The organism is Pseudomonas putida, assembly GCF_009883635.2.
Classification (GTDB): Bacteria; Pseudomonadota; Gammaproteobacteria; order Pseudomonadales; family Pseudomonadaceae; genus Aquipseudomonas; species Aquipseudomonas putida_W.
In genome coordinates this window covers 3,793,101-3,850,771 of sequence record NZ_CP026115.2, presented here as the reverse complement: position 1 = coordinate 3,850,771, position 57,671 = coordinate 3,793,101, and the positions used below count along the sequence as shown (strand labels likewise).

General features: G+C 62.7%; 48 protein-coding genes and 1 pseudogene (2 of these 49 cut by a window edge). 36 read left to right on the top strand and 13 right to left on the bottom strand.

The annotated features are described in order from the left end of the window. The 8 genes and pseudogenes from metG to C2H86_RS28195 form a co-directional block, all read left to right on the top strand. Positions 1-401: the end of a methionine--tRNA ligase gene (metG, locus tag C2H86_RS17580; protein ID WP_159409130.1), read on the top strand. 1,639 nt of this gene lie to the left of the window's left edge; only the last 401 of its 2,040 coding nucleotides appear in the window; its start codon lies beyond the left edge, outside the window; its stop codon occupies positions 399-401. Positions 402-490: 89 nt separating this feature from the next. Continuing rightward, positions 491-1,039, top strand: coding sequence for an Rnf-Nqr domain containing protein (locus C2H86_RS17575; RefSeq protein ID WP_159409129.1), 549 nt, complete (start codon positions 491-493; stop codon positions 1,037-1,039). After that, positions 1,036-1,677 (top strand): annotated as a pseudogene (gene rsxB, locus C2H86_RS17570) (electron transport complex subunit RsxB); the annotation flags it as partial. The gene C2H86_RS17575 and the pseudogene rsxB, both read left to right, overlap by 4 nt. A gap of 22 nt (positions 1,678-1,699) precedes the next feature. Next, positions 1,700-2,671: an RnfABCDGE type electron transport complex subunit D gene (locus C2H86_RS17565; protein ID WP_159409127.1), complete on the top strand. Its 972-nt coding sequence runs from the start codon at positions 1,700-1,702 to the stop codon at positions 2,669-2,671. Then, positions 2,668-3,270, top strand: coding sequence for an RnfABCDGE type electron transport complex subunit G (locus C2H86_RS17560; RefSeq protein WP_159409126.1), 603 nt, complete (start codon positions 2,668-2,670; stop codon positions 3,268-3,270). The genes C2H86_RS17565 and C2H86_RS17560 overlap by 4 nt, the downstream gene beginning before the upstream one ends. Continuing rightward, the gene (locus C2H86_RS17555) at positions 3,263-3,781 is read left to right on the top strand and encodes an Rnf-Nqr domain containing protein (RefSeq protein ID WP_159409125.1); all 519 of its coding nucleotides are present in this window, start codon (positions 3,263-3,265) and stop codon (positions 3,779-3,781) included. Before C2H86_RS17560 ends, C2H86_RS17555 begins: the two co-directional genes overlap by 8 nt. 4 nt (positions 3,782-3,785) lie before the next feature. Beyond that, the gene (nth, locus tag C2H86_RS17550; protein ID WP_159409124.1) at positions 3,786-4,424 is read left to right on the top strand and encodes an endonuclease III; all 639 of its coding nucleotides are present in this window, start codon (positions 3,786-3,788) and stop codon (positions 4,422-4,424) included. A 104-nt stretch (positions 4,425-4,528) separates the two neighbouring features. Further along, positions 4,529-4,705, top strand: coding sequence for a PA3496 family putative envelope integrity protein (locus C2H86_RS28195; protein WP_027918964.1), 177 nt, complete (start codon positions 4,529-4,531; stop codon positions 4,703-4,705). 44 nt (positions 4,706-4,749) lie between these two features. Here the strand turns inward: C2H86_RS28195 and C2H86_RS17545 are convergent, their stop codons facing one another. After that, positions 4,750-5,376, bottom strand: coding sequence for a response regulator transcription factor (locus C2H86_RS17545; protein ID WP_159409123.1), 627 nt, complete (start codon positions 5,374-5,376; stop codon positions 4,750-4,752). Between the two features lie 299 nt (positions 5,377-5,675). On the opposite strand from C2H86_RS17545, the gene C2H86_RS17540 reads away from it, so the two are divergent. Beyond that, positions 5,676-6,116 (top strand): hypothetical protein, encoded by a 441-nt coding sequence (locus tag C2H86_RS17540; RefSeq protein ID WP_159409122.1) that lies wholly within the window; start codon positions 5,676-5,678, stop codon positions 6,114-6,116. A gap of 72 nt (positions 6,117-6,188) precedes the next feature. On the opposite strand, the gene C2H86_RS17535 is transcribed toward C2H86_RS17540, so the two are convergent. Together C2H86_RS17535 and C2H86_RS17530 are read right to left on the bottom strand one after the other, a co-directional pair. Then, the gene (locus tag C2H86_RS17535) at positions 6,189-7,406 is read right to left on the bottom strand and encodes an argininosuccinate synthase (protein ID WP_054885859.1); all 1,218 of its coding nucleotides are present in this window, start codon (positions 7,404-7,406) and stop codon (positions 6,189-6,191) included. A 138-nt stretch (positions 7,407-7,544) separates the two neighbouring features. After that, positions 7,545-8,483 (bottom strand): flagellar protein MotY, encoded by a 939-nt coding sequence (locus C2H86_RS17530; RefSeq protein ID WP_159409121.1) that lies wholly within the window; start codon positions 8,481-8,483, stop codon positions 7,545-7,547. Between the two features lie 130 nt (positions 8,484-8,613). Here C2H86_RS17530 and pyrC point away from each other — a divergent pair, with 130 nt between their 5' ends. Together pyrC and rnt are read left to right on the top strand one after the other, a co-directional pair. Next, entirely contained in the window at positions 8,614-9,660 is a 1,047-nt protein-coding gene (gene pyrC, locus C2H86_RS17525; protein WP_159409120.1) for a dihydroorotase, read from the top strand. A gap of 59 nt (positions 9,661-9,719) precedes the next feature. Continuing rightward, entirely contained in the window at positions 9,720-10,331 is a 612-nt protein-coding gene (gene rnt, locus C2H86_RS17520) for a ribonuclease T (RefSeq protein ID WP_430738591.1), read from the top strand. A gap of 87 nt (positions 10,332-10,418) precedes the next feature. Here the strand turns inward: rnt and C2H86_RS17515 are convergent, their stop codons facing one another. Further along, entirely contained in the window at positions 10,419-11,021 is a 603-nt protein-coding gene (locus C2H86_RS17515; RefSeq protein WP_027918971.1) for a peroxiredoxin, read from the bottom strand. Positions 11,022-11,235: 214 nt separating this feature from the next. Here C2H86_RS17515 and C2H86_RS17510 point away from each other — a divergent pair, with 214 nt between their 5' ends. Next, positions 11,236-11,457: a bacterioferritin-associated ferredoxin gene (locus C2H86_RS17510; RefSeq protein WP_027918972.1), complete on the top strand. Its 222-nt coding sequence runs from the start codon at positions 11,236-11,238 to the stop codon at positions 11,455-11,457. A gap of 201 nt (positions 11,458-11,658) precedes the next feature. Beyond that, on the top strand, positions 11,659-12,132 hold the full coding sequence (gene bfr, locus C2H86_RS17505) for a bacterioferritin (RefSeq protein ID WP_003258014.1): 474 nt from the start codon (positions 11,659-11,661) through the stop codon (positions 12,130-12,132). A 58-nt stretch (positions 12,133-12,190) separates the two neighbouring features. On the opposite strand, the gene grxD is transcribed toward bfr, so the two are convergent. Together grxD and C2H86_RS17495 are read right to left on the bottom strand one after the other, a co-directional pair. Next, positions 12,191-12,526 carry a Grx4 family monothiol glutaredoxin gene (grxD, locus tag C2H86_RS17500; RefSeq protein ID WP_103449407.1) on the bottom strand — a complete coding sequence of 112 codons (336 nt, stop codon included), beginning with the start codon at positions 12,524-12,526 and terminating at the stop codon, positions 12,191-12,193. A 91-nt stretch (positions 12,527-12,617) separates the two neighbouring features. After that, positions 12,618-14,726, bottom strand: coding sequence for a molybdopterin oxidoreductase family protein (locus C2H86_RS17495; RefSeq protein WP_159409118.1), 2,109 nt, complete (start codon positions 14,724-14,726; stop codon positions 12,618-12,620). A 383-nt stretch (positions 14,727-15,109) separates the two neighbouring features. Between C2H86_RS17495 and argF the strand changes: the two genes are divergently transcribed. Both argF and C2H86_RS17485 read left to right on the top strand, forming a co-directional pair. Continuing rightward, positions 15,110-16,030: an ornithine carbamoyltransferase gene (gene argF, locus C2H86_RS17490; protein WP_060512706.1), complete on the top strand. Its 921-nt coding sequence runs from the start codon at positions 15,110-15,112 to the stop codon at positions 16,028-16,030. Then, positions 16,027-17,136 carry an ABC transporter ATP-binding protein gene (locus tag C2H86_RS17485; protein ID WP_159409117.1) on the top strand — a complete coding sequence of 370 codons (1,110 nt, stop codon included), beginning with the start codon at positions 16,027-16,029 and terminating at the stop codon, positions 17,134-17,136. Before argF ends, C2H86_RS17485 begins: the two co-directional genes overlap by 4 nt. Positions 17,137-17,173: 37 nt before the next feature. Here C2H86_RS17485 and ybaK read toward each other — a convergent pair whose 3' ends face one another. After that, positions 17,174-17,644 carry a Cys-tRNA(Pro) deacylase gene (gene ybaK, locus C2H86_RS17480; protein ID WP_159409116.1) on the bottom strand — a complete coding sequence of 157 codons (471 nt, stop codon included), beginning with the start codon at positions 17,642-17,644 and terminating at the stop codon, positions 17,174-17,176. Between the two features lie 302 nt (positions 17,645-17,946). On the opposite strand from ybaK, the gene C2H86_RS17475 reads away from it, so the two are divergent. The 4 genes from C2H86_RS17475 (at position 17,947) to glpD (ending at position 22,907) form a co-directional block, all read left to right on the top strand. Then, a complete protein-coding gene (locus C2H86_RS17475) occupies positions 17,947-18,798 on the top strand; it encodes an MIP/aquaporin family protein (protein ID WP_159409115.1) in 852 nt (283 codons plus the stop codon). 41 nt (positions 18,799-18,839) lie between these two features. Beyond that, positions 18,840-20,339: a glycerol kinase GlpK gene (gene glpK / locus C2H86_RS17470; protein ID WP_159409114.1), complete on the top strand. Its 1,500-nt coding sequence runs from the start codon at positions 18,840-18,842 to the stop codon at positions 20,337-20,339. A 99-nt stretch (positions 20,340-20,438) separates the two neighbouring features. Continuing rightward, the gene (gene glpR, locus C2H86_RS17465) at positions 20,439-21,194 is read left to right on the top strand and encodes a DNA-binding transcriptional repressor GlpR (RefSeq protein WP_110636225.1); all 756 of its coding nucleotides are present in this window, start codon (positions 20,439-20,441) and stop codon (positions 21,192-21,194) included. A gap of 174 nt (positions 21,195-21,368) precedes the next feature. Further along, positions 21,369-22,907: a glycerol-3-phosphate dehydrogenase gene (gene glpD, locus C2H86_RS17460; protein WP_159409113.1), complete on the top strand. Its 1,539-nt coding sequence runs from the start codon at positions 21,369-21,371 to the stop codon at positions 22,905-22,907. Between the two features lies 1 nt (position 22,908). Here glpD and C2H86_RS17455 read toward each other — a convergent pair whose 3' ends face one another. Continuing rightward, complete coding sequence (locus C2H86_RS17455; protein WP_159409112.1) at positions 22,909-27,075, bottom strand: NEL-type E3 ubiquitin ligase domain-containing protein; 4,167 nt, start codon at positions 27,073-27,075, stop codon at positions 22,909-22,911. Positions 27,076-27,410: 335 nt separating this feature from the next. Between C2H86_RS17455 and C2H86_RS17450 the strand changes: the two genes are divergently transcribed. The 6 genes from C2H86_RS17450 (at position 27,411) to C2H86_RS17425 (ending at position 33,923) form a co-directional block, all read left to right on the top strand. Further along, positions 27,411-28,328 (top strand): glutamate/aspartate ABC transporter substrate-binding protein, encoded by a 918-nt coding sequence (locus C2H86_RS17450; RefSeq protein WP_159409111.1) that lies wholly within the window; start codon positions 27,411-27,413, stop codon positions 28,326-28,328. A 146-nt stretch (positions 28,329-28,474) separates the two neighbouring features. After that, positions 28,475-29,221: an amino acid ABC transporter permease gene (locus C2H86_RS17445; RefSeq protein WP_085675218.1), complete on the top strand. Its 747-nt coding sequence runs from the start codon at positions 28,475-28,477 to the stop codon at positions 29,219-29,221. Continuing rightward, on the top strand, positions 29,222-29,893 hold the full coding sequence (locus C2H86_RS17440; RefSeq protein ID WP_159409110.1) for an amino acid ABC transporter permease: 672 nt from the start codon (positions 29,222-29,224) through the stop codon (positions 29,891-29,893). After that, entirely contained in the window at positions 29,890-30,624 is a 735-nt protein-coding gene (locus C2H86_RS17435) for an amino acid ABC transporter ATP-binding protein (protein ID WP_060512719.1), read from the top strand. Before C2H86_RS17440 ends, C2H86_RS17435 begins: the two co-directional genes overlap by 4 nt. A gap of 69 nt (positions 30,625-30,693) precedes the next feature. Beyond that, the gene (locus C2H86_RS17430; RefSeq protein WP_159409109.1) at positions 30,694-32,598 is read left to right on the top strand and encodes a sensor histidine kinase; all 1,905 of its coding nucleotides are present in this window, start codon (positions 30,694-30,696) and stop codon (positions 32,596-32,598) included. 47 nt (positions 32,599-32,645) lie between these two features. Beyond that, a complete protein-coding gene (locus tag C2H86_RS17425) occupies positions 32,646-33,923 on the top strand; it encodes a sigma-54-dependent transcriptional regulator (protein ID WP_240349723.1) in 1,278 nt (425 codons plus the stop codon). 14 nt (positions 33,924-33,937) lie between these two features. Here the strand turns inward: C2H86_RS17425 and C2H86_RS17420 are convergent, their stop codons facing one another. Then, positions 33,938-34,933, bottom strand: a complete 996-nt coding sequence (locus C2H86_RS17420) for an alpha/beta fold hydrolase (RefSeq protein ID WP_159409107.1) — start codon at positions 34,931-34,933, stop codon at positions 33,938-33,940. Positions 34,934-35,130: 197 nt separating this feature from the next. On the opposite strand from C2H86_RS17420, the gene metR reads away from it, so the two are divergent. Next, positions 35,131-36,048 carry a transcriptional regulator MetR gene (metR, locus tag C2H86_RS17415; protein WP_159409106.1) on the top strand — a complete coding sequence of 306 codons (918 nt, stop codon included), beginning with the start codon at positions 35,131-35,133 and terminating at the stop codon, positions 36,046-36,048. On the opposite strand, the gene C2H86_RS17410 is transcribed toward metR, so the two are convergent. After that, a complete protein-coding gene (locus tag C2H86_RS17410) occupies positions 36,032-36,445 on the bottom strand; it encodes an NUDIX hydrolase (RefSeq protein ID WP_159409105.1) in 414 nt (137 codons plus the stop codon). The genes metR and C2H86_RS17410 overlap by 17 nt on opposite strands. Positions 36,446-36,535: 90 nt before the next feature. On the opposite strand from C2H86_RS17410, the gene C2H86_RS17405 reads away from it, so the two are divergent. The 3 genes from C2H86_RS17405 to C2H86_RS17395 all read left to right on the top strand — a co-directional run bounded on the left by C2H86_RS17405 (position 36,536) and on the right by C2H86_RS17395 (position 43,392). Then, entirely contained in the window at positions 36,536-40,810 is a 4,275-nt protein-coding gene (locus tag C2H86_RS17405) for a DEAD/DEAH box helicase (RefSeq protein WP_159409104.1), read from the top strand. A gap of 187 nt (positions 40,811-40,997) precedes the next feature. After that, on the top strand, positions 40,998-42,608 hold the full coding sequence (locus C2H86_RS17400; RefSeq protein WP_159409103.1) for an FMN-binding glutamate synthase family protein: 1,611 nt from the start codon (positions 40,998-41,000) through the stop codon (positions 42,606-42,608). Positions 42,609-42,879: 271 nt separating this feature from the next. Continuing rightward, a complete protein-coding gene (locus tag C2H86_RS17395; RefSeq protein WP_159409102.1) occupies positions 42,880-43,392 on the top strand; it encodes a DUF417 family protein in 513 nt (170 codons plus the stop codon). A 37-nt stretch (positions 43,393-43,429) separates the two neighbouring features. On the opposite strand, the gene C2H86_RS17390 is transcribed toward C2H86_RS17395, so the two are convergent. Continuing rightward, positions 43,430-44,848 (bottom strand): amino acid permease, encoded by a 1,419-nt coding sequence (locus tag C2H86_RS17390; protein ID WP_159409101.1) that lies wholly within the window; start codon positions 44,846-44,848, stop codon positions 43,430-43,432. Between the two features lie 391 nt (positions 44,849-45,239). Here C2H86_RS17390 and C2H86_RS17385 point away from each other — a divergent pair, with 391 nt between their 5' ends. The 3 genes from C2H86_RS17385 to C2H86_RS17375 all read left to right on the top strand — a co-directional run bounded on the left by C2H86_RS17385 (position 45,240) and on the right by C2H86_RS17375 (position 49,760). Then, the gene (locus C2H86_RS17385; RefSeq protein WP_159409100.1) at positions 45,240-48,377 is read left to right on the top strand and encodes a transglycosylase domain-containing protein; all 3,138 of its coding nucleotides are present in this window, start codon (positions 45,240-45,242) and stop codon (positions 48,375-48,377) included. A gap of 86 nt (positions 48,378-48,463) precedes the next feature. Then, positions 48,464-49,009 carry a PadR family transcriptional regulator gene (locus C2H86_RS17380; RefSeq protein ID WP_159409099.1) on the top strand — a complete coding sequence of 182 codons (546 nt, stop codon included), beginning with the start codon at positions 48,464-48,466 and terminating at the stop codon, positions 49,007-49,009. Further along, a complete protein-coding gene (locus C2H86_RS17375; protein WP_159409098.1) occupies positions 49,002-49,760 on the top strand; it encodes a siderophore-interacting protein in 759 nt (252 codons plus the stop codon). The genes C2H86_RS17380 and C2H86_RS17375 overlap by 8 nt, the downstream gene beginning before the upstream one ends. Before the next feature lie 104 nt (positions 49,761-49,864). On the opposite strand, the gene C2H86_RS17370 is transcribed toward C2H86_RS17375, so the two are convergent. Then, positions 49,865-50,500 (bottom strand): Pr6Pr family membrane protein, encoded by a 636-nt coding sequence (locus C2H86_RS17370; protein ID WP_159409097.1) that lies wholly within the window; start codon positions 50,498-50,500, stop codon positions 49,865-49,867. 1 nt (position 50,501) lies between these two features. Beyond that, positions 50,502-50,723 carry a VF530 family DNA-binding protein gene (locus tag C2H86_RS17365; protein ID WP_023378991.1) on the bottom strand — a complete coding sequence of 74 codons (222 nt, stop codon included), beginning with the start codon at positions 50,721-50,723 and terminating at the stop codon, positions 50,502-50,504. 165 nt (positions 50,724-50,888) lie between these two features. On the opposite strand from C2H86_RS17365, the gene C2H86_RS17360 reads away from it, so the two are divergent. The 4 genes from C2H86_RS17360 to lon form a co-directional block, all read left to right on the top strand. Further along, the gene (locus tag C2H86_RS17360; RefSeq protein WP_159409096.1) at positions 50,889-52,934 is read left to right on the top strand and encodes a TonB-dependent receptor; all 2,046 of its coding nucleotides are present in this window, start codon (positions 50,889-50,891) and stop codon (positions 52,932-52,934) included. Between the two features lie 222 nt (positions 52,935-53,156). Further along, positions 53,157-54,503 (top strand): carbohydrate porin, encoded by a 1,347-nt coding sequence (locus C2H86_RS17355; protein WP_159409095.1) that lies wholly within the window; start codon positions 53,157-53,159, stop codon positions 54,501-54,503. Between the two features lie 42 nt (positions 54,504-54,545). After that, the gene (locus tag C2H86_RS17350) at positions 54,546-56,957 is read left to right on the top strand and encodes a glucose/quinate/shikimate family membrane-bound PQQ-dependent dehydrogenase (protein WP_159409094.1); all 2,412 of its coding nucleotides are present in this window, start codon (positions 54,546-54,548) and stop codon (positions 56,955-56,957) included. Positions 56,958-57,151: 194 nt separating this feature from the next. Beyond that, positions 57,152-57,671 carry the start of an endopeptidase La gene (gene lon / locus C2H86_RS17345; protein WP_159409093.1) on the top strand. It continues 1,901 nt past the right edge of the window, so only the first 520 of its 2,421 coding nucleotides appear in the window; its start codon is at positions 57,152-57,154; its stop codon lies beyond the right edge, outside the window.

The window sequence follows — 57,671 nt, the reverse complement described above, 5'->3', positions numbered from 1 at the left end:
AGGAAGACCTGCTGGCCGCCGAGGCCCAGGCTCCGGCCGGCAACGGCGAGCTGACCAAGGACCCGCTGTCTGCCGAAATCGAGTTCGACACCTTTGCCGCGGTTGACCTGCGCGTCGCGCTGATCGTCAAGGCTGAAGCCGTGCCTGGCGCCGACAAGCTGCTGCAGCTGACCCTGGACATCGGCGACGAGCGCCGCAACGTGTTCTCCGGCATCAAGTCGGCCTATCCGGACCCCTCCCAGCTGGAAGGCCGCCTGACCATGATGGTGGCCAACCTCAAGCCCCGGAAAATGCGCTTTGGCGTGTCCGAGGGCATGGTCATGGCGGCCGGCCCTGGCGGCGAAGAGATCTACCTGCTCAGCCCTGACAGCGGCGCCAAGCCAGGTCAGCGCATCAAGTAAGCCTCCTGCCCCGGCCTCACCGCCGGGGCAGTTCCATCTGCAGCGCCAATGCCGGACGCTCCAGGCGATTCACGGCTATCGTCATTCACATGAACGACTACATGCTGATCCTCGCCAGCGCTGCGCTGTTCAGCCACCTGCTCCTGCAACAACGGCCGTTGAGCCGGCTGCGCCTGCAGGTCTGCGGCCTGGCAGGCGCCCTTTCGATAGCGCTCGGGGCAAGCGGCGGGCAAGCGCTCGACCGCTTGATCATCGCGCCCTGGCATTTGCAGGACTTGCGCCTGTTCCTGCTGCTGCCCTGGCTGGCGTTGCTGGCATGGGGCGTGCCACAGGTGTTGGCCAGGCTACGCCCGCAGTGGCCCACCGGGGACCTTGAGCTGCCCTTGCTGGGCAATGCCTTGCTGCTGGGCCTGCTGCTGCAGGTGACGGGGGATGGCACCTCAGTGCGGGCAACGTTGTGTTGGGGGATAGTGGCCGGCCTGGGCTTCTGGCTTGCGTTGGTGCTGTTCGACGACCTGCACCAGCGCAGCCAGCACCCTGACGTACCGGCCGCGCTACGCGGCTTGCCCATTACATTGATCGGTACAGGGGTCATGGCCCTGGCGTTCTCGGGATTCAACGGACTTTTCACTCAATGAACTTGATTCAACGCATTGACGCCTTGTTACCGCAGACCCAGTGCGGCAAATGCGGCCACAATGGCTGTCGGCCCTACGCCGAAGGCCTGGCTGCGGGCGAGGCCATCAACAAGTGCCCGCCAGGCGGTAGCGAAACCATCGCCGCGCTGGCTGCGCTGCTGGAGGTGCCACTGCTGGCGCCAGACCCGCAACGAGGAAGCGCACCGCCCCAGGTCGCCTACATTCGCGAAGCCGAATGCATCGGTTGCACCAAATGCATCCAGGCCTGCCCGGTCGATGCCATCGTTGGCGCCGCCAAGCTGATGCACACGGTCATCGCCAGCGAATGCACCGGCTGTGACTTGTGCCTGGCGCCCTGCCCGGTCGATTGCATCGACATGCACCCACTACCAGCTACAGTGGTGCCAATTGTCAGCGGCCTGGCCCATACCCCCGAACAAATGCAGGCCCGCCGCCAGCGCCGCGATCATGCGCGCCAGCGCCACGAACAACGTAACGCCCGCCTGCAACGCGATATCGCGCGCCGGGAGGCACAACGCCTGGCACGTGCGGCCGGGGCCACACAAGGCGCGCCAGACGCGATCAAGGCCGCCCTCGAGCGGATCAAGGCGCAACAAGCCGCCGCTGTCGATGCTGCGCCTACAGCGGCCGGGCACGAACATGGCAAACCCTGATCCACGGCTACGCAAGGCCATGGGCCTGGTGCTGCTGGCCTGCGTACCTGGCTTGCTCGCGGCATTCTGGACAGAGGGCTGGGGCGTGTTGTTCAGCTTGTTGCTGTGCACCAGCAGTGCATTGAGTTGCGAAGCAGCACTGCTGGCTTTGCGTCGACAACCGGTTCTACCGGCATTGAACGATGGCAGTGCCCTGGTGACTGCCGTGCTGTTGGCTATCGCCCTGCCTGTGCAAGCACCCTGGTGGTTGCCAGTGACAGCAGCAGGCATTGCCATCGGCGTCGGCAAGCAGGCATTTGGCGGCGTGGGCCGCAACCTGTTCAACCCGGCAATGGTCGGTTACGCCTTTGTCCTGCTGAACTTTCCGCTGCAAATGACCCACTGGCCCAGCCACGCCGTTGGCTTTATCGATAGCCTGCAGCTGGTGTCTGGCAGTGGCAACCAGATCGATGCCTGGGCGGGGCCGACCATTCTCGATGGCCTGCGCCACAACCGCAGCCTGACCATCGACGAACTCTTCGCCAGGCACTCCGGTTTTGGCAATTTTGGCGGCCGCAACAGCGAGTGGGTCAACCTGGCACTGCTGTCAGGCGGGCTGTTTCTCTTGCAGCGCAAGGTCATCACCTGGCATGCCCCGGCAGGCCTGCTGGCCGGCCTGTTCTTGTTCAGCCTACTGGCCTGGAATGGCTCCGGTTCGGATTCGAACGGCTCGCCACTGCTGCACTTGTTCAGCGGGTCAACCATGCTGGCGGCGTTTTTTATCGCCACAGAGCCGGTGTCTGGCCCCAAGGCCAACCTGGCCAGGCTGTTGTTTGGCTTTGGCGCAGGCGCGCTGATCTACCTGATTCGCACCTGGGGCAGTTACCCGGATGGCACGGCATTCGCCATCCTGCTGATGAACCTGGCGGCACCCGCCCTGGATCGGCTTGCCTTGCGGCGCCAGCAGGTCTCGCCATGACCGCACCTGTTCGCAGCAGCTTGGTGGTACTTGCTGTCGGTGGTTCGGCGCTGGCGTTAACGCTGGCCTGGCAACACTGGACGCGCCCAGCCATCGTCGATGCCCAGCGCCAACTGCAGGCAGGCCAATTCCTGGCGGTGCTGCCCGCGCGAAGTTACGACAATCGCCCCCTGGACAACGCCTTACCGCTACCAGCCGATCAGCCATTGCATAGCAAGATACTCGCGGCCTACCGCGCGACACACGGCACTACGCCAACAGCCATCGTGCTGGTGAGCCAGGTCCAGGGCTATGCCGGCCCCATCAAGCTGACCATTGCCATCGACGCCGACGGCCGCCTGATTGGCACCCGGGTGGTCGAGCAGCAGGAAAGCCCTGGGCTGGGCGGCCAGATTGCCGACCCACAGTCTGGCTGGCTGTCACAATTTGCCAATCACGACCTTCGTGATCGCTGGGCGCTCAGGCGCGACCAGGGCGACTTCGACCAACTCGCCGGGGCGACCGTCACTTCCCGGGCCGTGATCGATGCCCAGCAGGAGGCCTTGCGGTTTTTTGACCTGCATCGCAACGAACTGCTCGGAGCCCCAGGCTATGAATAAATACTGCCTGCTGGTGACCGGTCTGGCTCCGCTGCTGGGGGCAACGCGCACCTTCCCGCAGGCAGTGGCCATCGGCGCCTGCATGCTCGTGCTGCCCCTTCTTCACCAAACCTTGCTAAGCCTGCTGCGGGCAACTCTCAGCGGCGCGAAGTACTGGCTGGCAAGCCTGCTGCTGCTTGCTGCGCTTGCCAGTTGCCTGCAACTGGCTCTGCGAGCCTGGGCCTTGCCATTGGCACTGACGCTTGGTTTTTTTCCTGCACTGATCTGCGTGCAATGCCTCGCCATCGACACCTTGCTGCCAACCGAAGGGCGCTGGCGGCAACTGTTGCTGCATTTGAGTAGTCTGCTGCTGGCCTGCCTGCTGCTCGGCGCCGGCCGCCAGTGGCTGGACAATGTCGCCGGCATGCACCTGGCCCACCTGCCGTCCGGTGGGCTGCTACTGCTCGGCGCGCTACTGGCCTTGTACAATTGGCTGCGCCCCACCCTCACACGTCGTCAAGGAAAGCGTTGAACCCATGAATGCCGCCAAACGCCTGGAGATCTTTCGCAGGCTGCACGAAGACAATCCCGACCCGAAAACGGAACTGGCTTACACCACCCCATTCGAGCTCCTGGTTGCCGTGACGCTTTCCGCGCAATCCACCGATGTCGGCGTCAACAAGGCCACGGCGCGCCTGTTCCCGGTCGCCAATACACCGCAGGCCATCTATGCTCTCGGTGTCGAGGGCCTGAGCGAATACATCAAGACCATCGGCCTCTACAACAGCAAGGCCAAGAACGTCATCGAGGCGTGCCGTCTGTTGATCGAGCGCCATGACGGCGAAGTGCCGCAGACCCGAGAAGCACTGGAAGCGCTGCCGGGCGTTGGCCGCAAGACGGCCAACGTGGTGCTCAACACTGCCTTCCGCCAACCGACCATGGCCGTGGACACGCACATCTTCCGGGTCAGCAACCGCACCGGCATCGCGCCTGGCAAGACCGTGCTCGAAGTCGAGAAGAAACTGGTCAAGTTCGTCCCCAAGGATTACTTGCTCGACGCTCACCATTGGCTCATCCTTCATGGCCGCTACGTATGCCAGGCACGCAAGCCCCGTTGCGGTAGCTGCCGCATTGAAGATCTGTGCGAATACAAGCACAAGACCTCCGACGATTGAGCCAATAGCAAAAACAGCTGCATCGTGATTGAAAAAATCTTTTTTACCGGACTTCGCTTTCTCGCTATAAGGACGGCCAATGGCCCTTTGGCTTGGAGCGACTCATGAGTACCGATAAAGACGACCTGTCGATCGAAGATGACTTTGCCACCGCTGACGACGAAGCGGAGCCTCAGGTAGAAACCGCGAAGACCAACCTGAGCAAGCGTCGTACCATTGACAACCTCCTCGAAGAACGACGCCTGCAACGGCAACTCGCTGATTTCGACTACGACCTGTAGCCTGGCACAAAGCCTCCTTCACGGAGGCTTTGTGCGTGCTGGGCTCAGTTCAGACCATGACGCCGGGCCAACTCGATCAGGTCCACCAGTGAGTGGGCATTCAGTTTCAGCAACAGGCGGGTCTTGTATGTGCTGACCGTCTTGTTGCTGAGGAACATGCTGTCGGCAATCTCCTTGTTGGAACGCCCGCGTGCAAGCTGCTGCAGCACCATCATCTCCCTTGCCGACAGGCGATCCACCATTTCAGCCTCGCTGGCGCCTCCCACCCGGCCATGGGACTTGTGCAAGGCCTGATTCGGGAAGTAACTGTAGCCAGAGAGCACAGCCTTGATGGCACTGAGCAGTTCGGTGAGTTCCTGCTGCTTGCACACATAGCCAGAAGCCCCCGCCTGCATGCAGCGCATGGAAAAATGCCCGGGCGACTGGGAAGTCAGCACCAGGACACGGCTGCCAGGGCTGGCTGCGGCCATTCGGGCGATGACCTCCAACCCGTCGAGCTTGGGGATGCCGATATCGAGTACGACAATATCGGGAAGGTGTTCGCGAGTGAGCTGCAAGGCCGCTATGCCGTTATCGGCTTCTGCAACAACATCGTACCCATGCCGTTCCATCAGCATGCGCACTGCCAAGCGTATGACCGGATGATCATCCACGATAAGGACTTTATTCATGCGATATCCATCATTCGTTATTTTGCTTTGACGACTGCCTCACCATAACCGAGCAGAACGCTCAATGGCGCGTCAACTCCCCGTACAAATAGCCGAATAGATGAACCTTACGTCTGTTTGGGAATTTTCCTACAAGAAAAATTTATCGTTTTCTCAAGAATGTGCTCACGAACACGCAAGTCAAACCGTGATCAATTCACTCACCCCGCTGAGAATTCCCCTACCCCGGAAAAAGTCCACAATTTAGTTGAGACAGTCAGTAGGTTATTGATATGAAAAACATGCCGGAGGCAATAATCATGAACGGTAACCAACCTGTGGCTCCACTGACCATAATCGCCATCTTCGCTGGCATCATCGAAGCTTCTGCCTTGGCAACCTTGCCTTTCCTCAGCGAAAAAAGTCAGACGTACTACACTTGGTTCCTTGTAGGGTTTCCATTCTTCCTCACAGCCCTGTTCTTTCTCACCCTGAATTTCAACTACAAATCCTTTTACAAACCTGACCCTGCCGAGCAGAAGAGCATCCCTGAGCAAGCGACGCCTCCCGACACGCAAGAAACTATAACCATGATGTTTTCCGGCCCTGACGCGCAGAAACTGATACAACAACAAATCGTGCAAGCCATTAGCCAACCCCATGTCGAAAACAGGCAGTGGCGAATGTGCAATATCGAACTCCATCAGTGCGTTGTTCTTTCGACCACCCGCTTGCCCGAGGATTTAGCCCATGGACATTGATCAGACCACCGTCCAGCAGGCAAAAAAAACCCGGCCAGAGCCGGGTTTATTTATGCCACTTCAGCCAGATGCTCAGAGCATCCCGCGGCCTTTGTTGGCAGCGATACGCATGCGCAGCGCGTTGAGCTTGATGAAGCCAGCAGCATCGGCCTGGTTGTAGGCGCCGCCGTCTTCTTCGAAGGTCGCGATGTTGGCATCGAACAGCGAGTCGTCCGACTTGCGGCCAACCACGATGACGTTGCCCTTGTACAGCTTCAGTCGCACAACGCCGTTAACGTTGACCTGCGAAGCGTCGATCATCTTCTGCAGCATCAGACGCTCCGGGCTCCACCAGTAGCCGGTGTAGATCAGGCTGGCGTACTTCGGCATCAGCTCGTCTTTCAGGTGAGCGACTTCGCGGTCCAGGGTGATCGACTCGATGGCACGGTGGGCCTTGAGCATGATGGTGCCGCCAGGGGTTTCGTAGCAGCCGCGGGACTTCATGCCCACGTAACGGTTCTCGACGATGTCCAGACGGCCGATACCGTTGGCGCCGCCGATGCGGTTCAGCTCGGCAAGCACGGTGGCCGGGGTCATGTCGACGCCGTCGATGGCGACGATGTCACCATTGCGGTAGGTCAGCTCGATGTAGGTAGCCTGGTCCGGGGCGTTTTCTGGCGAGACGCTCCAGCGCCACATGTCTTCTTCGTGCTCGGTCCAGGTATCTTCCAGGACACCGCCTTCGTAGGAGATGTGCAACAGGTTAGCGTCCATCGAGTACGGCGACTTCTTCTTGCCGTGGCGCTCGATCGGGATACCGTGCTTCTCGGCGTAGTCCATCAGCTTCTCGCGGGACAGCAGGTCCCACTCGCGCCATGGGGCGATGACCTTGACGCCTGGCTTGAGGGCGTAGGCACCCAGCTCGAAACGAACCTGGTCGTTACCCTTGCCGGTAGCACCGTGGGAAATGGCGTCGGCGCCGGTTTCGTTGGCGATTTCGATCAGGCGCTTGGCAATCAGCGGGCGGGCGATGGAGGTACCTAGCAGGTACTCGCCTTCGTAGACGGTGTTGGCGCGGAACATCGGGAAGACGAAATCACGCACGAACTCTTCGCGCAGGTCGTCGATGTAGATCTCTTTTACGCCCATCGCCTGAGCTTTGGCGCGAGCCGGCTCGACTTCTTCGCCCTGACCCAGGTCAGCGGTGAAAGTCACCACTTCGCAGTTGTAGGTATCCTGCAGCCACTTGAGAATCACCGAAGTATCAAGGCCGCCGGAATACGCCAGTACGACCTTTTTTACGTCCGCCATGCCATCACTCCACGGGGTTGTACGGAAAGGGATCGATTCTACCGGCGTTGCGGATAAATTTACAGTGGGGCGACAGCTTCTGACGACAAAGCGACAGGAACTGTCAGCGGCGCGACGCGGGGTGGCAAGGAAATACGGTCAAGGTGCCTTCGTTCCCGGTGCAACCGGAGCAGGCGCTACCGCTGCCGGTTGCTGAACCGGCTGTACCGCCGGCTTCTCCACCTGGGCCACCCGATCCAGTTCGATGTTTACCCGGCGGTTGCGCGCCCGATTGGCCGGGCTGTTGTTCTTCACCAACGGATAGCGCTCACCATGGAAGCGCACGACGATTTGCTCTTCCGGCACACCATGGGCCTTGAAGTAGTCGGCAACGGCCAAGGCCCGACGCCGCGAAGTGTCGCGATTGGTCAGGCGGTTACCACTGTTATCGGAATGGCCATTGAGTTCGATGTGGTTCACCGTCGGGTCGGCCTTGAGGTAATCGAGGATCACATCCAGCCGCGCACGGGCGTCGGCATCGAGATCGAAGCCACCACCTGGGAAGCCAACCTGGGTCTGGCGCACCTGGTCATAGTTCATCGGCAGCATCTTGCTGGCACAGGCCTGATAGTCGCCATACGCCTTGGCGAAGCTGACCGGCAACACGCGTACCTCCATCACCCGCCCGCCTTCGCCGGTATAGCTGCGCACCACCGTGCTGCGGCCATCGAGCAGGCCGTTGATCAGGCGACTGGCCTGGCTCTGCGACGAGCTGAACAATACGCCGCTACGGGCCATGCGCACGGCGCCGAGATTCACGTCACCACGGCCTGGCTGCCAAGGGGCAGCGGCTGCCAGCAAGGTCGCGGAACCTGCGCCCAGCACATTGCTGTGCGAACGCAGCTGGAACACCGGCTGCTCACCGGCCTTGCGCACGAACTCGCCACTGCCGAAACCGTCGATCGGCTGGATCAGGCGGCATTCGAACTGGTCACCCTCGACTTTCCAGGCGACATTCTCCATGCGGGTCTGGAAGGTCAGTGCGCCGGCCGGCAGGCTGGCGACAAGGGTCAACAGGGCTAGATAACGCTGGCGCACGGGCGGCTCCACAAATTCTGACGGCTTACAGGCAGGCTATCGGACGCTTGCCGGAAAACTTGATAGCCGTGCTCGGAACGGGGTTTTCCGGTAGCATTGGGGCCTGAGTTCGACCCGCCTGGAATCCCCAATGTCCGATCGCCTGACCCTCCTGCGTCCCGACGACTGGCACATCCATCTGCGCGATGGTGCCGTCCTGCCCCATACCGTTGGCGATGTGGCGCGTACTTTCGCCCGTGCCATCATCATGCCTAACCTGGTTCCGCCGGTGCGCAATGCCGTCGAAGCTGGCGCCTACCGCGAGCGCATCCTTGCCGCCCGCCCGGCTGGCAGCCGCTTTGAACCGCTGATGGTGCTGTACCTCACCGACCGCACCAGCCCCGAGGACATCCGCGCGGCCAAGGCCAGCGGTATCGTCTACGCCGCGAAACTTTACCCGGCTGGCGCGACGACCAACTCCGATTCGGGCGTGACCAGCATCGACAACATCTTCCCGGCCATCGAGGCGCTGGCGGAAGTGGGCATGCCATTGCTGGTGCACGGTGAAGTGACTCGCAGCGAGATCGACGTGTTCGACCGCGAGAAGCGTTTCATCGACGAGCACATGCGTCGCCTGGTCGAACGCTTCCCGACCCTGAAAGTGGTGTTCGAGCACATCACCACGGGCGACGCCGCGCAGTTCGTCACCGAAGCCCCGGCCAACGTCGGTGCGACCATCACTGCCCAGCACCTGCTGTACAACCGCAACCACATGCTGGTCGGCGGTATCCGCCCGCACTTCTATTGCCTGCCGATCCTCAAGCGCAACACCCACCAGGTGGCGCTGCTGGACGCGGCCACCAGCGGCAACCCGAAGTTCTTCCTCGGCACCGACTCGGCACCGCACGCCCGTCACGCAAAGGAAGCCGCCTGCGGTTGCGCCGGCTGCTATACCGCCTATGCGGCGATCGAGATGTACGCCGAGGCGTTCGAACAGCGCAATGCACTGGACAAACTGGAAGGCTTCGCCAGCCTGCACGGCCCGGCCTTCTATGGCCTGCCGGCGAACACCGACACCATCACCCTGGTCCGCGATGAGTGGACCGCCCCGGACAGCCTGCCGTTTGGCGAGCAGACCGTGATCCCGCTGCGTGCCGGTGAGAAACTGCGCTGGCGCCTGCTGGAGGACAACGCGTGAGCGAAGACCTCTACGAAGACGACCAGGACGGTCAGGGTAGCAGCGGTTCGCGCCACCCGATGGCCGAGCGCTTCCGTGGCTATCTGCCAGTCGTGGTGGATGTCGAGACCGGCGGCTTCAACAGCGCCACCGATGCCCTGCTGGAAATTGCCGCAGTGACCATCGGCATGGACGAGAAAGGCTTCCTGTTCCCCGAGCACACCTACTTCTTCCGGGTAGAACCGTTCGAAGGGGCCAACATCGAGCAGGCCGCGCTGGAGTTCACCGGCATCAAGCTGGACCACCCGCTGCGCATGGCGGTGAGCGAGGAAAGCGCGCTCACCGACATCTTCCGCGGCGTGCGCAAGGCGCTGAAGGCCAACGGCTGCAAACGGGCGATCCTGGTCGGCCACAACAGCAGCTTCGACTTGGGCTTCCTCAATGCGGCGGTAGCGCGTAACGACATCAAGCGAAACCCGTTCCACCCGTTCTCCAGCTTCGACACCGCGACCCTGGCTGGCCTGGCCTACGGCCAGACCGTGCTGGCGCGGGCCTGCCAGAGCGCCGACATCGACTTCGACGGCCGTGAGGCGCACTCGGCGCGTTACGACACCGAGAAGACGGCCGAGCTGTTCTGCGGCATTGTCAACCGCTGGAAGGAAATGGGCGGCTGGCGCGACTTCAACGATTGAGTCGAAATTCCGGGAGCGTCATCCGCTCCCGGAATCCAGGCACAAAAAAACCGGCCACATGGGCCGGTTTTTTCATGCGCGTGGCAATTACAGCTTGCCAGCGTTCTCGCTCAGGTAAGCAGCAACGCCTTCTGGCGAAGCGGTCATGCCCTGATCGCCTTTCTTCCAGTTGGCAGGGCAGACTTCACCGTGCTCTTCGTGGAATTGCAGGGCGTCGACCAGACGCAGCAGCTCGTCCATGTTACGGCCCAGTGGCAGGTCGTTGACGATCTGCGAACGAACAACACCGTTGGTGTCGATCAGGAAGGCGCCACGGAAGGCTACGCCGCCTTCGGACTCGACGTCGTAGGCCTTGCAGATTTCGTGGGTGATGTCGGCCGCCAGGGTGTACTTGACCTGGCCGATACCGCCGGCGTTGACCGGAGTGTTACGCCATGCGTTGTGGGTGAAGTGCGAGTCGATCGAAACGCCGATCACTTCAACGTTGCGCGCCTGGAAGTCAGGGATGCGGTTGTCCAGGGCAATCAGCTCGGACGGGCAGACGAAGGTGAAGTCCAGTGGGTAGAAGAACACCAGGCCGTACTTGCCCTTGATGGCCGAGGCCAGGTTGAAGCTGTCGACGATTTCGCCATTGCCCAGGACGGCTGGGACGGTGAAGTCGGGGGCTTGTTTGCCAACGAGTACGCTCATTGTAATCTCCTGATGAGGGTGAAGAACCGTTTGCCGGGCCAAGGCGGGCTTGCCCGACATCCAACAAAGGCCGACCATCATACACGGCTTGAGGTGACAGGCCGAATGCAACCGTCGGTCGCTCAAGTACGGCCCTTCCAGAAAGTCCTTTGACAAGCATTCTCATTAACATTAAGCTCCAACCCATCGACTCAACCCGCGATGGTCAGCCCTTATGTATGTGTGTCTTTGTGTCGGCGTCACCGACGGACAGATCCGCGATGCGATCTATGAAGGATGCTGCAGTTACAAGGAAGTCCGAGCGGCGACCAACGTCGCCAGCCAGTGCGGCAAATGTGCCTGCCTGGCCAAGCAGGTGGTCCGCGAGACCCTCACCGAATTGCAGGTGAGCCAGCACGCCGCCCTGCCCTATCCGGTGGAATTTACTGCTGCCTGATATTACAGAATTCGAAGAACCGGACCTCGTGTCCGGTTTTTTTATGCCTGAATATCAATAAGTTAGCGTTCCAACGCGGTTCACAAACATTCTTATTCCTATTAATTTTCACTTATTATTCAAACACTTAGGTTTGACAGCCCACAGTTACAGGCTCAAACTTCCCTGTATTGGCACACTTCTACAGGGCAGGAACCCGTCATGAAAGGCGACGTAAGCGTCATCCAGCATCTCAACAAGATCCTCGGAAACGAGCTGGTCGCGATCAACCAGTACTTCCTGCACGCACGCATGTACGAAGATTGGGGCCTGAACAAGCTTGGCAAGCACGAGTACAAAGAATCCATCGACGAGATGAAGCACGCTGACAAGCTGATCAAGCGTATTCTCTTCCTCGAAGGCATTCCCAACGTTCAGGACCTGGGCAAGCTGCTGATTGGTGAGCACACCAAAGAGATGCTCGAGTGCGACCTGAAGATCGAACAGAAAGGCCTGGTCGACCTGAAAGCCGCCATCGCTCATTGCGAAACTGCTGGCGACTTCGGCTCGCGTGACATGCTCGAAGACATCCTCGAGTCCGAGGAAGAGCACATCGACTGGCTGGAAACCCAACTGGGCCTGATCGACAAGATCGGCATCGAGAACTACCTGCAATCGCAGATGGGCGAAGAATAAGATTCTCGCCCCATAAAAAAACCCGCCTTGAGCGGGTTTTTTTATGGCTGCCTGATGATCAGGCTTCGGAAGCCTTGGCCTTGGCGGCGGCGTCCTTGATCAGGGTCTGCAGCTCACCCTTCTCGAACATTTCCAGCATGATGTCGCTACCGCCAACCAGCTCGCCGGCTACCCACAGTTGCGGGAAGGTCGGCCAGTTGGCGTATTTTGGCAGGTTGGCGCGGATTTCCGGGTTCTGCAGGATGTCGACGTAGGCGAACTTCTCGCCGCAACCCATCACAGCCTGCGATGCCTTGGCCGAGAACCCACACTGTGGGGCATTCGGCGAGCCTTTCATGTAAAGCAGAATGGTGTTGTTGGCAATCTGCTCTTTGATCGTATCGATGATATCCATCTAGCACCTCAGCTGAACTTTCCGACGCGATTGTCGGCACGGTGACGCATTGTATCGGAAAGCCGAGCAGCGTGCTCGGCCTTACCATTGCTCATGCGGCCTCGACCTGCACAGGCACGCCATTGAGCGCAGCATTACCCGAAACAGCGTCTCGCAGGCGTTCATCCGTGAGGTCATTGGCGCTCACACCCGCCTGTGCCTGTGCAACCTGCAGTTGCACACCCTGGCGACCATGGCCGAAGCCATGGGGCAGGCTGACCACCCCGGGCATCATGTCTTCACAGGCCTGCACCTCGACCTCCAGCGTGCCGGTACGCGAACGGATACGCACTTGCTGGCCATCCTGTAATTGCCGGTTGTGCATGTCCTGCGGGTGCATCAGCAGTTGGTGGCGCGGCTTGCCTTTGACCAGGCGATGGAAGTTGTGCATCCACGAATTGTTGCTGCGCACGTGACGGCGTCCGACTAGCAGCAACTCGCCCGGCGCAGGAGGTGCCTGCAAGGCCAACCGCTTCAGGTCATCCAGCAACACCTGCGGCGCCGTCTCGACTGTTTTGCTGGCGGTTGCCAGGCGCGTCGCCAGGTTGGCGCGCAGCGGCCCCAGGTCGAGCCCGTGGGGGTGCTCGTCCAGCGCCTGCAGCGAGAGCTTCCAGGGACTGGCTTCACCGTAACGCCCTTTGCGCAGGGCCAAGTCGATCATCTGCGCTGGCGACCAGGTCGGTTTCAGCTCAAGTTCGGCACGCTTGGCGAACGCCTGCGCCAGGCCGACGAAGATCTCCCAATCATGCAATGCACCTTCGGGCTTGGCCAGGATAGCGTGATTGAAACGGGTCACATTGCGCACGGCCAACAGGTTGAAGGTGCTGTCGTAATGGTCGTTCTCCAGCGCCGAGGTCGACGGCAGGATCAGGTCGGCGTGGCGGGTGGTTTCATTGATATAGAGGTCGATACTGAGCATGAACTCCAGCCCATCCAGCGCCGTATCCAGCTGTCGGCCGTTGGGCGTGGACAGCACCGGGTTGCCGGCAACCGTCACCAGGGCGCGCACCTGGCCCTCCCCCGGGGTCAGCATCTCCTCGGCCAGGGCCGCCACCGGCAGCTCGCCAGCGTACTCCGGCAAGCCCGAAACCCGGCTCTGCCAGGCATTGAAATGGCCACCTGACGTGGTCGCCACCAGATCGACCGCAGGCTCGGTACACAGCACCCCACCCTCTCGATCGAGGTTGCCGGTCACCAGGTTGATCAGTTGCACCAGCCAGTGACACAGCGTGCCGAACGTCTGGGTCGAAACCCCCATGCGCCCATAGCAGACTGCCTTGTCTGCAGCAGCAAAGTCCCGCGCCAGTTGGCGTATCTGGGTGGCGGCAATCCCGCAGTGTGCACTCATCGCCTCTGCGCTGAACGGCAAGATCGCTTCGCGCACCTGCTGCAGGCCGCTGACCGGCAAATGCGAACCTCGCGCGAGATCTTCATCGAACAGCGTGTTGAGCAGGCCACAGAGCAAGGCTGCATCGCCACCGGGCCGGATGAACAGATGCTGGTCGGCGATGGCGGCGGTTTCACTGCGGCGAGGGTCGACCACCACCAGGCGCCCCCCTCGCCCGCGCAGGGCTTTCAGGCGCTTTTCCACGTCGGGTACGGTCATGATGCTGCCATTGGAGGCCAGCGGATTGCCGCCGAGGATCAACATGAAGTCGGTGTGGTCGATATCCGGAATCGGCAACAGCAGGCCGTGGCCGTACATCAAGTGGCTGGTCAGGTGCTGCGGCAACTGGTCGACCGAGGTGGCGGAGAAGCGGTTTCGGGTCTTGAGCAGGCCGAGGAAATAATTGCTGTGGGTCATCAACCCATAGTTGTGCACGCTGGGGTTGCCTTGATAGACCGCCACGGCATTGCGCCCGTAGGCCTGCTGAATCGCCCACAGCTTTTCGGCAGCCAAGGCAAAAGCCTCGTCCCAGCCGATCGGTTGCCACTCGCGCCCTACCCGACGGTGGGGCTGGCGCAGGCGGTCCGGGTCGTTCTGGATGTCCTGCAGGGCCACCGCCTTGGGGCAGATATGACCCCGACTGAAAGGGTCATCAGGGTCGCCCTTGATCGAGCTGATCAGCACCCGCCCGTCGTCTTCGTGGTTGACTTCTATGTTCAGGCCGCAGATCGCTTCGCACAGGTGACAGGCACGGTGATGCAGGGTCTTGGTCATGGCCGCCTCTGCCTTGTTGTCGTAAGGAGTCGTCGCGCAATGACTATGCGCCACAGCACTTGCCGCGGCCAGCGCGCTTCGCGGCGTGAATCCCGCGACATCAGGCGCACGATTCGCGACAGCCATTTGCCAAATTGGCAGCAAGCCGTGTACAACCTTCTGTAGCAAATAAAAAACAGCACGGGCGCAAGGGATACGACACCCTTTGCAACATCTTAAGAACGAGCTGCTGTTTCCCCTCTTGGTTTCAGGCGACATTTAATTATAGTATTGCGCCTTTCCCCATTTCGTCCGCCCCGTGCGGCTTACGCCGCAGGTCACTCCCGTTGTCAAAAAAAACCATACGGTCGACCTGCATACCGTTGCAGATAAGGTAGTCAATCATGAGCGCTAGGCACTTTCTCTCCCTGCTGGATTTCACCACCGACGAATTGCTCGGTGTGATCCGCCGAGGCATCGAGCTGAAGGACCTGCGCAAGCGAGGCGTGCTGTTCGAGCCCCTGAAGAACCGCGTGCTGGGCATGATCTTCGAGAAATCCTCGACCCGTACCCGCGTGTCGTTCGAAGCCGGCATGATCCAGCTCGGTGGCCAGGCGATCTTCCTTTCGCCACGGGACACCCAGCTGGGCCGTGGCGAGCCGATCGGTGACAGCGCCATCGTGCTGTCGAGCATGCTCGACGTGGTGATGATCCGTACCCACGCCCACAGCACCCTGACCGAATTTGCCGCCAAATCCCGCGTGCCGGTGATCAACGCCCTGTCCGACGAATCGCACCCATGTCAGCTGCTGGCCGACATGCAGACCTTCCTCGAGCACCGCGGCTCGATCCAGGGCAAGACCGTGGCCTGGATCGGCGACGGCTTCAACATGTGCAACTCGTATATCGAAGCAGCCAAGCAGTTCGACTTCCAGCTGCGCATCGCCTGCCCTGAGGGCTATGAGCCCGATCCACGCTTCATGGCCCTGGGCGGCGACCACGTGCAGATCATCCGCGATCCGCAGGAAGCCGTGCGCGGTGCGCACCTGGTGACCACGGATGTCTGGACTTCCATGGGTCAGGAAGAGGAAACTGCACGGCGCCTGGCGCATTTCGCGCCTTACCAGGTCACCCGCGCACTGCTCGACCTGGCGGCACCCGACGCCCTGTTCATGCACTGCCTGCCCGCCCACCGGGGCGAGGAAATCAGCCATGACCTGCTCGACGACCCTCGTTCGGTCGCCTGGGACCAGGCTGAAAACCGCTTGCATGCACAGAAGGCCCTTCTCGAATTCCTTGTCGAACCGGCTTACCACCACGCATGAGTCAACCCTTACTGCTCAACCTGCGCAACCTCGCCTGCGGCTACGGCGATCAGCGCATCGTCCAGAACCTCAACCTGCACCTGAACGCAGGCGACATCGGTTGCCTGCTGGGCTCGTCGGGTTGCGGCAAGACCACCACCCTGCGCGCCATCGCCGGCTTCGAGCCGGTGCACGAAGGTGAAATCCAGCTGGCCGGCGAGGTCATCTCCCGCGCAGGCTTCACCTTGGCCCCGGAGAAACGCCGGATCGGCATGGTGTTCCAGGACTACGCCCTATTCCCGCACCTGACCGTTGCGCAGAACATCGCCTTCGGCATTGCCAAGCACCCGAACCAGGCCCAGGTGATCGAGGAGATGCTCGAACTGGTCAAGCTTGGCGGCCTCGGCGGGCGCTACCCGCACGAGCTGTCGGGTGGCCAGCAACAGCGTGTCGCCCTGGCGCGCGCGCTGGCACCTGAACCACAACTGCTGCTGCTCGACGAGCCGTTCTCCAACCTCGACGTGGAACTGCGTCGGCGCCTTAGCCATGAAGTGCGCGACATTCTCAAGAGCCGTGGCACCAGTGCGATCCTGGTGACCCATGACCAGGAAGAGGCGTTTGCCGTCAGCGACCATGTGGGTGTGTTCAAGGAGGGCCGGCTGGAGCAGTGGGATACGCCCTACAACCTGTACCACGAACCGCAGACGCCGTTCGTAGCCAGTTTCGTCGGCCAGGGTTACTTCATCCGCGGCCAGATGAGTAGCCATGAGGCGGTCAACACCGAGTTGGGCGAGCTGCGTGGCAACCGTGCCTACACCATGGCGCCAGGCAGCTCGGTAGATGTGCTGTTGCGCCCTGATGACATCGTGCCGGCGCAGGGCAGCGCGCTGCAGGCGAACATCGTCGGCAAGAGCTTCCTCGGTGCATCGACGCTGTACCGTTTGCAGTTGCCCACTGGCAGCCAGCTCGAAGCGATCTTCCCGAGCCATATCGATCACCAGCTGGGTGAGGATGTGGGGATTGCGGTGAAGGCCGACCATCTGGTGCTGTTCCCGGTGCCGGGCAGTGTCGCGACGCAGTCGGCGCGCCAGGAGAACGGGGTTCGCCGCTACAGCTCGGCGACCTGATTCAAGATTTTGGGGCTGCTTAGCAGCCCCGGCAATCTCAGCCTCTACCAATCCCGGCAAATTTGCCCTGGGTATGCTCGGCCAGTACCGCCGCCGCCAACTCGACCTCCAGCCCCCGCCGTCCGGCGCTGACATGGATGGTTGCAAAATTCTGCGCCGAGTCATCGATGAAGGTGCGCAGGCGCTTCTTCTGCCCCAAGGGGCTGATCCCGCCCACCAGATAACCCGTCGCCCGCTGAGCCGCCGCCGGGTCGGCCATTTCGCACTTCTTCACGCCAGCCGCATGGGCCAGTGCCTTGAGGTCCAGCGTCCCTACCACTGGCACCACCGCCACCAGCAACTCGCCCTTCTCGCTGCTCGCCAGCAAGGTCTTGAACACCTGCTGCGGTTCGAGCCCGAGCTTTTCCGCCGCCTCCAGCCCATATGACGCCGACTTGGGGTCATGTTCATAGCTGTGCACGCGGTGTTCGGCGCGGGCTTTTTTCAACAGGTCGAGTGCGGGGGTCATGCAGTGCTCCGGTCTGGGACAGGTCGCGGCTACTTTAGGGCAAATCCTACATCCCAGCCAGCCAATGGCTGACGCAGCCCTCTACTACGGGCATCAGCCTTTGAAACAGGCGGCCAAAACGTGACTACCCGTTCACTTTCGACCTTTGACATCAGCGTTTCTTGTCTATATTTTTTCGTTTCTGAATAAATGGTGCCCTTTTAAGGTGCACTTCTTAACACCCGCCTGGGGTCAATGGGGATAGACACCAGGCTTTGCTGTCGAGCGCTTCGCGCCTCACAACAAAAACAACGAGGTCATACATGACGACTGCTCTACGCGAACCCACACTTTCCAGCCAATGCCTGGCCGAGTTCCTCGGCACCGCCTTGCTGATCTTCTTCGGTACCGGCTGCGTCGCCGCGCTCAAGGTCGCTGGCGCAAGCTTCGGCCTATGGGAAATCAGCATCATCTGGGGTGTCGGCGTCAGCATGGCGATCTACCTCACTGCCGGCATTTCCGGCGCGCATCTGAACCCGGCCGTGAGTATCGCGCTCACCCTGTTCGCCGGCTTCGACAAGCGCAAGCTGCCGTTCTATGCACTCGCCCAGGTCTGCGGTGCATTCTGCGGCGCCGCACTCGTTTACACGCTCTACAGCAACCTGTTCTTCGATTTCGAACAGGTGCATGCCATGCTGCGTGGCAGCACCGAAAGCCTGGAACTGGCCTCGGTATTCTCGACGTATCCGCACCCGTCACTGTCCACTGGCCAGGCGTTCCTGGTTGAAGTGGTGATCACCGCGATCCTGATGGCCGTGATCATGGCCCTGACCGATGACAACAACGGCCTGCCGCGCGGCGCCATGGCCCCGCTGCTGATTGGCCTGCTGATCGCCGTGATTGGCAGTGCCATGGGCCCGCTGACCGGTTTTGCGATGAACCCGGCCCGCGATTTCGGCCCCAAATTGATGACCTTCCTGGCTGGCTGGGGCGAAATCGCCTTCACTGGCGGTCGGGACGTTCCGTATTTCCTGGTTCCGGTGTTCGCACCGATCCTCGGCGCTTGCCTGGGGGCTGCGACCTATCGCGGCCTGATCGCCCGCAACCTGCCGACGGCGCACAGCGCAAGCGCCGAGACAACCGACAATCGCCAGGGCGATACTCAAGCAAACTGATGCTGACGCCCTGAATTCCTATTTATGCAAGGCCTACGACCATGACAGACACCCAGGATAAGAACTACATCATCGCCCTGGACCAGGGCACCACCAGCTCGCGGGCGATCATCTTCGACCGCGATGCCAATGTGGTCGGCACTTCACAGCGCGAGTTCGCCCAGCATTACCCGCAAGCTGGCTGGGTCGAGCACGACCCGATGGAGATCTTCGCCACCCAGAGCGCGACCATGGTCGAGGCCCTGGCCCAGGCCGGTATCAGCCACGCGCAGGTTGCCGCGCTGGGGATCACCAACCAGCGTGAAACCACTGTGGTATGGGACAAGGAAACCGGCCGCCCGGTGTACAACGCCATCGTCTGGCAGTGCCGCCGCAGCACCGAGATCTGCGCCCAGCTCAAGCGTGATGGCCATGAAGACTACATCCGCGAAGCCACAGGCCTGGTAACCGACCCGTACTTCTCCGGCACCAAGCTGAAGTGGATCCTCGACAATGTCGAAGGTGCCCGTGAACGCGCCGAGCGCGGCGAACTGCTGTTCGGCACCATCGATACCTGGCTGATCTGGAAGTTCTCCGGCGGCAAGGTGCATGTCACCGACTACACCAACGCCTCGCGCACGCTGATGTTCAACATCCACAGCCTGCAGTGGGATGACAAGCTGCTGGAAATCCTCGGCATCCCGCGGCAGATGCTGCCCGAAGTGCGCTCGTCGTCGGAAGTGTACGGCCATACCAAGAGCGGTATCGCCATCGCCGGCATCGCCGGCGACCAGCAATCGGCGCTGTTCGGCCAGATGTGCGTGGAACCGGGCCAGGCCAAGAACACCTACGGCACCGGCTGCTTCCTGCTGATGAACACCGGCGACAAGGCGGTGAAGTCCTCCCACGGCCTGCTCACCACCATCGCCTGCGGCCCGCGCGGCGAGGTGGCCTATGCCCTGGAAGGCGCGGTCTTCAACGGTGGCTCCACCGTACAGTGGCTGCGTGACGAGCTGAAAATCGTCAACGATGCGCTGGATACGGAGTACTTCGCCAGCAAGGTCAAGGACAGCAACGGGGTGTATCTGGTGCCCGCCTTCACCGGCCTGGGGGCGCCGTACTGGGACCCGTATGCCCGTGGCGCGCTGTTCGGCCTGACCCGTGGCGTGAAGGTCGATCACATCATTCGCGCCGCGCTGGAATCGATCGCCTACCAGACCCGCGACGTCCTCGACGCCATGCAACAGGACTGCGGCGAACGTCTGTCGGAGCTGCGCGTTGACGGCGGTGCAGTGGCCAACAACTTCCTCATGCAGTTCCAGGCCGACATCCTCGGCACCTGCGTTGAGCGCCCGAAAATGCGCGAGACCACCGCCCTCGGCGCCGCCTACCTGGCAGGCCTGGCCTGTGGCTTCTGGAGTGGCCTCGAAGAGCTGCGCGACAAGGCGATCATCGAGCGCGAGTTCAGCCCACAGCTGGATGAGGCGCAGAAAGAGAAACTGTATGCCGGCTGGAAGAAGGCCGTCGATCGCACCCGTGACTGGGAAGATCACGAGGCGTAACACACAAGGGGCCGCGATGCGGCCCCATCGTCTACTGGCCGTAGCCCCCTTCCTACGGCATCATTGCAGAATTTGTCCGGCAGCCCCAAAGGACCGCCCATGAATCTGCCCCCACGCCAACAACAAATCCTCGAACTGGTGCGCGACCGCGGCTACGTCAGTATCGAAGAAATGGCGCAGCTGTTCGTCGTCACACCGCAAACCATCCGCCGCGACATCAACCAGCTGGCCGAGCTCAACCTGCTACGCCGCTACCACGGCGGTGCTGCCTATGATTCGAGCATCGAGAACACCGCCTATGCCATGCGCGCCGATCAGATGCGCGACGAAAAGCAGCGCATTGCCGAAGCCGTGGCGCGGCAAATCCCCGACCATGCCTCGTTGTTCATCAACATCGGCACCACCACCGAATCGATTGCCCGGGCCTTGCTCAACCATAACCACCTGAAAGTCATCACCAACAACCTTCACGTGGCTGCGATTCTGGCCGCCAAGGATGACTTCGAGGTCCTGGTAGCCGGCGGCACGGTACGCCGCGATGGCGGTGTGGTCGGCCAGGCCAGCGTCGACTTCATCAACCAGTTCAAGGTTGATTTCGCCCTGGTCGGCATCAGCGGCATCGATGAAGACGGCAGCCTGCTCGATTTCGATTATCAGGAGGTGCGGGTTTCCCAGGCGATCATTGCCAACGCCCGCCAGGTGGTGCTTGCCGCCGATTCCAGCAAGTTCGGGCGCAACGCCATGGTACGCCTCGGCTCGATCAGCCTGGTCGACTGCCTGGTGACCGACCAGGCACCTACCCCTGCCCTCACCCAACTGCTGAACCAGTACAAGATCCGCCTCGAGGTGGTCTGACCCCGCGACGGGCCTTCAACAGGCCCGTCATTTTCGTAAATGTTCACTTTATTGTCATCTGATCAGTTTTTTCTATAAAGACTGACTGGCGACCGGCTTTCTGTTGCGCTAGTATTTTCGGAAACGAACATAAATGTTCATATTCGATGTGAACAGCCTCAGGAGGCCTTGCCCGTGTCCCAGCCCGTTTCGTCCCAGCCCCCAGTCGCCGACTGCTACGACCTCGCCGTGATCGGCGGTGGCATCAATGGCGTGGGCATCGCTGCAGACGCCGCCGGGCGCGGCCTCAAGGTATTCCTCTGCGAAAAGGACGACCTGGCCCAGCACACCTCGTCGGCCAGCAGCAAGCTGATCCACGGTGGCCTGCGCTACCTGGAGCACTACGAATTCCGCCTGGTTCGCGAAGCGCTGGCAGAACGCGAAGTGCTGCTGGCAAAGGCGCCGCACATCGTCAAACCAATGCGCTTCGTGCTGCCGCACCGCCCGCACCTGCGCCCAGCCTGGATGATTCGCGCCGGCCTGTTCCTCTACGACCACCTGGGTAAGCGCAAGCGCCTAGGCGCCTCGCGCAGCCTGCGCTTCGGCCAGGGCTACCCGCTCAAGCCAGCAATTACCCGCGGCTTCGAATACGCTGACTGCGCCGTCGACGATGCGCGTCTGGTGGTGCTCAACGCCATGGCCGCCCGAGAACACGGCGCGCACATCCATACTCACACCCGCTGCCTGCGTGCCGAGCGCGTCGATGACGTGTGGCAGGTCGAGTTGCAGCATGCCGACGGCACGCTGCAGACAATTCACGCCCGCGCGCTGGTCAACGCTGCCGGCCCATGGGTCGCCAGCTTCATCAAGGATGACCTCAAGCTCGATGCGCCCTACGGCATCCGCCTGATCCAGGGCAGCCACATCATTGTGCCGCGCCTGTACGAAGGCGAACACGCGTACATCCTGCAGAACGAAGACCAGCGCATCGTCTTCTGCATTCCGTACCTGGATCGCTTCACCCTGATCGGCACCACCGACCGTGAATACAGCGGCGACCCAGCCAAGGTGGCAATCACCGAACAGGAAACCGACTACCTGCTGAATGTGGTCAACGGGCACTTCAACCACCAGCTCAGCCGCAGCGACATACTGCATACATACTCTGGTGTGCGCCCGCTGTGCAACGACGAGTCGGACAACCCTTCGGCGGTAACCCGCGACTACACCCTGGCGTTGTCGGCTGGCGAAAACCAGGCGCCATTGCTGTCGGTGTTCGGCGGCAAGTTGACCACCTACCGCAAGCTGGCCGAATCGGCCATGGCTGAAATCAAGCCGTTCTTCCCCCAGATGCGCGGCAGCTGGACCGCCGCCGCGCCGCTGCCGGGCGGCGAAAATATGACTACCGCCCAGGCCTTGAGCGACGCCATCCTGGCGCGCTGTGGCTGGTTGCCGGTCGATATCGCCAAACGTTGGGCAACCACTTACGGTAGCCGCGTGTGGCAACTGCTTGATGGCGTGCACGGCCCCGAAGACCTGGGCCAATCGATCGGCGCTGGTTTGTTCAGCCGCGAAGTGGATTACCTGTGCAACGAAGAATGGGCATGCGACGCCGACGATATCCTGTGGCGCCGCACCAAGCTGGGATTGTTCACCAGCGCAGCCGAACAGCAGGTGCTGAGGGATTATCTGCAACAGCGCGAGCAGCACCAGGCAGGCATCCAGGCAGCCTGACTCAGGCGGGCATCAAGCGCTCCTGGGAGGCATAACGCGATCGCGCCCAGGCTTCGGTAGTCAGGTTGCGTATCAATGCCGCTTCTTCGGCAGCGTGCTGGGCCATCAATGACCTCGCACGCGCGTCGTAATCACGCTCCTGACCGATTCTGGACTGCTCCTCCAGAGCCTCCAGGCGTTCGTGAAAGCTTGCGGACATTGTCTCGAAACGTTCCGGGTAGGTTTCACGCAAATAACGTTGCCAATACGGGCGCTCCACCAGTGCGTCCAGCATCGCGACGGGCGTGCTGGCGCGCAGCACCGCAAGCTCCGCATGGCTAAGGTCGACCATGGATACATGGGCGAAGGTGGGGTAATGCATCGCATCAGGCACCACCGGCAGATCGAGCGCACCTGCCAGCCGAGATCGGTAGTAGAGCCGTACCTCGATTTCATCGACCCTTCGCCGGCCCTGGTTGCGCATGCGTTGCACATGCGCGTTGGCGATATCATCCAGCAGATCCAGGCGATGCAACTGACGCCCGAGGCGCAGCAAACGGTTTTCCCGCATCGTCACGGGTATGCCTTCAATTCCCTCGAACACCAGAATGCCCACCTCCATCTGATTGAGGATCATCAGCAAGCGATCATCACAAGTACTCGGCCCTCCGGCCACACCGAACAGTTGCTCACGCAGTGCCTCGTTGTGCTCGCACGCGTCGAGAATGCGCCAGACACGCTGCCTGAAATAAGACGGGTGAGTGGCAAATTCCTCGGTACCGACAAAATCGGCAAGGAAGCTGAACAACCCGCCAGAACCAGGCTCCTCGACCAGGCGCTGCCAAGTCGCCTCACGCTCGGCACGCCGCGGCCCGTCACTGGTATCTATCCAGGCATCGCGGATGCCGTCATCGACGGTACTGTGCACATGGGTCGCGCTGCCCCTCGCCCCCGCCTGTGAAATGCCACGCGCCTCGTCGAGATACTGGGCGCTGCTTTCGCTCAAGGGGTTTTCGTGCAGGCTCAGCCGCTGAAGCCGCAGGCGCAGCCCGCGCACCTCGCGGCGCAGCTCGCTTATCCTGTTGTCACGCAGGTCAATGTGGGCACGCAATGTCACGTTCTGGTGGACCTGGCCGATGTCCAGCTGCCCCGTTGATCTCAGGCGGATGTCACGTACGTGCGGCAAGACGGAAAGGTCTGGCATGCCATTGAGCGGGTTATAGCTCAATATCAGCGTATCGAGGCGGGTAAGCGCTGCCAGACGGCGACTGCCTGCATTGTTCAACACGATCTGATTGTTGCCCAGATTCACCCGACGCAACTGTGTCAGGCCTTCAATGCCTTCGGGTACGCTGGCGAGGCGGTTACCACTGAGGTCCAGTTCGACGATGTTAGGGAACAGCCGGAGAAACTGGGCATCAAGGCTTTGCAACTGCATGTTGCGCAGGGTCAGCCGACGCACATGCGAGTAGTCGATGCCTGCGGGTAAGCAGGGCAACTGGCCGACGGCTTCACCGTCGATGGTCAGTTCGTACTGATCGTTACCATCCACCAGCTTGCGCCGCCAGCTGCGTCGCAGCATGTCAGCGACTCGACGGCGGCGGATGGCGTCGATCGGCGTCTGCCAGTCAGCCTGCCAATGGCGCAAGGTCTCACGCAATTCGGTCAACTGACGCTGCAACATGAGGTAGTGGTTCCACTGGTTCTCACCACGCTGGCGCACCGCCTCCAGGTAGGCATCCAGTTGCAATTCGCTGAGCGTCGGGAAGATTTGATGGATGCCCTGCCTGATGGCCTGACGACTGCTTTCACCACCACCACTCATCGGGTAAGCCAGACGACCATCGGCGAAACGCCTGAGTGGTCGAACGTTGACTCTGACAGGAGGCAGGCCGATCAGCCGTGCAGCGTGCTCACGGCCCTGCCCGCCCCCTCGAACCAAGCGGTCACGCAGCTGGCTGGCCTGCAGTCGAGTGCTTCCCAATTTCTTCAACTGATCGTCATCAAGGCATTTCAATACGGCTTGCAGCAACGAATCACCGGTACTCGCCGAGGCCTCGATTTCGTCGCCCGCCAGCCTGTACCCCTGCTCCTGCCTGACAATGACATGCACCTGGCTTGCCGCCTCGCCCTGGGTTGCATGCAGCAATCGACCTTCGCGATTGCCAATGCGTAACTCGACACGCGTCGACGCTGGCCAAGGCGCATCCCTTTCGATCAACCCCAGTGTCAACCTTTCGCTATCCTCGCTGGCAATCGTTGGCAAGCGGATGCCAAGGTAAGCGCGGTCGACGCGGCTGTCGCGTACATACCAGCGAGCCCGCTCCGCCATTGCCAAAGGTATGCGATCCGAGGTGTGCAACTGCTCCAGCAAGGAGGTGCTGCTCTGCTCGATGATTTCCTGCGCGCCACGAACGCTCAGCCCCCTGAAAGCCTGCATGAGTTTCATCTGATCAGCGGAAACCGGTGGATACAGGTCTTGCAGTGCCTGTTCGAACGCCGCTCCCCGTAACGTCGCAGAAGCCCTGTGCAGTTGCATGCGATCATGAAGATCGAGCAATCGCGCGGGCGGCGCCGCGCGCTCCAGATGCAGGCGCCGCAATTGCGCCAAATCGAATCCGCTGACGTCAAGCAGCAGGCTGGCATCGGTCGACAACAGGCCGGCGAAATGCTTGCCTGGCAGGCTCTCCAGCAATACCAGGGCACTCTCCTCGGCGGGAATGTAATGCGGATTGCGAACCAGCCTCAAACCTTCGTTGCCAAACACCTTCGGCGCCAGGCCATCGACGAAGGAAGCGCGTTTCAGCCCGTGCAGCGCGCCCGCCGTCGCACCGGCCAGCACCAGGCTCTGGGCGACGGAAAAAAGGTGATCCAGCGCTCCCTGACGATCGCCCAGTTGCCAGTCCTTGTATCCCTCATAGACGTCATCGAGCAATTGCGCCGCGCTGACAACCAGCATCAACTCACCCAACACAGGCACGACGAACCCCGCCAACCCCAACAGGTCCAGGCCGGCCGCCAGCATTGCCTGCAGCCGCTCGTGCCTGCTCTGTCGGTCCTCGACATCGGTCGGGACGGCGAGGTAAGCGGCATCGTCGAACGTTTTGGCAAGCAGCAGGCTTCCCATATGGGCAAACACCGTGCCTTCCTGCGCCAGGTTGCGCCCATCGAGCTCAAGCGGCCCACCCTGCGCGCAGGCGTCAAGCGCAGAGGAAAGCGCTTGATCGAATGGAGCCCTGTCCCGAGCCTTGATGAAGCGCTGGAAAAAAGTGCGGAACAGCGGCGTTTTCAAGCGTTGAGCCAGGTTACCGTAGAGTTCGGCCCACGAATCGTAGTAGCGCAGTTCTTTTTCTGGATCGCCAGGAATCCAGAAAATGATTTCATCGATGTCGTCATGGCCTGCAGTCCGCCATTCCAATGCGATCACCCCTACGACGCATTTGCCTAGCAGGTAAAGCTGACGAGGGGTCAGAGTACCGGCTCCCGCAGCCAGCATAGGGATATCCTCGAACAATGTTCGCAACCGCTGCAGATCGCGCCCATCCAACTGCTTCTTCAGCCTGGCTTCGTACAACGATGCCTGCATGCGCGTACGCACACTCTCCTCGAACATCTGCGCGACGAGCGCACGCGCGTGCTGTTCAGGCTGGCCACGACCCGACCTGGGTTGAAGCACCCCTCTGAGCAGCGCCTGATACTTGCCGCCAATATCCAGCTCGCGACACAACCTGACAAAACGTTCGAACGTCATCGACAATCGAGCGCCGTGCTGGCCGGTCAGATGCGCTTGACGCAAATGCCAAGGCTCGGCTTCATGCGCTTCGAAGTTGTGCAGCGCGGCCGATAAAAGCGTCTGCCTGGCAGTATGAGTGACAGTAGGCTGATAAAACTTTTGTGCCGCTGAGGGGAGTTTGAACTGCTCACTGACGACAACATGTGAGCGCCGGGCGTCGATATGACCGAACCCAGCAGTGCTCAAGGCATGCTCCAGGAGCGGAACAGCGAACGCTTCGATGTCGGGGAGGCGCCCAAGCAAGTGGCTCAGTCGATCCGTGGCCTGTTGCTGCTCACGCAACGCCCGGTGATACACCGTGAGGAGGTCCGACTGCGCATCGGTCAACCAGGAGGGGAGTTGCCTTGCGATAAGATGGTCCACAGAGTTCGTGGGAAAGATTTCGGCGAATGTCATGCGATGATTTCCAAGTCTGAAAGCACTTAGCTCATCACCTGCCTGACGTACATTGGCGGTACATATAGCCACCGTCGGCGCGAACAACCCACCCATTCGGATTGGCGAACACAAAAGATTCATCCGTTCGGGATTCCGACTAACCTGCAATGTAATAAATTGCTCAGAAAAGATTAATCCTTCGTATTTTCGGGACGTTATCATCGAAGACAGAGCTTGGCACGACTCATGCTCTACACTTGGTAGCCGAATGCACTCGCTTCTTGTTGTATTCGTTGAACGAAAGAGTCCGCCAACGGCTCCATAAAAAAAACAAACACGTCGAGGAAAATTTGATGCGTATCGTTCGTCATCTGTTGGGCGCCACCATCGCCGCCGCGATCATCGCTTCGCCAGCCATGGCCGAAGAACTGACCGGCACCCTGAAGAAGATCAAGGACTCGGGCACCATCACCCTGGGCCACCGCGACTCTTCCATTCCGTTTTCCTACCTGGCTGGCGGTCAAACGCCCGTGGGCTACTCCCACGACATCCAGCTGGCCGTGGTCGATGCCCTGAAGAAGCAACTGGGTACCGACATCAAGGTCAAGTACAACCTGGTCACCTCCCAGACCCGCATCCCGCTGGTGCAGAACGGCACCGTGGACCTTGAGTGCGGCTCCACCACCAACAACGTCGAGCGCCAGCAGCAAGTCGGCTTCTCGGTCGGTATCTTCGAAGTCGGTACCCGCCTGCTGACCAAGGTCAAGGACGGTCAGCCTTCCTACAAGGACTTCCCGGACCTGGCCGGCAAGAACGTGGTGACCACCGCCGGTACCACCTCCGAGCGCATCCTCAAGGCGATGAACGCCGACAAGCAGATGAAGATGAACGTGATTTCCGCCAAGGACCACGGTGAAGCCTTCAACATGCTCGAAAGCGGCCGCGCCGTGGCCTTCATGATGGACGACGCCCTGCTCGCCGGTGAAATGGCCAAGGCGCGCAAGCCGGCTGACTGGGTCATCACCGGTACCCCACAGTCGTACGAAATCTACGGCTGCATGGTGCGCAAGGATGACCCGGCCTTCAAGAAAGCAGTCGATGACGCCATCGTTGCCTACTTCAAGTCGGGCGAAGTCAACAAGAGCTACGACAAGTGGTTCACCCAGCCGATCCCGCCAAAGGGCCTCAACCTGAACTTCCAGATGAGCGACGAGCTGAAGAAACTGATCGCCGAGCCGACCGACAAGGCCGCGGACGAGAAGAAGTCCTGATCCTCAGCCAATAGTGGCCTAGTGCGCATCCGCGCACGATTGAACCCACAGGCCACACTTTAGTGTCTACCCTTTCATCCGAGGGCGTTCATCGCCCTTGGATGCTCGAAGGTGCCCGTGAAACAACCGTCTGAGGGGAAATCCCGATGAATTACAACTGGGACTGGGGCGTGTTCTTCAAGTCCACCGGCGTGGGCAGCGAAACCTATCTGGACTGGTACATCACCGGCCTGGGCTGGACCATCGCCATCGCCATCACCGCCTGGATCATCGCATTGCTGCTGGGGTCGGTCCTCGGCGTCATGCGTACCGTGCCGAACCGTCTGGTATCGGGCATCGCCACCGCCTACGTGGAGCTGTTCCGCAACGTGCCGCTGCTGGTGCAGCTGTTCATCTGGTACTTCCTGGTGCCGGACCTGCTGCCCGAAGGCCTGCAGGAATGGTTCAAGCAAGACCTCAACCCGACCACCTCGGCACTGATCAGCGTGGTGATCTGCCTGGGCCTGTTCACCGCCGCCCGCGTCTGCGAACAAGTGCGCACCGGCATCCAGGCGCTGCCTCGTGGCCAGGAAGCCGCTGCCCGCGCCATGGGCTTCAGCCTGCCGCAGATCTACAACAACGTGCTGCTGCCGCAGGCCTACCGGATCATCATTCCGCCGCTCACCTCGGAATTCCTGAACGTGTTCAAGAACTCCTCGGTGGCCTCGCTGATCGGCCTGATGGAACTGCTGGCGCAGACCAAACAGACCGCCGAGTTCTCGGCCAACCTGTTCGAGGCCTTCACTCTGGCCACGCTGATCTACTTCACCCTGAACATGGGCCTGATGCTGCTGATGCGCATGGTCGAGAAGAAAGTCGCCGTGCCTGGACTGATCTCCGTGGGGGGCAAGTAAATGGACATGGATTTCAGCGAAATCATCCCCGCCCTGCCTGCCCTGTGGGAAGGCATGGTCATGACCCTGCAACTGATGGTCATGGGCGTGGTCGGCGGTATCGTGCTGGGCACCATCCTGGCGCTGATGCGCCTGTCGTCGAGCAAGCTGCTGTCGCGCGTGGCCGGTGCCTACGTCAACTACTTCCGCTCGATCCCGCTGCTGCTGGTAATCACCTGGTTCTACCTGGCGGTGCCGTTCGTGCTGCGCTGGATCACCGGCGAGGACACCCCGGTGGGTGCCTTCACCTCGTGCGTGGTGGCGTTCATGATGTTCGAGGCCGCCTACTTCTGCGAAATCGTCCGCGCCGGTGTGCAGTCGATCTCCAAGGGCCAGATGGGCGCCGCCCAGGCCCTGGGCATGACATACGGCCAGACCATGCGCCTGATCATCCTGCCCCAGGCCTTCCGCAAGATGACCCCGCTGCTGCTGCAGCAGAGCATCATCCTGTTCCAGGACACCTCGCTGGTGTACACCGTGGGCCTGGTGGACTTCCTCAACTCGGCACGTTCCAACGGCGACATCATCGGGCGCTCCCATGAGTTCCTGATCTTCGCCGGGGTCGTGTACTTCGTCATCAGCTTCTCCGCTTCGTGGCTGGTCAAGCGCCTGCAAAAAAGGATCACCGTATGATTTCCATCAAGAACGTCAACAAGTGGTACGGCGACTTCCAGGTGCTGACCGACTGCACCACCGAAGTGAAGAAGGGTGAAGTGGTGGTGGTCTGCGGCCCGTCAGGCTCGGGCAAATCCACATTGATCAAGTGCGTCAACGCGCTGGAGCCGTTCCAGAAGGGTGACATCGTGGTCGACGGCACCTCGATTGCCGACCCCAAGACCAACCTGCCCAAGCTGCGTTCGCGGGTGGGCATGGTGTTCCAGCACTTCGAGCTGTTCCCGCACCTGAGCATCACCGAGAACCTGACCATCGCCCAGCGCAAGGTGCTCGGCCGCAGCGAAGCGGAAGCGACCAAGAAGGGCCTGGCCCTGCTCGACCGCGTCGGCCTTAGTGCCCATGCCAAGAAGCACCCCGGCCAGCTTTCGGGCGGCCAGCAGCAGCGCGTTGCCATTGCCCGCGCGCTGTCGATGGACCCGATCGTCATGCTGTTCGACGAACCGACCTCGGCGCTGGACCCGGAGATGGTCAACGAAGTACTGGACGTGATGGTCGAGCTGGCCCACGAAGGCATGACCATGATGTGCGTGACCCACGAAATGGGCTTCGCCCGCAAAGTGGCCAACCGGGTGATCTTCATGGACAAGGGCAACATCATCGAGGACTGCCAGAAGGAAGCCTTCTTCGGTGACCCGAGCGCCCGCCACGAACGCACCCAGCACTTCCTCAGCAAGATCCTGCAACACTGATTCGGCAACAACGGCACCGCTGCCCGGGTTCGCCCGGCAGCGGATGCTGGCCGTGACAAGGCCACTGTGATGAAATGCGACCCTTCGCTTCTTCTCCCTGCCAAGCCCGCCGTGAAATCCCGCCTGATTCGCCAATTGCTGCTGCCGCCCCTGATCATCCTGCTGATGGTCGGGCTGGGCATGGCCGGCTTCCTGATCAGCGAGAGCAACGGCATCCGCACCTTGAGCGAAAGCGGCGAGCGCGCGCTGGAGCTGCATGCGCGCACGGTCGAGAGCGAAATCAGCAAGTACACCTACCTGCCGAGCCTGCTGGAGCTGGAAGACAGCGTCTCGCAGCTGCTCACCGACCCTGATGGCGCCAACCGGCAGGCCGTCAACGAATACCTCGAAGGCCTGAACCGCCGTAGCCGCAGCCGGGCGATCTTCGTCCTCGACACCAACGGCCGGGTGCAGGCCAGCAGCAACTGGCGCGATGCCGACTCGTTCCTGGGTGAAGACCTGTCGTTCCGGGCCTATTTCCAGAGCGCCGTGCGCGGCGAACCGGGCCGTTTCTACGGGATCGGCAGCACCACGGGCGAGGCTGGCTACTACCTCGCCCATGGCCTGGAAGAGCACGGCAAGATCATCGGCGTGGCAGTGATCAAGGTGCGCCTGGATACCCTCGAGGAGCGCTGGCAGCGCGCCCGCCTGGAAGCCTTCGTCAGCGACGAGAACGGCATCATCATTCTCTCCAGCGACCCGGCCCGGCGCCTGAAATCGGTGCGCCCGCTGACCCCGCAGATCAAGGAGCGCCTGGCGCGCAGCCTGCAGTATTACTGGTGGCCGCTGAACGAGCTGCAACCGCTGGCCCGCGAAACCCTGGCCGATGGCGTAGAAAAACTGACCTTCCCGGCCAACGCCGAAACCGCCCAGGGCAAGCCCCACGAAGTGAGCTACCTGGCGCAAACCCGACGCCTGGCCGACACGCCCTGGCACTTCACCCTGCTCACCCCGCTGCAGGACCTGCGCCGCGAATCCATGGTGCAGGGCATCCTGGTCGGCGTGGCCTTCGCCCTGCTGACCATCCTCGGTATCGCCTGGAACGAGCGACGCAAGGTCGTTGCCACGCGCCTGGCCGCCCGCGAGGCCCTGGAAGAAGCCAACAGTCAGCTGGAGCGGCGCATTGCCGACCGCACCGCCGACCTGCGTGCCAGCAACGAACGGCTCAAGGGCCAGATCCGTGAACGTCGGCATGCCGAACAGACCCTGCGCCATGCCCAGGACGAACTGGTCCAGGCCGGCAAGCTGGCGGCGATCGGGCAGATGTCCACCAGCATCGCCCACGAGCTCAACCAGCCGCTGGCGGCGCTGCGGACCCTGTCCGGCAACACCGTGCGCTTCCTCGAACGGGGTGCACTGGAAACCGCCAGCACCAACCTGCGCACCATGAACGACCTGATCGACCGCATGGGCCGCATCACTGCCAGCCTGCGCTCATTCGCCCGGCGTGGCGACGACAGCGGCCAGGCGTCGCTGGCCAAGGCCGTGGACGCATCCTTGCAGGTGCTGAGCAACCGCATCACGGGCTGTGACCTGCAGTTGCACAACCAGTTCGACGACCAGCAGCTGGCCATCGACCAGACCCGTCTGGAGCAGATCCTGGTCAACCTGATCGGTAACGCCCTGGATGCCATGGCCACCCAGCCACTGCCCGAGCTCTGGCTCGAAGGCGAGCTGCAGGGCGACAAGTACCGCTTGCGGGTGCGCGACAACGGCCACGGCATCGATGCCGAAACCCGCAAACACCTGTTTGAACCTTTCTTCACCACCAAACCGGGCGAACATGGCCTGGGCCTGGGGCTGACCCTGTCGGCGAGCCTTGCCGCCGCCGCCAAGGGCAGCCTGAACGTCGAGCACCCCGCCAGTGGCGGCACCGCCTTCGTCCTCGCCCTGCCCCTGGTCACGCCCCCCAGCGAATCGGCAGAGCAACCATGAACCAAGCGCCACTTACCGTCCTGATTGTCGAAGACGACCCGCATGTGCTGCTCGGCTGCCAGCAGGCGCTGGCCCTGGAAGACATCGCCTGCGAGGGCGTCGGCAGTGCCGAACAGGCCCTGGAGCGCATCGGCGATGATTTTGCCGGCATCGTCGTCAGCGATATCCGCCTGCCTGGCATAGATGGCCTGGAGCTGCTCAACCGCCTCAAGGCCCGCGACCGCAGCCTGCCGGTGGTGCTGATCACCGGCCACGGCGATATCGACATGGCGGTCGGCGCCATGCGCAATGGTGCCTACGATTTCATGGAGAAACCGTTCTCGCCCGAACGCCTGGTCGATGTGGTGCGCCGTGCGCTGGAGCAACGCGGGTTGTCCCGCGAGGTGATGGCCCTGCGCCGGCAGCTGGCCGAACAGAGCAGCCTGGAGGGGCGTATCATCGGCCGCTCGCCGGCCATGGAGCATCTGCGCGAGCTGATCGCCAACGTCGCCGATACCTCGGCCAACGTGCTGATCGAAGGTGAAACCGGCACCGGCAAGGAGCTGGTCGCCCGCTGCCTGCACGATTTCAGCCGGCGCCAGGGCCAGCCGTTCGTGGCGCTGAACTGTGGTGGCCTGCCGGAAAACCTGTTCGAGAGCGAGATATTTGGCCACGAAGCCAACGCCTTCACCGGTGCTGGCAAGCGCCGCATCGGCAAGATCGAACACGCCAATGGCGGCACGCTGTTCCTCGACGAGGTCGAGAGCATGCCAATCAACCTGCAGATCAAGCTGCTGCGCGTACTGCAGGAGCGCACCCTGGAGCGCCTGGGTTCGAACCAGAGCATTGCGGTGGATTGCCGGGTGATCGCCGCCACCAAGTCCGACCTCGCCGCGCTGGGCCAGGCCGGGCAGTTCCGCAGCGACCTGTATTACCGCCTGAACGTGGTGACCCTTGAGTTGCCGCCGCTGCGTGAGCGCCGCGAGGACATCCTGCAACTGTTCGAACACTTCCTGCAGCAATCGGCGCTGCGCTTCGACCGCGAGGCGCCGACGCTGGACAGCCAGACCCTGTCACGGCTTATGGCCCATGACTGGCCGGGTAACGTGCGCGAGTTGCGTAACGTGGCCGAGCGTTATGCCCTTGGGCTGCCGGCGTTCAAGAAGGGCCCGAGCGGTGGTGCCAGCCAGGGGCTGGGGTTTGCCGAGGCGGTGGAGGCCTTTGAGCGCAACTTGCTCAGCGATGCCTTGCAGCGCACCGGCGGCAACCTCAGCCAGGCCAGCCAGGAACTGGGCATGGCCAAGACCACCCTGTTCGACAAGGTCAAGAAGTACGGGCTCGGCTGACAGGAGACCCCGATTCAGAGGCCGGCGATATGGGTGACATCCTGCCGGTGCGACTGCAGGTAAGGCAGCACCGCCGCCAGCAGGGGGGCCTTGAACCGCTCCTGGAAGCGGTGCGCCAGTCCCGGAATCAACCGAAGCTGACTCCCCTGGATATGCGCTGCCAGGTGCACGCCGTGCATCACCGGCAATAACGGATCGGCGGTGCCATGCACCACCAGCGTCGGCACCCGCAACTCATTCAGCAATTGCACGCGGCTCGGCTCGGCCAGAATCGCCATGATCTGGCGCTTCGCACCCTCCGGATTGTATGCCCGGTCGTACGCCACCGCCGCCTGCTGCAGCAGCACCGCCCGATCGTCATGCACCTGCGGGCTGCCCAACGCAGCCAGCAAGTCAGCCTGCTGCTCGATGGCCACCTCACGACTCGGCGCACTGCGCCGCGCCAGCAACTGCACCAGGGCCGGATCCGGTGCCGGCAGCCCTGCCGCCCCCGAACTGGACATCACCAGGGTCAGGCTACGCACCCGTTCGGGCGCCATGGCGGCCAGGTGCTGGGCGATCATCCCGCCCATGCTCACACCCAGCACATGGAACTGGCGAATGCCCAGTCCATCCATCAGCTGCAGGCCATCGTTGGCCATGTCGGTCAGGGTATAAGGCGCGGAAACCGGCAGGCCCAGCTTGTAGCGCAACAGCTCGACCGTGAGATTGGCCGAAGGTGGCAGCTGGTTCCAGCGCGACAGGCCGACATCGCGATTGTCATAGCGAATGACCCGGAAGCCCTGACGGCACAATGCTTCAACCACGTCGTCCGGCCAATGGATGAGTTGCCCGCCCAGGCCCATGACCAGCAGCAAGGCCGGATCGCGAGGCGCGCCGACGCTCTGATAGACCAGGCTCAGCTCACCGATTTCGGCACGTTGTACCGGCACATGGGCGTCGCAGCGCGTGTCGGCGAAGCTGGCCGAAGCGTTGAACACCAGAAAGAAAAAAAGCAGAAAAGCCCGCATGAAAGAAACACCAGAATGCAGATCCCCAGTAGAGCGCGAGTCTGATGAATTTAATTCGGGCGCGCTGCCACAGTTCAGTGACAGTTTGATGAACCCTGCCGAGCGGTGCGGCGCATGGTCCAATCGACAGCGCGGGCGAACATGAGCGAAACTCAACTCATTCGCCGTTTCCTTAAATATTTTTCTCGGAGTCAGCCGTGCTGGAGATCCGCCACCTGAAAACCCTTCATGCCCTGCGCGAGGCCGACAGCCTGGTGGAGGCCGCCGAACGCCTGCACCTGACCCAGTCGGCACTGTCACACCAGTTCAAGGAGCTTGAAGAGCGCCTGGGCCTGCCGCTGTTCGTGCGCAAGACCAAGCCGATCCGCTTCACCAGCGCCGGCCTGCGCCTGCTGCAACTGGCCGATGCCACCCTGCCGCTGCTGCGCGGCGCCGAACGCGACATCGCCCGGCTGGCCGGCGGCACTGCCGGGCGCCTGCACATGGCCATCGAATGCCACAGCTGCTTCCAGTGGCTGATGCCAACCATCGACCAGTTCCGCGATGCCTGGCCGGAAGTGGAGCTGGACCTGGCCTCGGGCTTTGCCTTCGCCCCACTGCCAGCACTGGCCCGGGGCGACCTCGACCTGGTGGTGACCTCCGACCCGCTGGACCTCGCGGGCATCACCTACGTGCCGCTGTTTACCTACGAAGCCATGCTCGCCGTGGCCAACCAGCACCCGCTGGCCAGCAAACCGTACATCGTGCCCCAGGACCTGCTCGACCAGACCCTGATCATCTACCCGGTGGAGCGCGACCGCCTGGACATCTTCACCCGCTTCCTGGAGCCCGCCGATATCGAGCCGGCTGCCGTGCGCACGTCCGAGCTGACGGTGATGATGATGCAACTGGTGGCCAGCGGCCGTGGCGTGTGCGGCATGCCGCACTGGGCGCTGCACGAATACAGCTCGCGGGGCTATGTGAAGGGCAAGCGCCTGGGCGAGAAAGGCCTGTTCGCCACGCTATATGCGGCCGTGCGCACCGACATGCTCGATGCGCCTTACATGCGCGACTTCCTGCTGACCGCCAAGGACACCTCGTTCGCCACCCTCGACGGGGTCAGCGCGGTACGCTGACGGCCTGGCGATACAGCGGCAGGATCAGGTCGCGGGTCAGCGGCGCCAATTCAGGCGTTGCTGCCTGATCGGCGGCCAGCCACAGCACTTCTTCGATTTCCGCCGCCGGGGCTACCACCTCGGCACTGTCGACGCGGAACAGTTCAGCCTGCACCTCGAAGCCCGGTTCGTTGGCGGCCGGTGCGCTGAACTGGCCCAGATGCACGGCCTGGTCCGGGTCAATGTGCAGCCCCAACTCTTCTTGCAGTTCGCGCACCAACGCCTGAACGGGTGACTCACCCGCATCGATCTTGCCACCCGGTTGCATGAACGCCTGAGTGCCACGCTTGCGCACCAGCAGGGTACGGCCTTGCGGGTCGATCAACAGGGCGGCGGCGATGCGGATGATGTTGGGCATGGGTGGGCTCGCTGAAAAGGCGACAGTCTACAGAAGATCCACGACGAACGGCCCCTTGCCAAGCCGCCGTTCACCCGCCATAACCAACAGATGAACCTGCCAGCCCACCAGCACCCGGTGCTCGAGCTGTTCCACCCGGCCGTCGGCACCTGGTTCCGCCGCCACTTCGCCACGGTCACCGATGCCCAGGCCCGTGCCTGGCCCCTGATCCATGCCGGCCAGTCGATGCTGCTCGCCGCGCCGACCGGCTCGGGCAAGACCTTGAGCGCCTTCCTGGCCGTGCTCGATGAACTGTTCCGCGAAGGCCTGGAGCATGACGGCGAGTTGCCGCCGCACACCCAGGTCGTCTACGTGTCGCCGCTCAAGGCGCTGTCCAATGACATCCGCCTGAACCTGCAGGCCCCGCTCGAAGGCATCAGCCAGGCCCTTGAACAACAAGGCTTGAAAGCACCACGCATCACCGCCGCCGTGCGCACCGGCGATACCCCGCAAAAAGAGCGAGTGGCCATGCGCAAGCTGGCACCGCACATCCTGGTGACCACACCGGAGTCGCTGTACGTGCTGATGGGCTCGGCCTCCGGCCGCGAAGGCCTGGCCAACGTGCACACGGTGATCGTCGATGAAATCCACGCCCTGGCCGGCAACAAGCGCGGTGCCCACCTGGCGCTGACGTTGGAGCGTTTGCAGGCTTTGTCTGGGCGCCCACTACGGCGCATCGGCCTGTCTGCCACTCAGCGGCCGGTGGAGCGCGTGGCGCAGTTCCTGGTCGGCGACCAACGCCCTTGCGCGATCGTCGATGTCGGCCATGCACGCCAGCGCGACCTCGCCATCGAAGTGCCGCCGGTGCCGCTCGGCGCCGTCATGGCCACCGACGTCTGGGGCCTGGTCCATGACCGCTTGGCTGCCCTCGCCCGCGAACACCGCACCACGCTGGTGTTCGTCAATACCCGGCGCCTGGCTGAACGCATCACTCGCCACCTCAGCGACCGCCTGGGCAAGGACGCGGTGGCCGCGCACCATGGCAGCCTGGCCAAGGAGCTGCGCCTGGACGCCGAACAGCGCCTGAAGAACGGGCAGCTGACGGTGCTGGTGGCCACTGCCTCGCTTGAGCTGGGTATCGACATCGGCGATGTCGACCTGGTCTGCCAGATCGAATCACCGGGCTCGATTGCGGCATTCCTGCAGCGCGTCGGTCGCTCCGGGCACCAGGTCGAGGGCATACCCAAGGGCCGCCTGTTTCCGACTTCCCGCGATGACCTGATCGAATGCGTGGCTCTGCTCGACTGCGTGCGCCATGGCGAACTCGATGAATTGCATGTCCCCAAGGCACCGCTGGACGTGCTGGCCCAGCAGATCGTCGCCGAGGCCAGCAACCAGCCCTGGCAGGAACAGGCGCTGTTCGACTGCCTGCGCCAAGCCGCGCCTTATACCGCCCTCGATCCCGCCCATTACCAGGCCCTGCTGCGCATGCTCGCCGAAGGCTACAATGGCCGCCTGGGCATCCGCAGCGCCTATCTGCACCGTGATGCGGTAAGCGGCACCTTGCGCGGGCGCCGGGGTAGCCAGCTGACGGCGCTGACCAGCGGCGGCACCATTCCCGACAATGCCGACTATGCCGTGCTACTCGAGCCACAGGCGCTGAACATCGGCAGCGTCAATGAAGACTTTGCGGTGGAGAGCATCGCCGGGGACATCTTTCAGCTGGGCAATGCGTCCTATCGCATCCTGCGGGTCGAACCCGGTCGAGTGCGCGTCGAAGATGCCCAGGGCCTGCCACCGACCATTCCGTTCTGGCTCGGCGAAGCGCCGGGACGCAGCGATGAACTGTCCGCCGCCGTCGCCCGCCTGCAGGCCCGCCTGGATGAGCGTTTGGCGCAGAACGAAGAGGGGCTGCAGTGGCTGCAGGATACCTTCGAACTGGACGAAGCCAGCGCCAGCCAGTTGCTCGATTACCTGGGCCGCACCCGCGAGGTGCTCGGTGCCCTGCCCTCGCAACAAACTCTGGTGATGGAGCGCTTCTTCGATGAATCCGGCGCTACCCAGCTGATCATCCATTCGCCCTACGGCAGCCGTATCAACCGTGCGTGGGGGCTGGCCCTGCGCAAACGCTTCTGCCGCACATTCAATTTCGAGTTGCAGGCTGCGGCCAGCGAAGACGCCATCGTGCTGTCGCTGTCCACCAGCCACAGCTTCGAGCTGGATGAAGTATGGCGCTACCTCAACAGCCGCAACGCCGAGCAGATCCTCATCCAGGCCCTGCTCGACGCGCCGCTGTTCGGCGTGCGCTGGCGCTGGAACGCTGGCGTGGCCATGGCCCTGCCGCGCTTCGTCGGCGGCCGCAAGGTAGCGCCGCAAATCCAGCGCATGAAGAGTGAGGACCTGATTGCCGCGGTGTTCCCCGACCAGATCGCCTGCCTGGAGAACATCGTCGGCGAACGGCAGATCCCCGATCACCCGCTGGTCGAACAGACCCTCGACGACTGCCTGCACGAGGCCATGGACAGCGAAGGCTGGCTGGCCCTGCTGCGGCGCATGGAAAGCGGCCAGGTGCGCCTGCTGTGCCTCGACCTGCCCGCGCCTTCGCCGCTGGCCTCGGCCATTCTCAACGCACGGCCCTATGCCTTCCTTGATGACGCCCCGCTGGAGGAGCGACGCACCCAGGCGGTGCTCAACCGGCGCTGGAATGAAGTGCATGACGGCGATGACCTCGGTGCACTGGACGCCGATGCGATCACCGCCGTGCAGGCCGAGGCCTGGCCGCAGCCGGGCAATGCCGACGAGATGCATGAGGCGCTGATGACCCTGGGCGCCATCAGCCATGACGAAGTCCAGGCCAACCCCAGCTGGGACCTGCTGCTGCGCCAGCTGGCCAAGGCCGGTCGGGCCATGCGCCTGATCGATGAAAGACTTTGGCTGGCACGCGAACGCCTGAACCTGCTGCAGACGCTGTATCCGGCATCGCGCCTGGAGGCTGCGCTGGACATACTGCCCGGCTTCGACCAGGCCATCGACCCGGACAGCGCTCTGAGCGAGCTGCTACGCGCCCGCCTGAGCGGCTACGGCCCGCTGAGCGTGGCACAAATTGCGGCGCCGCTGAGTAAACCTGCCGTGCAGGTCGAGCAGGCGCTGGCCCATCTGGAAGCAGAAGGCTACGTGTTGCGTGGCCACTTCAGCCCAGGGGCACTGGACCTGCAATGGTGTGAGCGCCACCTGCTGGCACGCATCCATCGCTACACGGTGAAACGCCTGCGCCGGGAGATCGAGCCGGTCAGCCTGCAGGACTTCATGCGTTTTCTGTTCGACTGGCAGCACCTGGCCCCTGATGAGCGCCTGCGTGGGCCTCAGGCGGTGGCCGAAGTGCTGGGGCAGTTACAGGGGTTTCCCAGTGCCGCTGGCGCCTGGGAAGCGGAACTGCTGCCCGCGCGGATCAAGGACTACAGCCCGCACTGGCTGGACGATGCCTGCCGCAGCGGGCAGTTTGCCTGGAGCCGGCTGGCCGCGACCGTGGCGAGCAATACCCTGTCGAGCACGCCGCTGGTGCTGTTGCCACGCGAGCACATGGGCCTGTGGCGTAGCCTCGCCCCCGAGCCTGCCCGGGAGGCACTTGGCGGGCGGGCACAACGGGTGCTTGAAGCGCTGCAGGCCCACGGGGCGTTGTTCTTCGACGAACTGACCAGCGATGCCCACCTGCTGCCCAGCGAGCTGGAAGCGGCGTTGCAGGAACTGGTGGGGGCCGGCCTGGTGGGCGCCGACAGTTTCACCGGCCTGCGCAGCCTGATTACCCCTGCCGCCAAGCGCAGCTCCCGCAACAGCCGGCGCGGCCACCCGCCGCTGTCGAGCAGCATGGCCCATGCCGGACGCTGGGCGTTGCTGCGCAGGGGCAATGGCGCTGTTGACGAGAGCCAGCGCGTGGAACACATCGCCCGCGCCCTGCTGCGACGCTATGGGGTGATCTGCTGGCGGCTGCTGGAGCGGGAAAGCGATGTGCTGCCGTCCTGGCGCGAGCTGCTGCGTTGCTATCACCGGCTGGAAGCGCGTGGCGAGATTCGTGGCGGGCGTTTCATTGCCGGGCTGGCCGGTGAGCAGTTCGCCTTGCCGGAGGCGGTCGGGTTGTTGAGGCAAGTACGCCGACGCGCCTTGGATGCAGGGTTGGTGGTGGTGAGTGCGAGCGACCCGCTGAACCTGATCGGGTCGCTGCTGCCTGGGGCGAAAGTGCCTGCGGTTGGTGGCAACCGGGTGCTGTATCGCGATGGCGTGCCGGTGGCTGTGCGGGTGGCTGGGAGGTACAGCTATCTGGTGGAGGGGTCGGCGCAGGAGCAAGCGAGCTGGAAGGAGAAATTGATGCATACGCCGGCGCGGTTTTAGCGCCTGTGAGATCGAGCGCCGCGCGGGCGGCGCTCGATTTCACAGGCACTGGAGCCTTATCGTCGAACACCCTTGGGCGAGAATGATTTTCGCTACCCCGATTTTGATTTGCACTGCCACACAAGTTGGCTATGGTCGGGGTTTGCCCCAGGCCCTGAGCCTGACCGCGCCATCGCAAGGATCCCGTATGAGCCTGTCACTTCTCAGCCGCTATGCCTTCTTCACCGCCTGCGTATTGTTCACCCTGGCGAGCCTGCCATTCCTCCACCACGAATGGTTGTGGCCGTTCACCCTGGTCACCGGGGTGCTCAGCCTGATCGGGGTGTTCGACCTGCTGCAGCAACGCCACGCGGTGCGCCGCAACTACCCGATCCTTGGCAACATCCGCTACCTGGTCGAGGGCATCCGCCCGGAAATCCGCCAATACCTGCTGGAGGCCGACAGCGACGCCCTGCCCTTTTCCCGCGCCCAGCGCTCGCTGGTGTATGCCCGAGCCAAGAACGAAGCCTCGGACAAACCCTTCGGCACCCTGATCGACGTCTACGAATCAGGCTTCGAGTTCATCGGCCACTCAATGCGCCCGGCACCACTGACCGACCCGGCAAGCTTCCGGGTCATCGTCGGCGGGCCGCAGTGCAGCCAGCCGTATTCGGCGTCGATCTTCAACATCTCGGCCATGAGCTTCGGTTCACTCAGCGCCAACGCCATCCGCGCCCTGAACAAGGGCGCCAAACTGGGCAACTTCCACCATGACACCGGTGAAGGCAGCATCAGCCCCTATCACCGCGAAAATGGCGGCGACCTGGTCTGGGAGCTGGGCAGCGGCTACTTCGGCTGCCGCACCGCCGACGGCCGCTTCGACCCCGAACGCTTCGCCGCCCAGGCCCGCACCCCACAGGTGAGGATGATCGAGATCAAGATGAGCCAGGGCGCCAAGCCCGGCCACGGCGGCATCCTGCCCAAACACAAGGTGACCCAGGAAATTGCCGAAACCCGTGGCGTGCTGATGGGCGAGGACTGCATCTCGCCATCGCGCCACAGCGCCTTCTCCACCCCGATCGAGATGATGCACTTCATCGCCCAGCTGCGTGAGTTGTCTGGCGGTAAACCGGTGGGCTTCAAGTTCTGCCTGGGCCACCCTTGGGAATTCATGGGCATCGCCAAGGCCATGCTGGAAACCGGCATCCTGCCCGACTTCATCGTGGTCGATGGCAAGGAAGGCGGCACCGGCGCCGCGCCGGTGGAGTTCACCGACCACATCGGCGTGCCGCTGCGTGAAGGCCTGCTGTTCGTGCATAACACCTTGGTTGGGCTTAACCTGCGCGACAAGATCAAGCTTGGCGCCAGTGGCAAGATCGTCAGCGCCTTCGACATCGCCAGCGTGCTGGCCATTGGCGCCGACTGGGCCAACTCGGCACGCGGGTTCATGTTCGCCATTGGCTGCATCCAGTCGCAGAGTTGCCACACCAACAAATGCCCGACCGGCGTAGCCACGCAAGACCCGCTGCGCCAGCGCGCCCTGGTGGTGCCGGACAAGGCCCAGCGGGTGCTGAACTTCCATCACAACACCCTGCGTGCGCTGGCCGAGATGCTGGCTGCTGCGGGCCTTGAGCACCCGGCGCAGCTGGAGGCCAAGCACCTGGTGCGGCGCGTGTCGGCCACCGAGATCAAGCTGTTCTCGCAGATGCATGTGTTCCTCAAGCCGGGCGAGTTGCTCACCGGTGAGGTCAATGGGCAGTTCTATTCGCGTATGTGGCAAATGGCCCGGGCCGACAGCTTCGAGCCGATGGCGGCCTGAGCGCATCCTGCGCCAGGTCTGGGTGTTGTACGTGGCGCATACCTTCCTGCTGGCGCTGCCGGAAGGGGCGCTATTCGCTGGAAATATTCTGCCTGGGCTGGTTGGAATGGAACAAGCAGTTGGGGCAGCCTGTGCCTGATCGAACCATGACCAGGTATTCGTGGTTCATGCAACGCATGCAGCCCATTCCCACGGTGCTGATTGGCAGCGTCCCATAGCGAGGCGAGACCGGCTTGCCAATACTGGTGCACGATCTTCAGGAGCCTGCACCATGACTATAATGCGACGACTCGCCAATCATCCTTATCTGCCCACGCCTCGTCAGTTACAGGCAACCGGTAGCCTCATCGCCATGCTCGGCGTCGCCCTGCCGATGTTCATGATCGGCCTGCTCAAGTTCACCTCGCTGGAAGTTGAGGCGCTGGTGCCCCTGATTAGCAATACGCCTTGGCTGGCCTGGCTCTACGTCCTGTTCGGTGAGGCGGGAGCCTCCTACTTTCTGGGCGTGGTCGAAATACTGAGTGCAATCCTCATACTCGGCTCCAGGTGGTCCACCCTGGCGGCGATAGCAGGGGGGATGTTGTGCACGCTGACATTCACGATAACACTGTCGATCCTGTTAACCGTGCCGATCTGGGAAGCAGAGTCCGGCGGCTTTCCATGGCTGAACCACAACGGCAGCTTCCTGATCAAGGACCTGGCATTACTGGGCATCAGTCTGACCATTCTGGGCAAAGGCCTCACCCAACTGACATCGGTAAGTAACAGCCACACCAGGCGCTGAAAGCAAAGCCCCGGCTTCGCGCCGGGGCTTTGTCTGGTCAAGCGACTGAGCTTGCTGGCGCTTGCTCATGGCGCGGTGCCAGGCGGAGCGTGTAATACAGCACCGTCAGCAGCACCAGGAACGCCGGGCCGATGTACAGCGCCACGCGGGTATCCTCGAAGTACGCCATCAGGCCCACCACCAGCACCAGGAAGGCCAGGGCCAGGTAGGAGCTCAGCGGCCACAGCCACATGCGGTACTTCAGCGCTTTCTGCTCGGCGGTCGAGAGGCCGGCGCGGAACTTGATCTGCGCCAGCAGAATCATCACCCAGGTCCAGATCGCACCGAAAGTGGCGATCGAGGTTACCCAGACGAACACCTTTTCTGGTACCAGGTAGTTGGCCAGCACACCCAGCAGCAGCGCACCAATCGACAGCAGCAGCGCATTGCGCGGCACGCCGCTTTTCGAGGTGCGAGCAAAGACGGCCGGGGCCTGGCCGTTCTGCGCCAGGCTGTAGAGCATGCGCCCGGTGCTGAAGATGCCGCCGTTGCACGACGACAGCGCAGCGGTAATCACCACGAAGTTGATGATCCCGGCCGCGGTCTTGATCCCTAAGCGCTCGAAGGTCATGACGAACGGGCTGCCCTGGCTGCCGATACCGTCCCACGGGTAGATCGACAGGATCACGAACAGGGCGCCGACGTAGAACAGCAGGATGCGCCAGAACACCGAGCCGATCGCTTGGGGGATGGTTTTCTGCGGGTTGCGTGCTTCGCCGGCAGTGAGGCCGATCATTTCCACGCCCAGGTAGGCGAACATCACCATCTGCAGCGACATCAGCACGCCCGTCACGCCGTTGGGCATGAAGCCGCCGTTGCTCCACAGGTTGGATATGCCCACGGCGACGCCATCATTGCCGAAGCCAAACGCGATCACGCCAATGCCACCGAGGACCATGGCAATGATGGTGACGATCTTGATCAGGGCGAACCAGAACTCGAACTCGCCGAACGCCTTGACCGCAATCAGGTTGACTGCGCCCATGCTGCCGAGCGCCATCAAGGCCCAGATCCAGCGCGGCACGTCAGGGAACCAGATGCCCATATAGATGGCCACTGCGGTGATTTCCGCCACGCAGGTCACCAGCCACAGGAACCAGTAGTTCCAGCCGGTAAGAAAGCCCGCCAGCGGGCCAAGGTAGTCCTGGGCGTAGCGGCTGAACGAGCCGGCGACCGGGTTGTGCACGGCCATCTCGCCGAGGGCACGCATGATCACCAGGATCGCCAGGCCACCAATGATGTAGGAAAGCATGATCGCGGGGCCGGCCATTTCGATGGCTTTGGCCGAACCGAGGAAAAGACCGACGCCGATACAGGCGCCCAGCGCCATCAGACGAATGTGCCGTTCGCCCAGCTCACGCTTGAGCGGGCCGCCCTCAGTGGGCTCGGCAGGGGCAGGATGGTTGCCGACTGGCATAGCAATACAACCTCATTTTGTTATTGGATTTGACCTTCGTGCAGCACCGGCCATGCCGATAGGCGTGGCGTTGGCTTGCCAGGCTGGCCTTGTGGGCCGGCCCGTGTGCCGGGCTAGAGCGGCCGGCAGGGCGAAGGGGCCGAGCAGTATAGGAAGTCCGTTATAGGGGTTTTCGCTGTAAAAACAGGGAAATTCAGCGAGTTTTTCGGGGGCTGCTGCACCGGCCCCGGTTCCACTGCCACCCTAACAACAACGCTGCGGGAATAAACCCACACCAAAGCCGCATAGCCCTACGCCACTTTTCTCGACTTCCTACAAATTTTTCACCTGTTCCTGCCAACGTCTAAGCTTCAGACAAGCAAGACGAAAATACCTGGCCGGATAGAAGACTATGGGCGCACTGTGGCAATCGGAACCAACTAGAACGGAAGCATCTGAAGCACCTCCGGCCAAGACGCCACAACTGCAGTCCCCACGTCAGCGCAGGCTCTGGTGGCGGCTGATTTTCCTGATCCTGCTGGTGGCACTGGTGGCCATCGGTTTCGCCGCCTACGACGAGTTCCGCACCTCCAACCTGCAATCGCGCGAATTCAGCAAGCTTGCCACCACCCTCACCTATTCGCTGCAGCCAGGGCCGAGCGATGCGATCGTCTACCCGGGCGACGGCCCGTTCGACAAGCGCCTGGGCTACAGCGGGCTGGGCGAATTCCTGCCTCGCCTGCTGAAACGCGATTACCTGATCAGCGAACAAGTGCAGTTCTCCCCAGCCCTGATGCGCTATGTCGATCACGGCCTGTTCGCCCCTTACATCGAAAAGATTCAGGCCGGCCTGTCGATCACCGACTGCCGCGGCGAAACGCTGTACCAGTACAACTACCCACAGCACCTGTACCCGGATTTCGCCTCCATCCCACCGGTGATGGTCAACAGCCTGCTGTTCATCGAAAACCGCGACCTGCTCGATACCACGGACGTAAAGAACAACCCGGCCGTGGACTGGCCACGCTTTGCCAAGGCTGCCTACAGCCAGGTGGCCAAGTACCTGGCCCTGCCCGGCCAGTCGGCGGGTGGCAGTACCCTCGCCACCCAGCTGGAGAAGTACCGCCATTCGCCGGATGGCCTCACCGTCAGTGGTGCCGAGAAGATCCGCCAGATGATCTCGGCCAGCGTGCGCGCCTACCAGGGTGGCCCCGACACCAGCGAAGCGCGCCACCGGATCGTGCGTGACTACCTCAACAGCGTGCCGCTGTCGGCAGTGCCCGGGCATGGCGAGGTGCATGGCATGGCCGAGGGCCTGCGGGTGTGGTACGGCGCCGATTTCGATCAGGTCAACCAGGCGCTGACCTCCACCGCCACCGACCCGGACAGCATGGCCGCGCGCGGCTTGGCCCTGCGCCAGGTGCTGTCGCTAATGATCGCCCAGCGCCGCCCTTCGCATTACCTGTCCAAGGGCCGCGTCGAACTGGCCGAGCTCACCGACTCGCACATCCGCGTGCTGGCGGCCGCCAAGATCATCGAGCAACCGCTGGCCGATGCGGCACTGGCCAGCAAGGCGGTGTACCGCGACTGGGTCGCCCAGCCGACCATCGTGCCGATCATCACCAACAAAGGCATCAGCCTGGCCCGCAACCGCCTGGCGGCCATGCTCAACCGCCCGCTGTATGACCTCGACCGCCTCGATGTGTCAGCCACCAGCACCCTGCAAGCTGACCTGCAGCTGCAGGTCAGCCAGTACCTGAAAAACCTTGCCGACCCCGAATTCGCGGCGCAGATCGGCCTGATCGGCGAACGCCTGCTCACCTCCAAGACCACCGACCAGGTGAGCTACAGCTTCACCTTGTTCGAGCGCACCGCCGATGGTTCGCGGGTCCGTGTGCAGACCGACAGCACCAACCAGCCTTTCGATATCAACGAAGGCAGCAAGCTGGAACTGGGCTCGACAGCCAAACTGCGAGTGCTCACGACTTACCTGGAGATCATTGCCGAGCTGCACGACAAGTACGCCGGCAAACCTGCAGCCGAGTTGAAGAAAGTCGAAGTCGCCGAGCTCGACCGCATCACCCAATGGTCGCTGGAATGGCTGGCACAGAACAGCAAGAACCAAAGCCTGGACGCCATGCTCGATGCGGCGCTGGAGCGCAAGTACTCGGCCAACACCGGTGAAGCCTTCTTCACCGGCGGCGGCATGCACGTGTTCAACAACTTCCGCAAGGAAGACAACAACCGCAACCCGACCCTCAAGGATGCCCTGCGCGAATCGATCAACCTGCCGTTCATCCGCTTGATGCGTGATCTGGTGCGTTACGTCACCTACCAGCAGCCGTTCAACCGCGTGCCGCTGCTCAAGGACGACTCCGACCCGCGCCGCCAGGAATACCTGGCCCGCTTCGCCGACAAGGAAGGCACCAGCTACCTGATGCGCTTCTGGAAGAAGTACCAGCGCAAGACCTCGCAGCAGCGCCTGGACACCTTCCTCGACAGCATGCGCGCCACCCCGCAGCGCCTGGCGGCGGTGCACCGCTACCTGTTCCCCGAAGCCGGCCAGGAAACCTTCAATGCCTTCGTCCGTGCCCACAGCAAGGATGACAAGGTCGCCCTGGGCAAACTCACCGACGGTAAGCTGGCGGAGATGTACGAAGCCTACGGCCCCGGCAAGTACGACCTCCCCGACCAGGGCTACATCGCCAAGGTCCACCCGCTGGACCTGTGGCTGCTGGGCTACCTGTTGAAGCACCCGAGTTCCACGCTCACCGAAATGGTCAACGCCAGCCATTTCGAGCGCCAGGAAGTCTACAGCTGGCTGTTCAAGAGCCGCCACCAGGGTGCGCGTGACAGCCGCATCCGTACCATGGTCGAGATCGAAGCGTTCCTCGATATCCATCAGCGCTGGAAACGCGTGGGCTACCCGTTCGACCATCTGGTGCCGTCGCTGGCCACCGCCATCGGCAGTTCCGGCGACCGCCCGGCCGCGCTGTCGGAACTGGTCGGCATCATCCAGAACGACGGCGTGCGCCTGCCGACGCTACGCATCGACACCCTGCATTTTGCCGCCAATACGCCCTACGAGACCAAGCTGGTCAGCGACCCGGACCGGGGTGTGCGGATTCTGCCGGTGGAAGTGGCGCGGGCGCTGAAAGGGGCCATGTCGCAGGTGGTCGATGCCGGTACCGCGCGGCGCATCTCCGGCAGCTTCAAGCTCAACGATGGCACCCCGCTGGTGATGGGTGGCAAGACTGGTACCGGCGACAACCGTATCGAAAGCTTCGGCGCTGGCGGCCGGCTGATCGGGTCACGCTCGCTTAACCGTACCGCCACCTTCGTGTTCTTCCTCGGTGAAAACCACTTCGGCACCCTGACCGCCTTCGTCCCAGGGCGCTCGGCGGAAGCCTTCAAGTTCACCTCGGCGCTGCCGGTGCAGGTGCTCAAGGGCATGGCGCCGATCCTGATGCCGTACTTGCAGCCAGGCAACCCGAACGAGTGCAAACCGCCCCAGATTGCCATGCATGGCAACGACTCATCTAAAACGTAGATGATAATCATCGGCATTTAGAGGCTTGTGTTTAGATATATCTTGAGTAATATCTTGCGATATATCGAAACACAGGGAGCCTCTAAATGCGTGACCATTCCGCACATGACCCTTTTGAACGCCGCCCCGCCCGCGGCGAGCGTGGCCCGCGAGTTTTCGCCCCGGGTGACCTCAAGCTGCTGATGCTGTCGATGCTGGCCGAGCAACCGGGCCACGGCTATGACCTGATCCGTCAGATCGAGAACCTGTTCGACGGCAGCTACACGCCGAGCCCCGGCGTGATCTACCCCACCCTCAATTTCCTCGAAGAAGCCGAACTGATCAGCGGCCAGGTGCACGGCAGCAAACGCCTGTACGCCATCACTGCTGCCGGCCGAAACGCGCTGGCCGATCAGGCCGTCGCCCTGGATGGCGTGCGCATGCGCATCGAAGTCAGCAAGCGCGCCCTGCGTGGCCACGACCGCCCGCCAGAGATTCACGAGGCGGTCGGCAACCTGCGCCATGCCCTGCACATGCACAGTGGCCGCTGGACGCCGGAAGAAATCGAACGGGTGCGCAACCTGCTCAACGACGCCGCCAAGGCCATTGCCTCCGGGCCGGCCGATCCTGTCAGGGAGAATCCCCATGAGTGACACCATTCACCGCGTCAACCACGAAATCCGCCAACGTAGCCTGCAGGTGCTGCGGGTCACCGACCTCACCCCGCGCATGCGCCGCATCACCCTCGGTGGCACCGAGCTGCAGGGCTTCACCAGCCTGGGCAGTGACGACCACATCAAGTTGCTGTTCGCTGAAACAGCCGAGCAGCAGCAGGCCATCGACGCCCGCAACCTGGGTCGTGACGGCGGCGCCCGGCCGACCATGCGCGAGTACACACCACGGCGTATCGACCTGGTGGCCAACGAGCTGGACATCGACTTCGTGCTGCACGGCGACGGCCCGGCTTCGACCTGGGCGGCCCAGGCGAAACCTGGGCAGACGCTGAACATCGCCGGGCCACGGGCTTCGATGGTGGTGCCGGATATTTTCGACAGCTACCTGCTGGTGGGTGACGAGACGGCGATCCCGGCGATTGGCCGGCGCCTGGAAGAACTGCCGGCGGGGCGTCGAGTGCTGGCGGTGATCCAGATCGAGGATGAGCAGGAGCGCCAGCCGTTGCCGAGCGCAGCGCAGGTCGAAGTCATCTGGGTCAAGCGGGATGAGGACCTGCTGGCGTTGCTCAAGGATCTGACGTTGCCGGAAGGCAAGCTGTACAGCTGGGTGGCGCTGGAGAAGTCACTGACTCGGCTGGCCAAGGCATTGTTGCTGGAGAAAGGCGTGGCAGAAGATGCTTTGAAGGCCGCCGCTTACTGGCGTGCCGACGGGACCGCAGACGACGACTGATTTGCTCTCTCCTGCACCGGCCCTTTCGCGGGACAAGCCCGCTCCTACAGCGTTACGCGATCACCTGTAGGAGCGGGCTTGTCCCGCGAAAGGGCCGGTACAGGCTAATCAATGCCATGCTTTCCCCGCCACCGATCCAGCCCCAGTAGCACCAACCCTATCCCCCAGAACCCCGCCAACACGCCCAGGGCATTGAGCATCACCTGCCCATACCCCAGGCTCGCCACATCGATGAACGGGTAGGCATACGCCCCGATCTCACTCCCCCGCCACAGCGCATAGGCGAAATACACCGCCGGGTACAGCGCCCACACCATCAGGTGCCAGAGCCGCAGGCTGCCCTTGGGCACCTCGAACCACCAGTACAAGGCGAACAGCAGCGGCATCACATCGTGCAGCAGTTCATCCGCCAGCCACTGCCAGCCTTCGGGCTGCCACAGGTGCCGCAGCAGCACGCTGTAAGCCAACGCCACCAGCACGATGCTGGCCGCCACCGCAGAACTCACCGAAGGTGACAGAAACCAGCGCCTGGCCGCCGACACCCGGCCAAAGGCCGCGTAGCTGAGCACCGTCGCCACCAGGGTATTGGTCAGCACCGTGAAGTAACCGAACACATTGATCAGCCCGCCAATCAAGCTGGCTTGCTCCTGCCAGCGCGCCAGCAGCACCAGGTAAACCTGCACCGTGAGGCCGAACCAGCCAAGCAACGCCATCGACGTCAGCCAGGGGCGCCGTGGCATGTCAGGCCTGGCGCTGCAGCTTCACGTACAACTGCTCGACCTTCTCCCGCGCCCAAGGCGTCTTGCGCAGGAAGGTCAGGCTCGACTTGATGCTCGGGTTGCTCTTGAAGCAGCGTACATCAACGCGTTCGGCCAGCCCCTGCCATTGGTAGTGCGCCACCAGTTCGGTGAGGATCTGTTCGAGGGTCTTGCCGTGCAGCGCGTTGTGTTGGGCCGTGCTCATGCCAGTGCTCCGTAGGAAAGATGCGCACCTTACACGAGTGTAGTGGCGGGTGGGATCCGTGTTGTCTGCGGAAAAACCACTGGCCAGGGGCAAAACCTCTGTGCTGAAATAGTGATGTTATATTGTAACAACACAAAAGTATCTGCCAAGGAACGCCTCATCCCCATGCTGCACATCCCGCTCCGTCTCTCCCCCCTCGCTGTCGCCCTGTGGCTCGCCTCATCACCCAGCCAAGCCGTTGAACTGGAACCCCAGGTCATCACCGCCAATCCGCTGGGCAACCGTCAACTGGCTGCACCCAGCACCGTGCTCGAAGGTGACGACCTGCTGCAACAGCAGCACGGCAGCCTCGGTGAAACCCTGAACAAGCAACCCGGTGTGGCTTCCACCTGGTTCGGCCCTGGCGCCAGCCGCCCGGTGATTCGCGGCCTGGATGGCGACCGCATTCGCATCCTGCGCAATGGCGTGGGTGCCCTGGATGCTTCGTCGCTGTCCTATGACCACGCAGTGCCGCTGGACCCGGTCACGGTCGAGCGCGTGGAAATCGTCCGCGGCCCGGCCGCCCTGCTGTACGGCGGCAATGCCATCGGTGGGGTGATCAATACCTTCGACAACCGCATTCCAGACTCGCCGATCGAGGGCATCCACGGTGCTGGCGAGCTGCGCTACGGCGGCGCCGACACCACCCGCAGCAGCGCTGGCAAGCTGGAAGCCGGTGACGGCACATTCGCCTTGCACCTGGACGCCAACAGCCGCCAGTTCAACGACCTGCGCATTCCCGGCTACGCGCAAAGCGCCAAAGTGCGTGACGCCGATGCACCTGGCAGTCGCCATCGCCTGGAGAACAGCGACGGCCGCCAGGACGGTGGCGCGATTGGCGGCTCCTACAACTGGGATCATGGCTATGCGGGCCTGTCCTACAGCCGCTACGACAGCAACTACGGCTCGGTGGCCGAGTCCGGCGTGCGCCTGGACATGAAACAAGATCACTACGCGTTCGCCTCCGAACTGCGCGACCTCGACGGCCCGTTCAGCTCGGTGAAGGTCGATGCCGGCTACACCGACTACGAGCACAGCGAGATCGAAGAAGGCGAGGTACACACCACCTTCAAGAACAAAGGCTATGAGGCGCGCATCGAAGCCCGCCATCAACCGCTCGGCCCGCTCGAAGGCGTGATTGGCGCACAGCTCAGCCGCAACGAGTTCTCGGCGCTGGGCGAGGAAGCCTTCGTCCCGCAAACCGACACCGACAGCCTGGCGCTGTTCATGCTCGAGCAGTGGCAGGCCACCGAGCGCCTGAACCTGAGCCTGGGCGCACGCCTGGAACACACCCGCGTCGACCCCGACGCCAAGGGCAACGAGAACTTCGTCGACGCCGACAGCGCCAGCAGCTTCAACGCCTTCAGCCTGTCTTCGGGCGCTGTGTACCAGCTCGACCCGATCTGGTCGCTGGCGGCCAACCTCGGCTACACCGAACGCGCCCCGACGTTCTACGAGCTCTATGCCAATGGTGCCCACGTGGCCACCGGCGCGTATGAAGTCGGTGATGCCAGCCTGAACAAGGAAAAGGCCATTTCCGCCGACCTGGCCCTGCGCTTCGACAATGGCACCCACAAGGGCAGCGTCGGGGTGTTCTACAGCCACTTCCGCAACTATATCGGCCTGATCGGCACGGGTAACCTGCGTGAAGGCCATGATCACGACCATCACGAGGATGATCACGACCACGATCATGACGATGGCGGCTTCCCCGAGTACCAGTACCAGGGCGTGCGAGCGCGCTTCTACGGCATCGAGGCACAAGACCGCTGGAAGCTGCTCGAGAACCGCTATGGCAGCTTCGCCCTGGAGCTGTCCGGCGACTACACCCGGGCCAAGAACCTGGACAGCGGCGAGCCCTTGCCGCGCATTGCCCCGCTGCGGCTGAACAGCGGCCTGGTGTGGGAACTGGACCGCTGGCAGGCACGGGTCGATGTGCAACATGCCGCATCGCAGCATCGCAAGCCTGAGAACGAGACCAGCACCGACGGCTATACCACGCTCGGGGCCAGCGTCGGCTACCGCTTCGACATCGGCCAGAGCCAGTGGCTGGCCTTCGTGCGCGGCGAGAACCTGACCGATCAGACCGTGCGCTACGCCAGTTCGATCCTGCGGGATATCGCACCAGCGCCGGGGCGCAGCGTAGAAGTTGGGCTGCGGACCACCTTCTAAGCGATTTGGGGCTGCACTGCAGCCCCCTTGCCCAACCGACTGTTACTGGATCAGCAACAATCAACTGCGACATTTTGTCTTTTTTTCTTACAACTTCCGCTATATCCTCCCCGCCGCAAGCTGAATCGCTTCACCCAGCATTCCCGATTACCACTTCCATCGAAGAGCCCGCTCATCGGTGCGCTTGCCGTTTGCTCAATAATCAAAAGATAGCGCTATCTCATGGTCCAACTGCCCAAAACCCGCTACACCGGCTTTGCCCTCATTGCCCTCACCGCCAGCCTGCCGAACACGGCCAGCGCCAGCGAGCCCTTTGCCAAGGACTCCCCATGGATGTTCGGCGACTGGGGTGGCACCCGTACCGAGCTGCTGGAGAAAGGCTACGACTTCACCCTCGGCTATACCGGTGAGATGGGCAGCAACCTGCACGGCGGCTATGACCACGACCGCACGGCACGCTACAGCGACCAGTTCACCTTCGGCAGCCACCTGGACCTGGAGAAGATCCTCGGCTGGAACGACACCGAGTTCCAGCTGACCGTCACCGAGCGCCACGGCGACAACATCAGCAACGACCGCATCAACGACCCGCGGGTCGGCGGCTTTACTTCGGCCCAGGAAGTCTGGGGCCGTGGCGAAACCTGGCGGCTGACGCAGATGTGGATCAAGCAGAAGTACTACGACGGCGCTCTGGACGTGAAAGTCGGCCGTTTCGGCGAAGGCGAGGATTTCAACAGCTTCCCCTGCGACTTCCAGAACCTGGCCTTCTGCGGCTCGCAGGTGGGCAACTGGGTCGGCGGCATCTGGTACAACTGGCCGGTCAGCCAGTGGGCCATGCGCGTTCGCTACAACCTCAACCCTGAGCTGTACGCCCAGGTTGGCGTGTATGAGCAAAACCCGTCCAACCTCGAATCGGGCAACGGCTTCAAGCTCAGCGGCAGCGGTACCCAGGGCGCGGTCATGCCGGTCGAACTGGTATGGAGCCCACGAGTGAATGGCCTGAAAGGGGAATATCGCGCCGGCTACTACTACAGTAATGCCAAGGCACAGGATGTTCTCAAGGACAGCAACGGCCAGCCGGCCGCCCTCAGTGGCGCCGCCTACCGCAGCAGTTCGAGCAAGCACGGCATGTGGCTCGGGGCCCAGCAGCAGGTCACCTCGCTGGCGTCCGACCAGTCGCGCGGCCTGAGCCTGTTCGCCAACGCCACGGTGCACGACAAGAAGACCAATGTCATCGACAACTATGTTCAAGCTGGACTGGTATACAAAGGCCCCTTCGACGCCCGCGCCAAGGACGATATCGGCTTCGCCGTCGCCCGCGTGCACGCCAACCCGGCCTACCGCAAGAACGCCCGCCTGGCCAATCAGGTGGCCGGCCTCGACGACTACGACAACCCGGGCTACCTGCCGGTGCAAGACACCGAGTACAGCGCCGAACTCTATTACGGCATTCACCTGGCCGACTGGCTCACGGTGCGCCCGAACCTGCAGTACATCCGCCATCCGGGCGGGGTGTCGCAGGTCGACAGCGCACTGATCGGCGGCCTGAAGATTCAAAGCACGTTCTGACCACTTTCACACTGACCACCTTCACTAAAGGGAGAACCTACGATGAGCACTGACGGTGCCAACCAAGGAACCCGCTGGCTGCCACGCCTGATGGGCGTGCTGCTGTTGCTGATGGGCCTGGCCCTGCTGGCCGGCGGCATCAAGCTGAGCCAGCTGGGCGGATCGCTGTACTACCTGATTGCCGGTATCGGCTTTGCCCTGTCGGGCGCTCTGCTGCTGGCCAAGAGGCGCCTCGCCCTGGGCCTGTATGGCCTGGTGCTACTGGGCAGCACGGTATGGGCCATGCTCGAAGTGGGCCTGGACTGGTGGCAACTGGTGCCGCGCCTGGCCATCTGGTTCGCCATCGGCGTGGTGCTGCTGCTGCCGTGGGCCCGTCGCCCGCTGACCGGCCCTGCCGCCAAGGCCAACACCGCGCTGCTGAGCGTTGCCGTGCTGGCTTCTGGGGCCTGCGCCCTGGGCAGCCAGTTCACCCACCCAGGTGAAGTGTTTGGCGAACTGGGCCGCGACAACAGCGAAATGGGCAGCGCCGCACCGGCCATGCCGGATGGCGACTGGCAGGCCTATGGCCGCACCGAGCACGGCGACCGCTATTCGCCGCTGCGCCAGATCACCCCGCAGAACGCCTACCGCCTGGAAGAAGCCTGGCGCATCCGCACCGGCGACCTGCCGACCGACAACGACCCGGTCGAGCTGACCAACGAAAACACCCCGCTGAAGGCCAACGGCATGCTCTATGCTTGCACCGCCCACAGCAAGGTGCTGGCCCTGGACCCGGACACCGGTGCCGAGATCTGGCGCTACGACCCACAGATCAAGACCCCGGTAGGCACCTTCAAGGGCTTCGCCCACATGACCTGCCGCGGCGTCTCGTACTATGACGAGAACAGCTACGTCAGCCGCGACGGCAGCCCGGCTCCGAAGGTGTCCGACGCCGGCCAGGCCGTGGCCCAGGCCTGCCCACGCCGCCTTTACCTGCCGACCGCCGACGCCCGACTGATCGCCATCAACGCCGACAACGGCAAGGTCTGCGAAGGCTTCGCCAACCAGGGTGCGATCGACCTGACCACCGGCATCGGCCCGTTCACTGCCGGTGGCTACTACTCCACCTCGCCGGTGGCGATCACCCGCAGCCTGGTGATCATCGGCGGCCATGTGACCGACAACGAGTCGACCAACGAACCGTCCGGCGTGATCCGTGCCTACGACGTGCACGACGGCCACTTGGTGTGGAACTGGGACAGCAACAACCCGGACGACACCAAGCCGCTGGCCCCGGGCAAGATGTACAGCCGCAACTCGGCCAACATGTGGTCGCTGGCCAGCGTCGACGAAGACCTGGGGATGGTCTACCTGCCGCTGGGCAACCAGACCCCTGACCAGTGGGGCGCCGACCGCACCCCGGGCGCCGAGAAGTACAGCGCCGGCGTGGTCGCCCTGGACCTGGCCACAGGCAAGGCCCGCTGGAACTACCAGTTCACCCACCACGACCTGTGGGACATGGACGTTGGCAGCCAGCCAACCCTGGTGCACCTGAAGACCAAGGACGACGTGAAGCCGGCGATCATCGTGCCGACCAAGCAGGGCAGCCTGTACGTGCTCGACCGCCGCGACGGCACGCCGATCGTGCCGATTCGCGAAATCCCGGTCCCCCAGGGCGCGGTCAAGGGTGACCACACCGCACCGACTCAGGCCCGCTCCGACCTCAACCTGCTTGGCCCTGAGCTGACCGAACAGGCCATGTGGGGCGCCACGCCTTTCGACCAGATGCTGTGCCGCATCCAGTTCCGCGAGCTGCGTTACGAAGGCCAGTACACCCCGCCGTCCGAACAGGGCAGCCTGATCTACCCGGGCAACGTCGGCGTGTTCAACTGGGGCGGCGTGTCGGTCGACCCGGTGCGCCAACTGCTGTTCACCTCGCCAAACTACATGGCCTTCGTGTCGAAGATGGTGCCGCGCGAGCAGGTGGCCGCCGGCAGCAAGCGCGAAAGCGAGACCAGCGGTGTGCAGCCGAACACTGGCGCGCCTTATGCAGTGACCATGCACCCATTCATGTCGCCGATCGGCATCCCCTGCCAGGCACCCGCCTGGGGTTATGTGGCGGCCATCGACCTGTTCACCAACAAGGTGGTGTGGAAGCGCAAGAACGGCACTACCCGTGACAGCACCCCGGTGCCGATCGGCATGCCGGTGGGCGTACCGAGCATGGGCGGATCGATCGTCACTGCCGGTGGCGTCGGCTTCCTCAGCGGTACCCTCGACCAGTACCTGCGCGCCTATGACGTGAACAACGGCAAGGAACTGTGGAAAGCCCGCCTGCCAGCGGGTGGCCAGGCCACGCCGATGACCTACACCGGCAAGGACGGCAAGCAGTACGTGCTGATCGTTGCTGGCGGCCATGGTTCGCTGGGCACGAAGATGGGCGATTACATCATCGCTTACAAATTGGCTGAGTAACCTTTACCACCGCTTTCGCGGGGCAAGCCCGCTCCTACCGAATCTCGCGATCCCCTGTAGGAGCGGGCTTGCCCCGCGAAAGGGCCGGCACAGGCCGGCAAAGATGAAACCCTGCCCCGCCTCCTTTCATCTACCATTGAAACCCGTCCCCCCCTGCCCCATCTAAGCACCATAGTCATTCACGCAGGTGCCCCATGAGCGACCAGCAGGATTTCCCGGAACAACCCGACGAACACAGCGCAGTCGAACACCCCGACACCAAGGCCAATACCGGCCACGCCCTCGCCCTGCCCGGCCAGCAACTGCCGGACAAGGTCTACGTGATCCCGATCCACAACCGCCCGTTCTTCCCCGCGCAAGTGCTGCCGGTGATCGTCAACGAAGAGCCCTGGGCCGAAACCCTCGACCTGGTAGCGAAGACCGAACACCACTCGCTGGCACTGTTCTTCATGGACACCCCGCCGGAAGACCACCGTCACTTCGACACCTCGGCGCTGCCTGAGTACGGCACCCTGGTCAAGGTGCACCACGCCAGCCGCGAGAACGGCAAATTGCAGTTCGTCGCCCAGGGCCTGACCCGGGTACGCATCCGCACCTGGCTCAAGCACCATCGCCCACCGTACCTGGTCGAGGTCGAGTATCCGCGCCAGCCGGCCGAGCCGACCGACGAGGTCAAGGCCTACGGCATGGCACTGATCAATGCGATCAAGGAGC

What these genes read in the sequence shown, in the direction of transcription:
- C2H86_RS17485 (WP_159409117.1), top strand. Translation starts at nt 16,027, where the DNA reads ATGAGTCAACCCTTACTGCTCAACCTGCGCAACCTCGCCTGCGGCTAC.
- C2H86_RS17565 (WP_159409127.1), top strand. Translation starts at nt 1,700, where the DNA reads ATGGCAAACCCTGATCCACGGCTACGCAAGGCCATGGGCCTGGTGCTG.
- ybaK (WP_159409116.1), bottom strand. Translation starts at nt 17,644, where the DNA reads ATGACCCCCGCACTCGACCTGTTGAAAAAAGCCCGCGCCGAACACCGC.
- C2H86_RS17380 (WP_159409099.1), top strand. Translation starts at nt 48,464, where the DNA reads ATGCGTGACCATTCCGCACATGACCCTTTTGAACGCCGCCCCGCCCGC.
- C2H86_RS17370 (WP_159409097.1), bottom strand. Translation starts at nt 50,500, where the DNA reads ATGCCACGGCGCCCCTGGCTGACGTCGATGGCGTTGCTTGGCTGGTTC.
- C2H86_RS17540 (WP_159409122.1), top strand. Translation starts at nt 5,676, where the DNA reads ATGAACGGTAACCAACCTGTGGCTCCACTGACCATAATCGCCATCTTC.
- C2H86_RS17560 (WP_159409126.1), top strand. Translation starts at nt 2,668, where the DNA reads ATGACCGCACCTGTTCGCAGCAGCTTGGTGGTACTTGCTGTCGGTGGT.
- C2H86_RS17535 (WP_054885859.1), bottom strand. Translation starts at nt 7,406, where the DNA reads ATGGCGGACGTAAAAAAGGTCGTACTGGCGTATTCCGGCGGCCTTGAT.
- C2H86_RS17420 (WP_159409107.1), bottom strand. Translation starts at nt 34,933, where the DNA reads ATGCGGGCTTTTCTGCTTTTTTTCTTTCTGGTGTTCAACGCTTCGGCC.
- C2H86_RS17455 (WP_159409112.1), bottom strand. Translation starts at nt 27,075, where the DNA reads ATGACATTCGCCGAAATCTTTCCCACGAACTCTGTGGACCATCTTATC.
- C2H86_RS17445 (WP_085675218.1), top strand. Translation starts at nt 28,475, where the DNA reads ATGAATTACAACTGGGACTGGGGCGTGTTCTTCAAGTCCACCGGCGTG.
- C2H86_RS17545 (WP_159409123.1), bottom strand. Translation starts at nt 5,376, where the DNA reads ATGAATAAAGTCCTTATCGTGGATGATCATCCGGTCATACGCTTGGCA.
- C2H86_RS17475 (WP_159409115.1), top strand. Translation starts at nt 17,947, where the DNA reads ATGACGACTGCTCTACGCGAACCCACACTTTCCAGCCAATGCCTGGCC.
- C2H86_RS17385 (WP_159409100.1), top strand. Translation starts at nt 45,240, where the DNA reads ATGGGCGCACTGTGGCAATCGGAACCAACTAGAACGGAAGCATCTGAA.
- nth (WP_159409124.1), top strand. Translation starts at nt 3,786, where the DNA reads ATGAATGCCGCCAAACGCCTGGAGATCTTTCGCAGGCTGCACGAAGAC.
- pyrC (WP_159409120.1), top strand. Translation starts at nt 8,614, where the DNA reads ATGTCCGATCGCCTGACCCTCCTGCGTCCCGACGACTGGCACATCCAT.
- C2H86_RS17405 (WP_159409104.1), top strand. Translation starts at nt 36,536, where the DNA reads ATGAACCTGCCAGCCCACCAGCACCCGGTGCTCGAGCTGTTCCACCCG.
- C2H86_RS17555 (WP_159409125.1), top strand. Translation starts at nt 3,263, where the DNA reads ATGAATAAATACTGCCTGCTGGTGACCGGTCTGGCTCCGCTGCTGGGG.
- C2H86_RS17495 (WP_159409118.1), bottom strand. Translation starts at nt 14,726, where the DNA reads ATGACCAAGACCCTGCATCACCGTGCCTGTCACCTGTGCGAAGCGATC.
- C2H86_RS17355 (WP_159409095.1), top strand. Translation starts at nt 53,157, where the DNA reads ATGGTCCAACTGCCCAAAACCCGCTACACCGGCTTTGCCCTCATTGCC.
- C2H86_RS17360 (WP_159409096.1), top strand. Translation starts at nt 50,889, where the DNA reads ATGCTGCACATCCCGCTCCGTCTCTCCCCCCTCGCTGTCGCCCTGTGG.
- C2H86_RS17365 (WP_023378991.1), bottom strand. Translation starts at nt 50,723, where the DNA reads ATGAGCACGGCCCAACACAACGCGCTGCACGGCAAGACCCTCGAACAG.
- C2H86_RS17435 (WP_060512719.1), top strand. Translation starts at nt 29,890, where the DNA reads ATGATTTCCATCAAGAACGTCAACAAGTGGTACGGCGACTTCCAGGTG.
- C2H86_RS17390 (WP_159409101.1), bottom strand. Translation starts at nt 44,848, where the DNA reads ATGCCAGTCGGCAACCATCCTGCCCCTGCCGAGCCCACTGAGGGCGGC.
- C2H86_RS17430 (WP_159409109.1), top strand. Translation starts at nt 30,694, where the DNA reads ATGAAATGCGACCCTTCGCTTCTTCTCCCTGCCAAGCCCGCCGTGAAA.
- glpR (WP_110636225.1), top strand. Translation starts at nt 20,439, where the DNA reads ATGAATCTGCCCCCACGCCAACAACAAATCCTCGAACTGGTGCGCGAC.
- bfr (WP_003258014.1), top strand. Translation starts at nt 11,659, where the DNA reads ATGAAAGGCGACGTAAGCGTCATCCAGCATCTCAACAAGATCCTCGGA.
- C2H86_RS17410 (WP_159409105.1), bottom strand. Translation starts at nt 36,445, where the DNA reads ATGCCCAACATCATCCGCATCGCCGCCGCCCTGTTGATCGACCCGCAA.
- C2H86_RS17395 (WP_159409102.1), top strand. Translation starts at nt 42,880, where the DNA reads ATGACTATAATGCGACGACTCGCCAATCATCCTTATCTGCCCACGCCT.
- grxD (WP_103449407.1), bottom strand. Translation starts at nt 12,526, where the DNA reads ATGGATATCATCGATACGATCAAAGAGCAGATTGCCAACAACACCATT.
- argF (WP_060512706.1), top strand. Translation starts at nt 15,110, where the DNA reads ATGAGCGCTAGGCACTTTCTCTCCCTGCTGGATTTCACCACCGACGAA.
- C2H86_RS17450 (WP_159409111.1), top strand. Translation starts at nt 27,411, where the DNA reads ATGCGTATCGTTCGTCATCTGTTGGGCGCCACCATCGCCGCCGCGATC.
- C2H86_RS17350 (WP_159409094.1), top strand. Translation starts at nt 54,546, where the DNA reads ATGAGCACTGACGGTGCCAACCAAGGAACCCGCTGGCTGCCACGCCTG.
- rnt (WP_430738591.1), top strand. Translation starts at nt 9,720, where the DNA reads ATGGCCGAGCGCTTCCGTGGCTATCTGCCAGTCGTGGTGGATGTCGAG.
- C2H86_RS17440 (WP_159409110.1), top strand. Translation starts at nt 29,222, where the DNA reads ATGGACATGGATTTCAGCGAAATCATCCCCGCCCTGCCTGCCCTGTGG.
- glpK (WP_159409114.1), top strand. Translation starts at nt 18,840, where the DNA reads ATGACAGACACCCAGGATAAGAACTACATCATCGCCCTGGACCAGGGC.
- C2H86_RS17400 (WP_159409103.1), top strand. Translation starts at nt 40,998, where the DNA reads ATGAGCCTGTCACTTCTCAGCCGCTATGCCTTCTTCACCGCCTGCGTA.
- C2H86_RS28195 (WP_027918964.1), top strand. Translation starts at nt 4,529, where the DNA reads ATGAGTACCGATAAAGACGACCTGTCGATCGAAGATGACTTTGCCACC.
- C2H86_RS17375 (WP_159409098.1), top strand. Translation starts at nt 49,002, where the DNA reads ATGAGTGACACCATTCACCGCGTCAACCACGAAATCCGCCAACGTAGC.
- C2H86_RS17515 (WP_027918971.1), bottom strand. Translation starts at nt 11,021, where the DNA reads ATGAGCGTACTCGTTGGCAAACAAGCCCCCGACTTCACCGTCCCAGCC.
- C2H86_RS17575 (WP_159409129.1), top strand. Translation starts at nt 491, where the DNA reads ATGAACGACTACATGCTGATCCTCGCCAGCGCTGCGCTGTTCAGCCAC.
- C2H86_RS17510 (WP_027918972.1), top strand. Translation starts at nt 11,236, where the DNA reads ATGTATGTGTGTCTTTGTGTCGGCGTCACCGACGGACAGATCCGCGAT.